The organism is Yersinia sp. KBS0713, assembly GCF_005937895.2.
GTDB lineage: Bacteria > Pseudomonadota > Gammaproteobacteria > Enterobacterales > Enterobacteriaceae > Yersinia > Yersinia bercovieri.
Genome location: NZ_CP042173.1, coordinates 3,389,208 through 3,446,878 on the forward strand (window position 1 = coordinate 3,389,208; position 57,671 = coordinate 3,446,878).

Sequence of the window (57,671 nt, forward strand, 5' to 3'; positions counted from 1 at the left end):
TTACAGCAGCTGCTGTTCTTGGTAGCGGCGAAATCGTTGAAAACTTCAACCTGAAAAAACACCTGAACGGCCGCCCTGCCGTCCTGTTCTTCTGGCCAATGGACTTCACTTTCGTTTGTCCTTCAGAGTTGATCGCTTTCGACCACCGTTACGAAGAATTCCAGAAACGTGGCGTTGAAGTTGTTGGTGTCTCTTTCGACTCCGAGTTTGTTCACAACGCATGGCGTAAAACCCCAGTGGATAACGGCGGTATTGGTGAAGTTAAGTACCCAATGGTTGCTGATATCAAACGTGAAATTCAGAAAGCCTACGGCATTGAGCACCCAGATGCAGGTGTTGCACTGCGTGGCTCTTTCCTCATCGACAAAAACGGCGTGGTTCGCCACCAAGTGGTTAACGACCTGCCACTGGGCCGTAACATCGATGAAATGCTGCGTATGGTTGACGCACTGCAATTCCACGAAGAGCACGGCGATGTTTGCCCTGCACAGTGGGAAAAAGGTAAAGCAGGTATGGGCGCATCTCCAGATGGCGTGGCTAAATATCTGTCTGAAAATGCCTCTAAACTGTAATAATCGTTTAGGCTAGCCCTGCTTCGCTCAGGGGATATCAAACCAGTCAGCTCATGCTGGCTGGTTTTTTTATGCCAAAGCTGCTTAGCTTTAACATGCAAAAAGCTAAATGGTTGCTTGAAAACTGCTACCTGACAACGAAAGGCGGGGATTGCTCCCCGCCTGGTCGCCTTACCGTTCAGATTCGTAAGCTAAAATGGCCGCAACCTCTTTGTTTCCATCTTTTAGGCGTAATTCACATAGTGATTTATGCGTTATTAATGTAAATGCCAACACTGTTATACAAACAATTAGCAGGCAGTAAACAAACGTATTTTGTGGCATATTCAGCCTCCTTGCCTTGCCTTTCGGCGGGTAAAAGGCTACCGTAATGTTGTCGTGCATTAGGGAGCCTCGTGTTGATTAACGTCAGTACGGGGCTTTTTCCTATCTGCTTTATGGCAACATCTGCTCTATTTCAAAGCAACTCTCTATCTGATTCGAACAATGCCCAAAGCAGACAGCTTCAAGCACCCGCCGCAGAGTCTATATAATAATCATTCCTATTCCCAGCTGTTCTATCTTATTCATATCCCTTTATTTTCAATCAGTTGCTTTCTCTTAATTTAATCCCAACCGAACAATACACCACCTATTAGCGTGACAATAACTCATCACTCCGCCCTCCGTAGCCAATTAATTAGCCACTATAAATATTAATTCTGCTATTAATTATTACTGGCGTGTGTTTTGCACATTCCATAAGCAGCGATTTTAAGCTGCCAGACAAAAATGACCGGGTAATCCCTGGCGGGCAGGAAATAACAGGAGTCAGAATGTTTTTGAAAAAATGGAATAAACCCTTGGCTGTTTTGGCTTTACTGGTGAGTGGCACGCTACATGCGGCTTCAACACCAGCAGTAGAAGCAAAAAATGGCATGGTTGTGACTTCCCAATATCTGGCTTCACAGGTAGGGACTGATATTTTAAAAATGGGTGGAAATGCAATTGATGCCGCGGTTGCCGTGGGGTATGCGCAAGCGGTGGTGAATCCGTGCTGCGGTAATATCGGCGGTGGCGGCTTTATGACCATTCACCTTGCTGATGGAACCGATACATTTATCAATTTCCGTGAAACCGCGCCAGCCGCTGCCAGTGCTGATATGTATTTGGATAAAGAGGGAAAAGTGACCAAAGATGCCAGTTTGTATGGCTATCTGGCTGCGGGGGTTCCCGGCACGGTTTTGGGGATGGACAGCGCACAAAAGAGATACGGCAAACTGACCCGCCAGCAAGTTATGGCACCGGCAATCAAGCTGGCTCGCGAAGGCTTTGTATTGACCCGCGCCGACACTGACATTCTGGATACCACCGTCAAACGCTTTCGTCAGGACCCAGAATCGGCACGTATTTTCCTACGTAAAGATGGTGAAGCCCTGCAACCGGGCGATCGTCTGATTCAGACAGATCTGGCGGATACATTGAGCGCAATCTCACAGCGGGGAACAGATGCATTTTATCAGGGCAAAATCCCCCAGGCAGTAGAAGCTGCAGCGAAAAAAGGTGGCGGGATCCTAACGGCGGCTGATTTTGCCAACTATAAAATCACGGAAACTGCACCCATTACCTGTAGTTATCGTGGTTATAAATTTGTCTCCTCCCCTCCACCTAGCTCCGGTGGTGTGACGTTATGTGAAACATTGAATGTGCTTGAGGGCTATGACCTGAAAAGTATGGGCTTTAACTCCGCCGCTTACATTCATACGCTGACAGAAGCGATGCGTCATGCCTATATGGACCGCAATACCTTCCTCGGCGACCCGGAGTTTGTTAAAAACCCAATTGACCGCCTGCTAAGTAAAAGTTATGCCGCTGATATTCGCAAGCAGATTATCGCCAACCAAGCGACTCCATCTGTAGAAGTTCAGCCGGGTATGCAGCCACATGAAAAACCGGAAACGACCCACTACTCCATCGTCGATCATGAGGGTAACGCCGTCTCAACCACCTACACGGTAAATGGTCGCTTTGGTGCCGTGGTCATTGCACCCGGCACCGGCTTCTTCCTCAATGATGAGATGGATGATTTTACGGTGAAAGTGGGCGAACAAAATATGTACGGCCTGGTTCAGGGAGCCACTAATGCCATCGCCCCCGGTAAGCGCCCACTATCATCCATGAGCCCGACACTGGTGACTAAGGATGGTAAGACGTTTATGGTATTAGGTTCACCGGGTGGTTCGCGGATCATCACTATTACCTTACAAACTGCATTGAATGTGATTGATCACGGTATGGCCCCGCAAGAGGCGGTGGATGCCCCGCGCATTCATCACCAATGGTTACCCGACGAAGTTTATTACGAGCAGCGCGGGGTCTCGGCAGACACTCTTAATCTACTGAAAAATATGGGATATAAGATGGTTGAACAGAATCCGTGGGGCGCTACTGAGCTGATTCTCGTCGGCCTGGCTGGCGTTGAGGGTGTCAGCCCTGCCAACTCGGGGAATGACTCTGCCGTCTCCGGTAAAGTGCGCGAAGGCTATCTCTACGGCGCCAACGATGTTCGCCGCCCTGCGGGTGCAGCTATTGGTTACTGACTGTGACTGACAGCTATTGGTGGCTAACCAGCATCTGCGACTGATGCATTGACGTGTAAAACATCCCCCATCAACGCATCGATGGGGGAAATTACTCACTGATTTACATCACAACCACATCTATCACCACGGCAATGTATGTCCTTGATAATCAATGAAACCGTGACCTCCTTTGCCAGCAGCGTGTTCAATTTGGTCAACAACCCCTTTGACACTGGTCGCTATCGTCAGTGGTGCCGCATCCCCGCCCATATCCGTTTTTACCCAACCGGGATGAATAGATAGCACGGTCAGTGTTGGGTCTGCTACCTCAGCCACCAGATTGCGGGTCATCATATTTAGTGCCGCTTTACTGGCGGAATACAGCGCCTTATGGCCGGAAGCATTGTGACCAAGGCTGCCTAACTGCGAAGACATAAAGGCCAGTACGCTATGGGGTGGATTGCGTTGCGCCAGCAGATGCTGAGCAATGCGGATGGGGGAAATAGCATTGGTTTGGAACAGCTCGAGAATCTCTTCGGGTTTTGCATCCACAGCTGATTGATGCTCTGGCCCCGAAATGCCCGCATTAACAAATATCAGATCAAACTTCTGGCCCTGTACCTGTTGCAGGAACTGCTTAATACTTTCTGGCTGATTAATATCTAATGTTAACCAATGGGCGGCATGCGCACCGGTATCTTTCGCCGCGCCGCGTGTCGTCGCCGTCACTGACCAGCCACGGCGATTAAGCTCATCAACTAACCCCAGCCCTAAGCCCCGCGATGCACCAATAATCAATGCCTGTCTTTTAGTTGTGCCCATATCATTTTCCCTTTGGTGAGTTTACCGACCAACTGTTTACACCCGTCTTATACATAGTATCTCACCCAAAGAAAAAGCGGCATTTAGCCGCTGGAATATCTTCTACTGCGCACTAAATACTAAGTTAGCACTCACTATAGCGCTCAACTAGGACTGACCTCGCCACAAAGTGACACTTTCACCTAACAATTGCAGATTGACGCCAGCCTCAGTAACATCCAGTTCGGATAACCCTTCCAGACGCTGCCACTCAGCCACATTCAGCAACGGTGAGGTGGGCAACATTATATTTATGTCGTGATTACGTTGAATTGCCACCATCACACGCTCGCGCTGGTCGCTGCGGATAAATACCAGAGAATCATCACTGGCGTGAATCACCTGACAACCACCGCGGCGCAGCGCTCTACTTTTGTGGCGGAGGGCCGCCATTCGTTGACAGAGTTTCAGCAGTTCACCGTCCCACCGGGACTCATCCCATGGGAAGGGTTTACGGCAGAATGGGTCATTGCCGCCATCTAAACCGATCTCATCACCATAAAATAAGCAAGGTACGCCAATCCAGCTAAACAGCCACACCAGCGCCATTTGCATTCGGGCCTTATCACCATTGAGCAGCGTGATAAAACGAGCGGTATCATGGCTATCCAACTGATTAAATAAGCGCAACTGATGGCTATGAGGCAATCCGGCACGATACTCATCCATCCAGTAGGCACAATCCTCGGCTTTAAGTTTTATCGGATGATAAGCCACATCAATACCCGCCAGGAAGCCGCGTACCGGCAAGGCAAATCCCATGTAATTCATTGCCGCATCTTCCACGCCAGCATGTAACCAATTGCGCGCGTCGCCAAAGTGTTCGCCCAGAATATAGGCTTGCGGGTTCTCCTCTTTCGCGGCCTGATAGATACCAGCCAAATGCGGTAAATTCCCGCAGGCTCCACCCTCCTCCCCGAGCATATGCACCACATCTAACCGCCAGCCATCAATGCTGTAAGGGGGCCGTAACCAATAACGCACCACACTATCATCACCGCGATAAATTTGATTCACCACGCCGTCATTCGCGAAGTTTAGTTTCGGCAAACTGGCATTGCCTTTCCAGTCCAGCGCCCGCCCGTCGGGGAAGAAATTAAACCAGCCACGATAGGGCGAATCCGGATGATGGCAAGCGCCGTTTGTACCTTGCTGATGGCGATCAAACCAATGATGGGAGTCACCGGTGTGGTTAAACACCCCATCGAGCACCAATTTTATTCCCGCCTCTCGGGTTGCCGCGCGCAGTTGCAGAAAAGCAGGCTCTCCGCCGAGGTAGGGATCAACCTGATAATAATCTTGCGTATCGTATTTATGCACACTGGGTGCAGTAAAAATCGGGTTTAGATACAGCGCAGTTACACCAAGCTGTTGCAAATAAGGGAGTTTTTGGGTGATACCCGCCAGATCGCCACCATAGAATGTCGAGGCGGCATTCACATCATCCAGCGGCTGCTGCCACTCACGGCGGGAGACGGGATGACCCGCAGCATGGTGGGTATAACTGCCATCCTGCACGCCATGCTCACCCTGACTACTGGCAAAACGATCGGGGAATATTTGATAGAAAACTTGGTCAGCCACCCAATCAGGGCCGCTATCAGGCAGATCAATGGCAAACTGCGCCAATTGCGCCGGGGGAACCACTGAAAATCCTAACGGGCCGAACCACTGTTGGTCGTCACGCCACAGCAGTTTGAAACAGTAGCGCCGGGTAGGCTGGCCAACATCTAGTGGTAAGGTCGCGCGATAACACCAGAAACCATCACGTTGCTGCCCCTTCATCGTGAGCAACCACTCTTCATTATCTGGTTCGCAGCGTAAGAAAACCTGTGTGGGCAGGTTTTCACCTTGCAGCCATAGCGTGATGTGTAATGCGTCGCCCCGCTGACGAACAAACGGCGGGACCGGTAGATGCCAACCACTCAGCATAAAATTCTCCTGCTTTAACCAAAACGATTGCTGTTAAGGCTATCTGGTGCAGACATTAACGCCGCGACACATTCACCTGTAATAGACACATTCACCTGTTAAATGTAACCGGTATAAACAATGCCACGTTATGGAGGGCTTACCCTCATCTATCCGCATAAATATCGGGGATGAGGTCGGGGGCGGAGAGACTTATTGAGTTACAGAGTGATGAAATTGCAGGCTTAACACTATTACATTGAGCAAAAAAAAGCGGGAGATAAAATCTCCCTCAGACCGTTGACAAACCCCAATGACTCGAGCTTGAACGGCGAGGACAGACAGAAGAGTAAAGCGTCCGCGCCAGGGATGGCGCGGCTCGAGCCTACAGGGAAGTATTTACGGCGTCTTTACGATCTGCCTGTTCTCTCCGTCGCAGGTACTTTGTCAGCAACCTCAGGGAGATAAAATCTCCCTGTTTGATATGCAGTTCAACTCAGCATTATTCCGCTTGTTTCGCCGGCTCTATCTGTTTTTTCTGATGGTTGACCTTGAAGTAATACCCCACCAGCAACAGCGCTATCCACACTAGCCCGACATACAGTGAGACTCGAGTCGTTGGGAACCAACCAATCAGGCCGATGATAAACACCAGGAAAATGATAGCCAGAACTGATGTAAAGGTGCCACCACGTAGTGGGAAATCCAGTGCCTTAATTTGCTCTTTGCTCAGCGAGCGGCGGAAACCAATCTGAGAGAACAGGATCATAATCCACACCCAAACTGTCGCAAAGGTCGCGAGTGAAGCGATCACCAGGAACACATTTTCCGGCATGATGTAATTGAGGTAAACCGCCGTCAGCATGGCCCCCATCATCACCAACACCGTAACCCACGGCACACCGCGTTTAGAGATCGCCGCAAAAGCTTTGGGTGCATGGCCCTGCTCTGCCATCCCGTTCAACATGCGCCCAACACCAAACACATCACTGTTAATAGCAGATAACGAGGCGGTGATAACCACAAAGTTCAAAATACCCGCAGCAACAGTAATCCCCATATGCTGGAAGGTCAGTACAAACGGGCTGCCATTGGTGCCAACTTGATTCCACGGGTAAATTGACATAATGACAAACAGCGTACCGACATAGAACACCAGAATACGCCACGGCACGGAGTTAATAGCTTTCGGAATGGAGCTTTTCGGGTTCTCAGCTTCACCTGCAGTAATACCAATAATCTCAATACCACCGTAAGCAAACATCACCAGCTGCAATGATAGGATCATGCCAACAAAACCATTACTAAAGAAGCCGCCGTTGGTCCATAAATTATGGATACCGGTTGGCTGCCCACCATTGCCAATACCCCAAATGATGATACCGATACCGGCCAAGATCATGATAATAATGGTGGCAACTTTGAAGAATGAAAACCAAAACTCCAGCTCGCCAAAGACCTTAACGCTCATCATATTGACCGCGCCAATGATCAGAACCACACTTAGCACCCATACCCAGTGATCTACCTGCGGGAACCAGACCCCCATATAGATACCAAAAGCGGTCACATCGGCAATCGCCACAATCAGAATCTCAAAACAGTAGGTCCAGCCGGTGATATAGCCGGCCATCGGCCCCAGATAATCTTGTGCATAGCGCGAGAACGAGCTGGCCTGCGGGTTATTCACTGACATTTCGCCCAAGGCGCGCATGATGATAAATGCCACCACGCCACCAATCAGGTATGCCAATAATACGCTTGGCCCCGCCATTCTTATTGCATCAGCCGAACCATAGAATAAGCCTGTACCTATTGCTGACCCCAATGCCATAAAGCGGATATGGCGTGTCGTTAGGCCGCGTTTTAGCTTATTTTTGACTGGTAATTCCATGAATAAAGTCCCGTCTTTTTTCAGCAAAAAGCCACGGGGGTGAGCCGTGGCTAAAAAAATTCTATCGCTGTGCAGTTATTGCTTGGCAGCAACTTCCTGACGACAGCAGAGGCGATCGTACAACCCTACGACAACGAATACCAGCAGCGAAGGTGATAACCATGCCAGACCCTGTGCCGCCAGCGGCAGATGCTGCGTCCATTCGGGCAAGAAGTGCGCAAAGGTGGAAGCTTTCACCGCATCAAGGATACCGAACAGTAAGCTGACCAACATGACCGGAGCGACGATGCGTGAGGCGTGATGCCACCAGCGTAGAGTGAAGCTCATCAGTACCAGCACGATACATGGCGGATAAATTGCCGTCAGAACCGGAATAGAGATCTGAATCAGATGGCTCAACCCCAGATTCGACACCATCATCGAGAAGATACCGAGAATAAACACCAGTGCCCGGTAAGATAACGGCAAGTATTGAGCAAAGAATTCAGCACAGGCGCAGGTCAGGCCCACGGCTGTAACCATACAGGCGATGAATATCAATGCAGCCAGGAATACGCTTCCCAACCCACCAAAGGTGTGCTGCACATAAGCATGTAACACCACCGCTCCATTTTGGGCATCCGGCACCAAAGCGCCACTGCTAGAACCCAGCTTAAACAAGCTCAGGTAGACCAACGTCAAACCGACACCGGCAATCAATCCAGCCCAGATGGTATAGCGCGTCAGCAGCTGTGAGGAAACCACACCACGTGAACGGGCTGCATTGACGATAACGATACCAAAGACCAAGGCCCCCAAGGTATCCATGGTCAAATAGCCATTAACAAAACCGGAGGAGAACGGAACTTGCTGATAGGCATCCGTGGCGGGAATCAATGGGCCTGCGGGCCAAATCAGTGCAGCAATACCTAGAATAGCCAGCGCTAAAATCTTCAGTGGCGCTAGAATATGCCCGACCGTATCCAGTAAGCGGCCCGGATATAGCGAAATTCCGATAACTAGCGCGAAATAAACCACGCTATAGATAAACAGTGGCAATGGGCCATCTCCAGTCAAAGGGGCAATACCCACTTCGAACGAGACGGTTGCAGTACGGGGGGTAGCAAACAGTGGGCCGACCGCCAGATAGCAAACAGTTGCCAGTACCAGACCGGCACCGCGGCCAATCGGGGTACTCAGAGCATCAATACCACCACCGACACGCGCCAGCGCGATAACTGTAATTACCGGTAACCCAACCGCGGTAATCAGAAAGCCGAGTGCTGCCATCCAAACATGTTCACCCGATTGTAAACCTACCATCGGCGGGAAGATGATATTGCCGGCCCCGACGAATAGAGCAAAGGTCATAAAACCTAATGCCATAATATCTTTAGACGATAAACGATGACTCATAGTGATGTGCGTTGCCTAGTTAAAATGATCAAAAGAAAAAGTCCTAAGCTGTGGCCTTCCCTACGTGATCGAAACAATACAAAGCTCTGATAAACGCAAACTCCGGCGGTTAATAAGCAATCTATTTCGTCAGTATGCAGTATTTTTGAAGTTATTTGCAGGTGGAATAGGCTAACAACGGCGGTAAGTAGACAGTTTATAGCGGGGAAAGGCAAGTGAGGATCATAAAAGCAGAGTCATCATCCAGATAATTTCACCAAACCAGTTAATCGTGCCAGATTTAGAGAAATATGCACCACAAGATTTGTATCATTTATATCCAATAGTTAACAATTTATGGTCACTCTTACCCTGCTCCCTCTACTCATCGGTTGAAAATATCACCGGTTACCCGAGAGTTTTATTCGCAGGAAACAGCGCCCGATGGTATGGGCGAAAAGTGATATTGAAAGCAGACTAGCCAGCAAAGCCCAATGCTTTTCGGGTATGAGTCAATACATCAGGAGGTAGAGGCAGATAGCCATCATGGGTAGCTTGTTTTTGCCCTTCTGGCGATAAAACTCGTTCAAGGAGTGCCGCAGTCAGCGGTTCCAACGGCTGGCCCGGTGCCTTATTGATATAAATATAGAGATAGCGCGACAAGGGATAGCGACCATCTTTAACATTTTCAGGTGTCGGCAAGACAAAATCCTGCCCAGTAGTCGCCAGAGCCAATGGCTTAACGCCACTGTTACGAAAACCAATACTGGCATAGCCAATGCCATTTAATGACCCCGCCACTGCTTGCACCACGGAGGCTGAACCAGGCAACTCATTGACATTATTCATAAAGTCACCATCACACAGCACTCGATGCTTAAAGTAGCCATAGGTTCCTGAGGCTGAATTTCGGCTATACCGCTGCAAAGCGCGATTCGCCCAGTCACCTGTTAACCCCAATTCACCAAAGCGCTGAATCGGGCGAGGTGCTCCGCAGCGGCGATTTTGCGAGAAAATGGCATCAAGCTGAGATAAAGTCAGTTTATTCAGTGGGTTGTCCTGATGAACAAAAACCACCAATGCATCGACGGCCACTGGGACCGCCAGCGGCGGATAGCCATAACGCTGGATAAATGCGCTAACTTCACCAGCTTTCATTGGCCGACTCATAGGACCGAGCTGAGCGGCCCCAGCTGCCAACGCGGCAGGCGCAGTGGACGATCCTGCGGCCTGTATCTGCAAATTAACACCGGGATAGTGCTGATTGAAATCATCAGCCCACAAGGAGATCAAGTTGGCTAAGGTATCAGAACCGACACTGGAAAGATTACCTGACAAGGTATCAGCTGTTGAAACGGGCAGTGATGAGTGCCCGGCCGTCATCGGTGATAGCTCCACCTGTTGCGCAAGAACACCACAGCTAACCCCTAGCATGGCAGTGAACAGCGCCCATTTCCCCCATCTCATCAGCTTAGTATCCATGCAGTGTTAGGATTTGACTGCATTTTCGGCTAAAACTGCGGGAACAATCAACCGGTTCGGCAAGGTAAATATAAATCGCGTGCCCAGACCAATTTCACTCATCACCTCTAAACGTGCATCGTGGTGGCTCAATGCATGCTTCACAATCGCCAGCCCCAGCCCACTACCGCCCGTTTGCCGTGAGCGCGCTTTATCCACCCGATAGAAACGCTCGGTCAGCCGTGGCACATGTTCCGGGCCAATTCCCGGCCCATTGTCGCTGACCTGAAAGTGTGCGCCTTGTGGCGTTTGCTGCCAACACACCTCAATTTTGGTGCCCTCAGGGGTGTGATTAACCGCGTTATAGACCAGATTCGAGACAGCACTGCGCAGTTGATCTTCGTTGCCAAACACCTTTAACTGCTCATTCACCCGAAAAGTGATCTCGTGACGGCCATTACTCAATGCCTGTACCTCATGCTGCAATACTTTTAGCATCAACGGAATATCCACTCGCTCATTCATATCCACATTAGGTGCAGCTTCAATACGTGATAGCGTCAATAGCTGTTTAACCAGCCCATCCATGCGCTTGGTCTGCTCCTGCATCGTCCCGAGTGCTTTGTCCCGCAATGGCCCGGCTAACTCCTGGTCATGCATCATTTCCAAATAGCCCTGCAATACTGTCAGGGGGGTGCGCAGTTCATGGCTGACATTCGCAAAGAAGTTACGCCTCGCCCCTTCCAACTGACGCATTTGGGTCACATCACGGGCGACCATCAGTAATTGCCCTTCTGAATAAGGCATCACGCGAAACTCAACGTAATAGCCATTATTCAATTGCAGGGTCAGTGGGCGGGAAAAGAGTTGCTGTTGCAGATATTGGCTGAACTCTGGATAGCGCAATAAGTTAAGAATATGCTGACCATTATCCTCCGGCCAACGAAACCCAAGCAGTTGCTGAGCCAGGCCGTTACACCAGAAGATATTGCCATCAATGGTGGTGATAACCACCGCATCCGGCAGTGATTCGGCACCACTACGAAAGCGCTTGATGAGTAGTGCCAACTCGCGCCGACGCCGACGATTTCTCAGTTGCATCTGGTATAAGCCGTAAAATAGCGGCTCCCAGCTCCAACGGCCAGCAGGCGGGGTCATGCTGCGGTCTAACCACAGCCAGTGAGATAACTTAAGTTGGTTATAGAAGTTCCAGACTAGCGCCGCGAGCACGGATATCAGCAATAACCAAGGGAGATACCCGATAAAAGCACCCAGCAGTAATGCCGGCAAACAAAAAAGGGCCAGCTCTAAAGCCAGCGTTTTCCACGATAAACGTTCTAACACAACGAATTCTCCGGCACTGAAAACTCAGTAGCGCGTTGAGAAACGGTATCCAGTTCCCCGGACAGTTTGTACCATGCGGTCATGACCATCAACTTCAAGCGCCTTGCGTAGTCGACGAATATGCACGTCAACCGTCCGATCTTCTACATAAACGTTAGTGCCCCAGACATAATTAAGCAACTGCTCACGACTGTAAACACGCTCAGGATGGGTCATAAAGAAGTGCAGTAGTTTAAACTCGGTCGGCCCCATATCCAGAGCTTGCTCGTTAGCCATCACCCGATGTGAGGAGGGGTCAAGGCTTAGCCCTTGCATTTCAATCACTTCCTCCACCGCCATTGGCGATATCCGCCGCATAACCGCCTTGATGCGCGCCACCAGCTCTTTCGGCGAAAAAGGCTTGGTAATATAGTCATCAGCACCCACTTCCAAACCGCGGACTCTATCTTCTTCTTCGCCACGGGCTGTCAACATCATCACCGGAATATCTCTGGTCAATGCTTCGCGCTTCATATGTTTAATAAATTGGATACCCGAGCCACCCGGCAGCATCCAGTCCAGCAGCACTAAATCAGGGAAAGGCTCCGACAAACGAGTGACTGCGCTGTCATAATCTTCGGCTTCTAATGGTTGGTAACCATTCTGTTCCAACACAAAGCACACCATCTCACGGATTGGCGCTTCATCTTCCACCACCAGTATGCGTCTTGCCATCATCAACCCTGCCAGTAAGTTAGTGGTCACTATTTGATTTCGGGAGCCATTATGCGTCAGTTTTGTGACATTTTTATGAAAAACATCGCGCTTCTACCCGCAATAAGCATAGTGATAAATTTTACAGTAATTGCAAAATGCAGCAGCCAAGTTTGCGAGACGTCTCGGAGATTTACTTCAAGCGACTGTTTTAGCCGCGACATCCTGCGGTCAGCGTTTATAATCAGCGCCACTCTCTTTGACTGATAACCTGCCGTGCGGGAGATTTATGCGCATTATCCATACCTCTGATTGGCATTTAGGCCAACACTTCTTCACCAAAAGCCGGGCTGCCGAACACCAGGCATTTCTGCACTGGCTCATTAGGCAGATTGAAGAAAATCAGGTAGATGCGCTGATTGTCGCTGGTGATATCTTTGATACCGGCTCCCCACCTAGTTATGCCCGCGAGCTCTATAACCGCTTCGTGGTGGAGCTACAGCCCACGGGCTGCCAGTTGGTTGTTCTAGGGGGGAATCACGATTCAGTCTCGACACTGAATGAATCACGTGACTTGCTTTCCTATTTGAATACCACGGTGATCTCTTGTGCCAGTCGCAATCTCGAACAACAAATTATTACGCTGAAAAACCATCAGCAACAACCTGCGGCCTTACTCTGTGCAATTCCCTTCTTACGACCACGGGACTTGGTGAGCAGTCAAGCCGGCGAATCTGGCGAGCAAAAACAGCTGGCACTGCAAGAAGCCATTGCTGCCCACTATCAGGCGTTATATCAGCGGGCCATTGAACTGCGCACCGAACTGGGTTTGCCGCTACCTATTATTGCCACCGGGCATCTCACCACCATGGGTGTCACCACCTCAGACTCGGTTCGTGATATCTACATCGGCACACTGGATGCGTTCCCCGCTCAAGCATTTCCACCAGCAGATTACATTGCGTTGGGCCATATTCACCGGGCTCAGCAAGTGGCTAAAACCGAGCATATCCGTTACAGCGGCTCCCCCATTGCCCTGAGTTTTGATGAATTGAGCAAAGAGAAAAGTGTCTATCTGGTGGAGTTTGCCCAACAGACCCTGGCATCAGTGACCCCGCTATTCATACCGCAATTTCAGCCGATGCAGCTCATTAAAGGGGATTTGCAGCAAATAGAGCAGCAGTTGGCTAAATTTGTTGATCATCAGGGCTTACCGGTCTGGCTGGATATCGAAGTTGCCACCAAAGACTATCTCACTGATATTCAACGGCGGATTCAGGCCCTGACCGCAGATCTACCCGTTGAGGTCGTGCTATTACGTCGCAGTAAAGAGCAGCGTAACAACAGCATTGAGCGGCAAGAGAAAGAGACACTCAATGAGTTGAGTGTCGCCGATGTATTTGAACGTAGGCTCGCACAGGAGGCAGATTTAGCCGAACCACGCCAGCAGCGGATGCGCCAAATGTTCAGTCAGGTGGTGGAAGAGATCACGCAAGGTAAAGATGCCGCAGAGGAGCAACCGATATGAGAATTTTAAGCCTGCGGCTAAAAAACATTAACTCTCTGCAAGGGGAGTGGAAGATAGATTTCACTGCTGAGCCGTTTGCCAGCAACGGCTTATTCGCCATCACCGGCCCCACCGGGGCGGGGAAAACCACACTATTAGATGCGATTTGCCTTGCGCTGTACCACCAAACACCGCGCCTGAATGTCACGCCCAGCCAAAATGAGCTAATGACACGCCATACCGCAGAATCACTGGCCGAAGTTGAATTTGAGGTGAAAGACACCCGCTATCGCGCATTTTGGAGTCAACGTCGCGCAAAAAACAGCCCCGAAGGGAATCTGCAAGCGCCTAAAGTTGAACTGGCGTTATGTGAAAGCGGCAAGATTCTGGCCGATAAAGTGCGTGATAAACTCGATAGGGTTGCTGAGATAACCGGCCTGGATTTTGGCCGCTTTACCAAATCTATGATGCTGTCACAGGGGCAATTTGCCGCATTTCTCAATGCCGACGCCAATGACCGCGCGGAGCTATTGGAAGAGCTAACGGGCACCGACATCTATGGGCGTCTATCAGAGCATGTATTCGAACAGCATAAGCAGGCCAAAACCGATCTGGATACCTTGCACCAACGGGCAACCGGTATTGAACTGCTAAATGAAGAACAACGATCAACCCTATCGCAGCAGATAGATTTGCTCGATCAACAAGAGAGACAGCTCACCGCAGATCAGTTAGTCAATCAACACCAAATAACCTGGCTAACCCATTGGCAACAGCAGCAAAAGAGCGCCTTGGAATATCAGCAGCAACAAAAACTGATTGAGCAAACTCTCCAGCAAGCTCAGCCGGAGCTGCAACGGCTAGCCAGAAGTGAGCCCGCTGAAAAGTTGCGCCCCTTGCTGCGGGAACGCTCACGTAGCCAACAAGATTTGCAACAAATACAACTACGTATCACCACACTGACTCAACAACAGCAGCAACTTCAGACGCAACTGACACCACTGGCTCAAGCATTAGAGCAAGCCAATTTGGCTCGCCAACAGCAGGCAGCAAAGTTGCATGAGCAAGAAGCAGTGATCGAACAAAAAGTCGTCCCGCTGGATAACACTATTGCACAGCAGCGGCACACCTTGGCGCAACTTGCTACGCAATTGCAGCAGCTACAGGGTAAGCAACAACAAGAGAGACAGCAGCTTGAGCTCAATGAGCAGCAGCAACTAAAAAACCATCAGCGCCTACAACAATTGGCGGAATATGCACACCTGCATACCCACCATCAACACTGGGAGAAAAACCTCCCTTTATGGCGTGAACAGTTCCGCCAACGGCAAATACTGCAACAACAGTCAATTGAAAGTAAACAGCAGCTACAGCAACAGGTCACATTGCTGAACACGTTACAGCAACAAATCAACACGCTGAATGAGCAAGACAAGCAACAACAAGCAGTATTGATACAAGCCAGTTCGCAGACGGGTAGCATCCAGCAGCAATTATCAGTGCTTGAGCAACAACAACCTTCAGCACAACTACGCCAACAATGGGGCGAACTCCAGCAACAACGAACCACACGGCAACAATTAGCGGCATTATCGCCTTTGGCGCAACAAGTTCAGTCACTAATCGATAAACAACAGCAGCAACTCGCTAGCCAGCAGCAACAGTTAAAACTGCTTGAACAGCAGTTGGCAGAAAAACGTCAGTTATATAAACAGCAAAAACAGCATCTGACAGATCTGGAAAGCTTGTGGGAGCGCGAAAAACAGATCGCCGGATTAGAGGCGGAAAGGGCCAAACTACAATCTGGAGAAGCCTGCCCACTATGTGGGGCGCTAGATCATCCCGCCGTTACTGCGTATCAGGCGGTAAAACCCTCAGAAACGGCTAAACGCGTTGAAGAACTTCGCCTTCAAGTCGAGCAACTCTTCACCGCCGGAACCGAATTGCGCACTCAGGTAGAAAGTGTGCAGCAACAACAGCAGCGTGTGGAGCAAGAGTTACAGCACCATCGCCAACAACTGGCTGAATATCAACAGCGCTGGCAAACATTGGCACAACCATTGGCACTGACTTTTGCCTTGAATGAGCCTGCAGCTTTAGTGACCTGGCTAGAACAGCAGGAACAGTTAGAGCAAAAATGCCAGCTAAAACTGGCCGAGCATGAGCGTTTAAATCAACAATATCAGCAAGCTAAGGATGTTCTGGCTCAAGCTGAACAGCAGCAGCAAAAACATCTGCAACAGTTGGCATTAATCACGCAGCGTCAACATGATACCCAGCAATCTCACCAGAAGTTATTAGCACAGCATCAGCGCCAGCAGGATGAGTTAGCACTGATGCATCAGTGCTTGCATAATGCGCTGGCTGAATTATCGCTCTCAATACCTGAAGCTGACCAGCAATCGAGTTGGCTGGTACTGCGGGAAGAGGAGAGCCAACGCTGGCAGCAGTATCAACAAGAGCAACAACAACGGGTGCTGGAGCAAAAAGCACTGGAGACGCGGATTGAAGATGAGCGCCGCCATTTACAAGCAGGCGTAGATCAATTAACTGAGCTGACTCAGCAGCATCAACAAACTGAGGCCCTGCTACAACAATATCAGCAGCAGCGCGATGCCCTGTTTGGCAACCGCACTGTTAGCGAAGCGCGCCAGTTGTTACGCCTACAGCAGCAGCAGGTGGATCTGGCACAGCAAAACGCAGCGGAAGCTCTACAACTAACGCAATCCCAGCTCAACCGGTTATCCGGTGAGTTGGCGGGATTAGAGCAGCAATATCAACATAATCAGCAGCGTGCGGCGGCAGCTCAAGCTGAGTTACAGCAGGCGTTGGAGATAAGCGCGTTCGAAGATGAAGCGGCCCTGACGGCCGCGTTGCTGAGCGAAGAAGAGAGACAACGTCTGCAGCAATTGCAACAGCAATTGAGTGAGCGGCAACAACAAATCCATATTCGCCAGCAGCAAATCAACGAAGCGCTGGAACAACATTTGCAACAGTGCCCGTCGGGCGTCGATCAGATGTCTGAATTGGCGATATTGCAGCAACAGTCGGATCAACTCTCGGCACAGCTAAAAGCCAACACACTACGCCAAGGTGAGCTGCGCAATCAGCTAGACAGTGACGCTGCTCGTCGTAATAACCAACATGCCCTGTTTGAACAAATTGAACGTAGCCAGCAGCAATATGATGACTGGAGCTATCTCAATCACTTAATTGGCTCCAAAGAGGGTGATAAATTCCGCAAATTTGCCCAAGGGCTGACACTCGATCATCTGGTCTATTTGGCAAATAACCAACTCAGCCGCTTACATGGCCGCTATCTGTTGCAGCGCAAAACCAGTGATGCACTGGAGTTACAAGTGGTGGATACATGGCAAGCTGATGCCATACGCGATACTCGCACACTATCTGGAGGCGAAAGTTTTCTGGTTAGTCTGGCGCTGGCACTGGCACTGTCGGATCTGGTCAGTCATAAAACCAGCATTGACTCACTATTTCTCGATGAAGGCTTCGGCACGCTGGATGCAGAGACGCTGGATACCGCACTGGATGCACTTGATAGCCTGAATGCATCAGGTAAAACCATCGGGATCATCAGCCACATTGAGGCCATGAAAGAGAGGATTCCGGTGCAAATAAAAGTGAAGAAAGTCAACGGACTGGGTGTAAGCCGTCTAGATAATATTTTCCGGGTTAATCAAACTGAGCAGACCCCCAATGACTGACTCAGGCCGTCATTTGGATAAGCAAGCGAGCAAATCCCGATGAGCTTACTCAGGTAAGTGATTCGGGTGAGTGAGTGCCGCGCTAGCGTCAAGGGCGAAGGGCGTGCCCAAAGCCATTGGCGTTAGCGCCAGGCAGCAAGCGAGCAAGTCCCGATGAGCTTACTCAAGTAAGTGATTCGGGTGAGTGAGTGCCGCTAACACCGCGGTAGCGTCAAGGGCGAAGGGCAGTTGGCCATAACCAAGCAGCGCCACGCACCCCACTCGAATCACCATGCACCGCCTTACGAATTGGGGTTTCACACTCACCACCAAAGACCCATGGGCTGATTAACGCAGGTAATGTTTTATAGAGGCGTTCAACATTACTCATTCCTCCACCTAAAACCACCACATCTGGGTCAAATAGGTTAATGACCTGAGCTAATGACTTGGCAAAACGTTGCTCATAATTGCTCATGGCCTGCTCTGCTACTGCATCCCCCTGTTCAGCCAACGTAATGATCTCATGGCCTTTAAGTGGTTTTCCACTCAGGCGAAAGTAATCAGTGGCAAAACCGGTGCCAGAGACAAATGTCTCGATACACCCTTTTTTGCCGCAATAACAAGCAACTTCCTGCTGATATTGCCGCTCTTCGTCATCCTGCCACGGCAAGGGATTATGGCCCCACTCACCGGCAATGCCATTACCACCGGCATGAACTCGCCCATCGATAGCAATACCTGACCCACAGCCAGTACCGATAATGACAGCAAATACCAGATGCTTCCCTGCGCCGGCGCCATCGGTTGCCTCGGAAACCGCCAAACAGTTTGCATCATTTGCCAGACGTACTGGGCGAGAGAGGAGATCTGACAGATCTTTATCGACAAACTGACCATTCAGCCATACCGAATTAGCATTTTTTACCTTGCCGGTAAAAGGGGAGAGTGTCCCCGGAATACCCACGCCGACACTGCCCCGCTCCCCCGTCGCCTGTTCAGCATCAGCGACTAAAGCAGTAATCGCTTGCAATGTTTTTTGATAATCATGGCGTGGGGTATCAACCCGCTTACGGAAAAGTTCCAGCCCATCATTGCTCAATGCAATGACCTCTATTTTGGTGCCACCCAGATCGATACCAATGCGCATAGCGCTCCACCTCATTGACGGAATTATTCGTTGTATTATGAGCAATAAATATGCCCCAATATGACCAGGCAATAACGATAATAGAAATCCTATCTTTTCAGTGTGGACAATAGGTCGCGGTGACACAATCTTTGTTATCCGTAATTTTGCATTAGGTCGTGTTTAAATCCCATCGGGCTAAAATTGCATTTAGAAAATGATTGGCTGGCGCTCTTTTTTCTTATTCTTTGCTAGGGGTCAAGGCATCAATTCGTTATCATGCCGCCCTGCGTTTGATTAACTCGCGCGCTCCAGGCGCGCCCGAGCCAGGGATAACACTATGCTGTGGTTTAAGAATTTAATGGTTTACCGTTTGAGCCGGGAAGTCTCGCTATCTGCGGATGAAATGGAGAAACAGTTAAGCGCCCTTAGTTTCACCCCCTGTGGTAGCCAGGATATGGCAAAAACCGGCTGGGTCTCACCGATGGGTTCACACAGCGATGCCTTAACCCATACGGTTAATGGCCAGATCGTGATTTGTGCGCGAAAAGAAGAGAAAATCTTGCCATCTCCGGTGATTAAGCAGGAGTTACAATCCAAAATTGAGCGTCTGGAAGGTGAACAACATCGCAAACTGAAAAAAACTGAAAAAGACTCATTAAAAGATGAAGTTCTGCACAGTTTATTACCACGAGCATTCAGTCGATTTAACCAAACCTTCCTGTGGATTGATACGGTCAATGACCTAATTATGGTCGATGCGGCCAGTGCGAAGCGGGCTGAAGACACTTTAGCATTGCTGCGAAAAAGTCTGGGTTCCTTGCCGGTAGTGCCGCTGACATTGGAAAATCCAATTGAGCTGACACTAACTGAGTGGGTGCGCAGTAAAGAATTACCTGCTGGTTTTACACTGATGGATGAAGCTGAGCTAAAAGCTATTCTGGAGGATGGCGGCGTGATCCGCTGTAAGAAACAGGATCTGTTCAGCGATGAAATCGCGGTGCATATTGAAGCTGGCAAGTTAGTAACTAAGTTGGCACTGGATTGGCAAGAGCGTGTTCAGTTGGTGCTATCCGATGATGGATCACTGAAACGCCTGAAATTCTCTGACACCTTGCGTGAACAGAATGATGATATTGACCGGGAAGATTTTGCCCAACGTTTCGATGCCGATTTTATTCTGATGACCAGTGAACTGGCTGCTTTGATTAAAAATCTGATTGAAGCTTTGGGTGGTGAGGCTCAGCACTAATACTGCTGTAACTCAACTCAAAAAGTATTGCCCTCTCTGGTATGGAGAGGGCTGAAACATTCGCTAAATTAAAAGTAAATTAGCTCAAATATTTGCACAGATACGATGATGCTTCAGCAACTTGCAGGTTAAATTCACTCTCCCCCGGGATATAGAAGGTTTCACCCGGCTTGAAAATTTCCCAACCTGACGAACCTGGAATCAAGACTTTTAAGCTGCCAGTAATGACCGTCATCTCTTCCGGTTTAGCTGTACTGAAGGTGTACTCACCCTTCTCCATCACCCCAACGCTAGCTGGCCCAATGCTGTCACTGTCAAAACCAATAGATTTCACTTTCCCGGTAAAATACTCATTAAATTTCAGCATAGTTTTGCACCCGCGTCTTAATCAGAATTGAGCTTTCATATTAGAGTCACTCTAAACGCTCTGTCACTGATTATTATGGCGAAATGGGATCATTACCGAATTCACAACCAAGGTTGCGGAAAAAACGCACAAATTGGTGCTGGAATTTACTGTTTACCCCAGGGGAAAGTGGCTATTTAGCTAAAACAGAGCAGTCGAAAATGGTTTACAACATAAATGGTGAGTCTATTTTAGCAAAAGAGAGTGGCCTCAGAGATTTCGTAAGATATATAACGCCAGCGAGGTTTCAAAGAGCACAATCAATATTGACCAGAACGCAGGCATAAAATTGGTGTGTTGATGGATAAATAATTTGAGGGTTTTCATCGGCCCGCCTTGATTGGCCTTGCCTTAAATGGCATTAATCAGCGTAAATGATTTACGTCGAAATGATTACATAGGTGATGATTGTACGCTTCGTATAATTATCAAACAATCAGATGGACTAATTATTCATATTACAAATTGATCTAACGCCCCGAACTACTTCACTGTTTCATCCGCTAAAATCTGCAAAATATGCCCGACAACCTCTTGCAGTGGTTGAGTTGCATCCAGCACATGATGGGCAACCTCCTGATAGAGTGCTTCCCTACTGGCTAATACATCCAGTATTTCCTCAACGATCGGTTTGCCGGTGAGGCTTGGTCGTTGAGCATCTTCTGGATCTTCGGTTAAACGCTCCGCCAACACATTAGCAGAGGCACGTAGATAGATGACCAACCCGTGATTACGCATAAATGTCCGATTTTTAGGGGTCAACACCGCGCCACCACCAGTAGCAACCACCGTTTTAGGGGCTGTGACGGTTTGCAGGGCCATACTTTCTCGCAAACGAAAGCCATCCCAACCCTCGCGAGCGACGACTTCGGCAACACTCAACTGTAAAGTTTGTTGCATAAACAGGTCTGTATCAATAAAGCGATATCCTAGCGCCTCTGCCAGCGCCTTCCCTACCGTTGTCTTACCTGCACCACGCGCACCAACCATGAAGATAGTTTGTGTCATTACTTAAAAGTCCTTTCATATCAACTTCTGAGGATAAATTCTCGTCATCAAAAAACTGGCCGCTATTGTTAACCGACTAAATTAGATTAACACTCAGCTATATGCTGTAGATGCGAATCATACCGATAATTGAGGGTAGTGCAAACTTTACAAATCCGTAAAACTAACGATACACAGATTACAAATGATATTTTAGTACACCTGATAGGAATCATTAATCCCTACCAGGTGATTAACATAATCAGAAATCGATACTGGCACGTAAAACAAACTGCCGAGGCTCACCAACAGCAATCCGCAAATTGCCACCACTTGAAGGGTAATAGGTTTTATCAAACAGGTTTTTCACATTTAGCTGCCATTTCACCCGATAATGATTAATCGGTAATGAGTATGAAACAAAAGCATCAACTACAGTGTAATCATCTAAAATAAAACGATTTGCTGCGTCACCCGCCCGCGACCCAATATAGCGCGCACCCGCACCAATACCAATGTTGACGCTTAAGTATTTCCATATTTTGACGAACTCCAATAAATCCCTGAGAAAGGTAGCGGTAAAAATTGTTTATAGAGCTGTTGGAATGTTTGCTGTGGGCAGATATCAGCAAATAAATCGGGATAGAACGCTTTGGCAAACATCTCAACTGCCACAACGTGATAAGGGCTGAGGTAAAAGTTATGCCAAATACTGTAGGCATGGCCCTGAGTCACGGCACGAAGATGGGAAAGGATAGGTTGGTCTGACAACACTTGTTGGAAGCTGTGCTGTGCCAGCTCAGCATTCACTAGCGGCCCCAGTTTTAAGTGAGAAAAGCGTTTACCAGTCAGTCCGGCCATACCGGTAGCAATATAGATATCTGGATTGGCTTGCAGCACAGTTTCCGGATTCAGTTCTCCATACAGGGTATTAATATGGGAGGCTGCAATATTGTCGCCACCAGCAAAAGCAATCAGGTCACCGAGATTGCCTTTAGAGGCCGTGGTACAGCAACTTTCACGTCGCCCTAGATGCAAATGCAGCATAACCGTCGGTTTTCGCCCTTGATACTGGGTCAGCCTCTGTTGGATAACATGCATATGTTGCTGATAAAAAATGATAAATCTCTCGGCGCGCCCTTGACGATTAAGCACCTCACCTAACAACTTAATACTGGGGATCGTTTGATTTAACAGATCGATCCTCAGATCTACAAAGATCACAGGAATACCGGCTTTGGTTAAACGAACCAATGTTCCGTCATCGCCCTCTCCCCCTCCAAGCCGCGACAAAATAACCAGGTCGGGTTGTAATAGGATCAGGCTCTCAACATTTATCTGGCGAATGTTGCCACTTTTAATTATTGGGATTTGAGCAATTTCAGGAAATTTTTGTGTATAAAGTTGCCAGCTTTGCGCATCGTAACGTTCCAGGTCAGCGGGCCAGGCAATTACTCGTTGCGCAGGATTTCCTGGCTCCAATAACGCCAGTGTATAGAGCATCCGGCTTTCACCCACAATAATACGCTGTGGATTATCAGGTATTTCCACCTGACGGCCTAGAATATCGATAACACTCTTTGCCTGCCCGTTAAGGGCCACACTTAGCAGACAAAAAACTAAAATAGCCTGAAAATAGCGCATACGGGTCACATAACCAGAAAAATGGATGCGTATGGTAATCATTATTATTTCGGTGTTTCAAATGGAATGCGGTTTTCGTTTAGATAAAAGAGAGGAACCGCTAAAAGCCCTCTTTGGTCCTATTTTTTAAGTCATTAGCGGTGCTTTCGCCTGATGATTCTCTGAGAAATCAGAGATCATGGTGCAGGGAATATCAGAGGCTGTAAATTGGGGGTTCTAACGAGGCTGGCAAATGTAAACTATTGCAGGAGGGAAATTACGCACTACCCGTATCTTTTTCCATGTGAAGTAGCGGGATAGCAAAGGCTCGGAAAGCTGGCTGTATTGGAACAAAACCAACATCCCATTGCTTGCGCGTAAGCGCTGCTGAGTCTGTTGCAATATTCTGATGCTGATCTTGGTTGGGATCGAGAGCAGTGGTAGGCAACAAAATACCACATCATAATTTTGATCTAACTGTTCGGCCGAGCGAGCAACAACCTGCAAACGCGGGTCGTTTATCTGATGTAATGCGTGCACAAAGTGGGGCAGAATTTCGTAAGCCTGTAAGTGAGAGTCTGCTGACATATGTGACAAGATCCGCTTTGTTAGCACACCATCAGCGGCACCTAGTTCAGCAATATTAAGATGTTGCTTCCAATCCACCTGATTCAACATCGCCTGACATAACCAAGGCGAAGAAGGAGCCAACGTGCCAACCGTACGTGGTGAGGCAATAAAGCGCTGTAAATAGGAAAATTGACTTTTAAAATTACGCCGAACGGTGTTTAACATAGCCTCTCCTCGCTGCCCCAGATACATCACAATAACACCTTATATTCCTTAAGTTATCATTAAGATTGCTCTAATAATTAATTATTTTTAGTCGGCAAATAGAAAATGCCATGAGGAAAAATAGAGATGATCATGAAATGAGTAAGCCCAAATTAACAATAACTCGCCATTGTTAACTTGGGCTTACTCGTAGCAGAGAGCACGATGGTGATTGCAATACCGAACGCATCTCTAACTATTTCATTAATTATCACTTATTGTGAATAATTAATGATAAATTTCAGCACTGGCGCTGTAATTGCTGGAGTCACCTGGATTGCTCATGCCAATGACCCGATAGTGACTAGCACCATCTGCGGTTGCTTTCTCATTTAATGCTGACTCCACATCCATCGGTGAACCGCTGACATTAGAAATAGAAATAACCCCCATACTCTGCAACTTCGTCGCTTGTTCCGGACTCACTTCTTGCGCAGCCATAGTGGCGAATGAAGCGGTGGCAATAAGTGCGGCTGCGATAATAGGTAATAGTTTCATAAAATTCTCCAACAGGCGGGTTGTATGTAACGTCTTTGTGAGAATAATTATGAGCGCTCCACTGCAAGGAGACGTAATGCTCTGTAAAGAACATCAATCATTGTGTGGGGAATAAGGAGGAAATAAAATATTTTATGTCACTGGAGACAAGAAAATAGATAATCAAGGACAGACGCCGATATATTTGGCCGCTGCCCAAGTTTATACTTTATAGATTATCAAGATGCAGGAAGGCGACAAATCAGTGATTCGGGTAGGCAAACGCAGCCAATACACCGGCAACTTGAAAGATGGTGGCGATTAGTTGAGCTTTGCAACAATATTCGTCAGATTTTTTTCTGCTGCTGCCTGGCTAACCACTTGTAGCATCTGTGCGGAAAGATCATATGAAACAACAGACTTCACCACGCCCGCCGCTGCGAAACTAGCGTGTCCAGCCCCACATCCAAGATCGAGTAAATGAGCATGACCATCGGGTTGCAGTAGCATTACCAGGCGCTGTAAATCTTTACCCTGAGCATGAACCGCACTCGTCAAATAGGCATTAGCCTGATCGCCGAACTGCCTTTCAACTACATCTGTATGGCTATTTTGTGTTATCATTACATCCCCGCTGATGGTTTAACTCACTGATTTAATTTATCTATCATATTTCCTGTAAAGCGTTAATATACTTTTCTCAAACTAAATCCACTATAGTGGGTGAATTGCAGCATCACAATAGCGCGGGAGATATTATGGTTACGCTTAGAGCAATGCTGGCTGAGGAGCTTGGCGACTATAGGAATATATTTATTACCGAGTATGCGCATGATTTAGTGTCTAATAGTGATTATAGCGCGGAGAAAGCTTTGGCTTATGCAACGCATAGCTTTGATAACTATTTGCCGGAAGGTGTTAATAGCCCAAGTGATCATCTTTTTTGCATCGAAAATAGAGATAATATCAGCGGTGAGGAACAGCTGGTGGGTTATTTATGGTACGGATTAGGCAAAGAGGATAGTGCAGCCTTTATTAAGGATTTCTACGTACTACCACCGTGTCAACGTCAGGGTTATGGCTCGGCGTGCTTAGCGGCATTAGAAAAACAATTAATTGCTCAGGGTGTATTTGAGATAAAACTGCGGGTAGCGGCTGATAATCCACAAGCGAAAAGATTGTATGAGAAAATGGCATTTGCCGTGACCGGATTTAATATGTCTAAATCGCTGGCAAGGAAATAGTCGCGGTAAGTACATACTATCACTGATGGTGGGCAGTAATAATCTGTTGGTGCTGACATAGCTGCAAACGAAAGAAAATAGCGATCTGAAAACCGGATAAACAGCTTATCAGGCTCGATAAAACTATTATCTGGCATTAAAGCGCTTTGTCTTCATCCATCTGTTGCAACTGATTTCGATAAGATTTCACTTTTTGGCGCTTCTTCATCCAGATAGAGAATGATACGACAAAAATGCTACCAGCCAGAGTTAATACGCCCAGCTCATGCTGATAAAACAGCATAATAACAAAATAGACAGCAGAAATTATTGCTACCCATTTAGCCGAATGACCAATCGAGTTTTTCTCATCAGTCAAACGGCGGATACTCTCTTCTTCGCTGATCCCCATGCTTAATCCTCCTTAATAACCAGCTTATAATATTGGGCCAGTCGCATGATAATTCAACATATTTTTCAATTTTTATTTTATTCCGTTGAGATAGCGCTGATTGACTATCTCGATTGTGTTCATATCAGTGTGAAATTCCTCAATTAGATACCATCCTGAAATTTTCGTGCCTTGGCAGTTTGCTGCTTTTCCAGTTCAAAAATGGCGCGTTGCAGCCCTTTTTCTTGAATTGGGCTTAAGTGAGGGAATTTAAAACTCAGGCGCTGCATCGTGAGTGTTTCGCCTTTGTTATTTACAACCTTTTTATCAATGGCTCGGATAAATTGCAGGTCTAATTTAAAAATACCAAAACCGCATAAATCAACCGAGACATCACGCAAAATGCCACATCCTTGCAGCGGGAACTCACTGCCTTTCACTGCATATAGACCCATTCCACCCAAGGAGATATCTGCCAGTGTATAGGAGAATTTACTACCATCAGCGAATTTTCCTGAGCAGTAATAAGCAGGCCACTGAGGAATATTGACGCGAAAATATTCCCGTCGTTGAATGAAGTAAAGTTGCTCAGGAAGGGCGGTGCTAAAAGCCGGCAGTGATAAATACTTTATTTCTCTCAATGGACTACAGGTAAATTCGACTTTTGCACCGGTAGGTTCCGCAATGATGGTGATTTGATTCGCAGCCAAGGCTGAAATGTTTTCATGCTCTACGCTGCCAAAATCAAAAATAAACTGATTTGTCTCGGGTACCACATCCAGAATACGGCTAATAAATTGCCCGCGCGCATGGGTCACCATCACGGCGGTATCGTTCTTCTTTAAGTCCCGAAGAATTGCACAGATCGCTAATTTATTCGTTTTAACAAAATTCTCTTTAGACGTTTCGCTCACCTGCCATTCTCCATCTTTAATTTATCGCCCTGGCTACCCAGATTATTAAAAGCCTATAAGTATCAAGACGGTTATCGGCAGATATCGCAATGACTTTAGCGGTTATTTTTGTATTTTCGGCGGGGAGTCAGGGGAGTTAAAAATAAAGCGACATCGGCGGGAGCCAAATATCGCTTTAATCTGCAAACAACAATTTGCGGTCAATCAGCTGCGAACTAAATCGTCGCCGTAGCCAATCCACTTATAGGTTGTCAATGCATCCAGCCCCATAGGGCCACGGGCATGGAGTTTTTGCGTGCTGACGGCAACCTCGGCCCCTAAACCAAATTGACCGCCATCAGTGAAGCGCGTGCTGGCATTGACATAGACCGCTGATGAATCTACCGCGCGGACAAAATGTTCAGCGCTGCTGAGGGAGCGCGTCAAAATGGCATCGGAATGGCTGGTGCCATGTTTGCGGATATGATTAATGGCAGCATCAATATCAGCCACAATATCCACATTCAGATCCAGTGAGAGCCACTCATCATCGTAATCTGCGGCTTCCACCGCCACCACTTTGGCCTTAGCTTCCACCAGATACGGCATGGCCTGCGAGCTGGCATGCAGTGTCACACCAAAAGCATGCATTCTGGCACTCAATATGGGCAGGAAGCTTGCAGCGATGGCCTGATGAACCAGCAGAGTTTCCAGTGAGTTACAGGCACTTGGCCGCTGAACTTTTGCATTTTCAATGACCAATAGCGCCTTCTCAACATCGGCGCTTTCATCGACAAAAGTATGGCAAACGCCAATTCCGCCAGTAATTACCGGAATGGTCGATTGCTCACGGCACAGTTTATGTAGACCAGCGCCACCACGTGGAATCAACATATCAACATAGCGATCCATGCGCAGTAACTCATTCACCAACTCGCGATCCGGACTTTCAATCGCCTGCACTGCGGCTGCGGGTAAACCGCACTGCTCCAGCGCCTGTTGGATCACTTTCACTGTCGCCTGATTGGTGTGATGAGTCTCTTTCCCACCGCGCAAAATTACCGCATTACCGGTCTTTAGGCATAAGCTGGCCACATCAATGGTGACATTCGGACGGGCTTCATAAATGACACCAATCACCCCCAGTGGTACACGGCGGCGTTCGAGCTTCAAGCCGCTGTCGAGCAGGCTACCATCAATCACGCGGCCCACAGGGTCATTTAGGCGGCATACCTGCCGCACATCATTCGCAATGGCGGCTAATCGGGCGGGTGATAATAGCAGCCGATCGAGTAGCGCTTCACTCATGCCACTGTCACGGGCGGCTTTCATATCTTGTTCATTAGCCTGCAAAATGGCCTGACTTTCAGACTCCAGCAGGTTAGCGATGACCGCAAGTGCCTGATTCTTTTTGGCCGTGCTTAGTAGCGCCAATTGCCAGGAGGCCTGTTTAGCGGCCTTTCCCATCTGTTCCAGCATACTCATGCTTGCTCCTTAACTGACAATCATATCGTCACGGTGAACAGCCACCGGGCCATATTCATATCCGAGGATTTCACTAATTTGTTGCGAGTGGTGCCCCGCTAACAGGCGCAAGGCGTCACTGTTATAACGTGATACGCCGTGGGCCAAATCTCGCCCACTGAGGTTGCGGATACGGATCACCTCACCACGGGAGAAGTTCCCTTTAACGCTGCGAATACCTTTCGGCAGCAGCGAGCTTCCCCGCTCCATAATGGCAGAGACCGCCCCATCGTCGACGGTGATCTCACCGGCAGGTGGCGCACCAAAAATCCAGCGCTTGCGGTTTTCCAGCGGTGTTTCCAGCGCGTGGAAGCGCGTGCCGACGGGGGTGCCGTCAACCACATCGGCAATAACCCCCACCTGGCTCCCTGCGGCAATCACCACATCAATACCCGCGCGACACGCGACATCGGCAGCTTGCAGTTTTGTCGCCATACCACCAGTGCCGAGACCAGAGACGCTATCACCGGCAATTTCACGTAAGGCATCATCAATACCATGCACTTCGCGAATCAGTTCTGCTGCGGGGTTATTTCGGGGATCGGCGGTGTACAAGCCCGCTTGATCGGTCAGTAACAGCAACTTATCCGCACCGGCCAGAATGGCTGCCAATGCGGAGAGATTATCGTTGTCGCCCACTTTAATTTCAGCGGTAGCAACGGCGTCATTCTCATTGATGACCGGAACAATGCGGTTATCCAGCAGGGCGTTCATCGTGTCGCGCGCATTTAAAAAGCGCTCACGATCTTCTAAATCAGCCCGGGTCAACAGCATCTGACCCACATGGATACCATAGATAGAAAATAGCTGTTCCCAGAGCTGAATCAGCCGGCTTTGCCCGACTGCGGCCAACAGTTGCTTTGAGGCAATAGTGGCGGGTAATTCTGGGTAACCCAGGTGTTCACGCCCGGCGGCAATCGCCCCGGAGGTGACAATAACAATACGATGACCTTTGGCGTGTTGCTGGGCGCACTGGCGCACCAACTCAACAATATGGGCACGGTTAAGACGACGGGAACCGCCAGTCAGCACACTTGTCCCCAATTTCACAACCAATGTCTGGCTGCCACTCATAATTTTTCTGCCGTTGGGATAATTAAAAAAAGAGATGATAGATAAAACGTTGTAACAGGCGCGGAGCATTATGCCAACAGGCATGAGAATATATTCCCCCTTTTATTGTGCAAAAGGGGGGCGCTCTTCTTATTTAGCGATTAACAGCGCAATTCTTACGCCGACAGCTTAACGGGCTGTTCGCTAAAATCTTGCGCGGGCACCAATCTCATTTCAATAGAGGTCAGCATTTCGGCCAGGCGCTTGTGAAAACCGCGTAATGTGGTCTCCAGCTTCTCCTGTACTTCAGGATCTTTAATGTTTTCTGCTTTCCAGCTGCCCTCTTTATTAAACAGGCCAAACTGGTAAACATAGGTAAAATGGTCCGCCGCAGGCTCCAGCTCTATCCACCACCCCCAGAACTCACGCTTCTCTGGAGCAAGCTTCACATTGACGCAAACAGCTAAACAGTCAAAGAAAAAACGGTCATTCTGGCACTGCCCTTCACGTAGGTATGGCCCCAAAGCAGCAAAACGTTTCATAAGCTTGCTTTTAGGATGAGCACTGGTTGACGTCATTCTTAAATCTCCTTATGTAGACGCACCTTTTTAGCAAATTGTTAAAAATTAGCAACTCATTAACGCATTTTATCTTCTAACCATTGGCTGGTTTGCAATAATGCACGATGGAAATTGTCATACAGCGGCGTAGATGATATAGCCAATAATTTGCCGTCCGAGGATGAAGAGCAAATAAGTTTCGACTCCTCTTTCGGGCTGAAGGGATCATTTTCCCAGAAACCGGCCAGCATTGGCGTTTGACAGCGCCTCCCCAATAATCCCTGTGTTTTCAATGAGTAGCGGTTCATTTCTGTTTTCAGTGTTTCATCAGATGCATCTGCCATGCCCAAGCGACTGGCCATCACATCCATATACATGTCCGGCACTTTGCGCTGGCTATCACTATTGCACAACAGATGATGAACAATCGGCCCAAGACATGCCACCGCGCGTACCCGCTGAGGTTCCAGATAACCTAAGCGCACCGCCACATTGGCCCCAAAACGTAAGCCGAAAACAGTGACCCGCTGGTGATCAACCCAGGGAATATTCGGCAATGCATGCAGCACTTGTTGATGCAGATAGCTAGTGTCCTGAGTTAATTTCCAGCGTGATGATGCCCCGACGGATGGCATGTCGATGGTCAGCATCGCTATCCCTTTGGGCGCCAAATAGTCGCGGAACAGGCGGTGATAATCACTTTGCAAGGTATCCAGCCCGCCACATATCAGCACCGTCGGAAATGGCGCACTGCCGACGGTTGGCATATGCAGGAAGCCGGAAAGGGTGCCACCATCGGAAATAGCGAAATCAAGTTTTTTCAGTGTGTAGGGCAGATGCTCAGCGGCGGCTTCATATGCGCGGTTAGACAGCACTTCGACCTGCTCGGCCAGCTCATCACCTTTCAGGTGCGGGTAACTGGCGATGCTGTAGAGATTGGCCGCATTTAACCAATATTGACCCGCACTCATCGGCTCAGCTTCTTCCATCGCTTTTTGCTGCCACTGCATCGCTTGATGGGCCCATTCATAAATCCAGTTGCCGTTACGATAGCCGACCACAGTATCCAGCAGTTCGTTGTCGCTATGTTCCGCTTTTGAGCAGGCAATGCGCGATAAAACCTCTTCTATCTCAAGGGGATCGACACCACGCCAAGTCCACATCAGGCGGTTGATCATTCGATACCAATGGCTAGCGGTGTCACCATCCAATGCCGAATGAACACTCATGGCCTGGTTGCAATGGGCATGCCGGACTAAAGTCGAGGTTTCAGGGTGCTTAAATTTGGGTTTGAACAGAATTTCAGAAAGGTTGGCTTGTGCCATGGTAACAATAGCCTCCATAAGCCGTGAATCAGGCCCGGTAAGGGCTGCTCAGATGGAGTCAAGTGTACTCATACTGCGAGGAAAATGGAACGCCCGGTCAATACCGAGCGCTTAAAGTTGGCTAAATTACTTGCCGCTTAAGGGGGCAACAAAAGTCACCGCCATATCCCACGGCTGTTCAATCCATGTATCCTGCGGGATATCAACCACATAATCATCGACTAATGGGCGGCCCGCCGGTTTGGCGAAGATAGTGACAAAATGTGCTTTCGGATACATATCGCGAATGGCTTTCGCAGTGCCACCAGTATCAACCAAATCATCAATCACGATAAAGCCTTCACCATCGCCTTCAGCGCGTTTTAAGACTTTAAGATCACGTTGATTATCATGGTCATAGCTAGAAATGCACACGGTGTCTACATAACGAATACCCAGCTCACGCGCCAGAATACCAGCCGGTACTAATCCACCACGGCTCACCGCGATGATACCTTTCCATTGCTCGGCTGGCAGTAAACGCTGTGCCAGTTTGCGGGCGTGAATTTGCAACATATCCCAGGTAACGACGTATTTTTCGCTCATAAAATGTAATCCCAGCCAGTATAAGAAGTGGCTTGCCATGTATCAGAAGGGGAAAAAAGGTTGCGCGAGATTATAGTGAGCCAGCCGGATAAAAACCAGCAATTATCTGGCTAATTAATCGGATCGGATAAGGTAATTGTGCAGCGATACGCGCGTAATGCCAATTAAAGTGATATTCTCAAACTATCTCGCCATCTTGATGGCGGTTTGTCATTACCCCTAAAATCTTTAGTCATCAACCCAATAGCATCTCTGACATCTCCATTGCGAGGCTGCCGATATGAGAATGCTATTACAGGAGACTTACAGTGTCTGAACTGTCTCAACTTTCGCCTCAGCCGTTGTGGGATATTTTTGCAAAAATCTGCTCGATCCCACACCCGTCTTACCATGAAGAAGCGCTAGCACAGCACATTATGACGTGGGCCAAAGAAAAAGGTCTGCACGCCGAACGTGATCAAGTCGGTAATATCCTGCTGCGTAAGCCTGCTACCAAAGGGATGGAGAACCGTAAGCCCGTGGCACTGCAAGCCCATCTGGATATGGTTCCGCAGAAGAATAATGATACGGTACATGACTTCACTAAAGACCCAATCCAGCCTTATATCGATGGTGAATGGGTTAAAGCCCGTGGTACCACATTAGGGGCAGATAATGGCATTGGTATGGCCTCCGCGCTGGCGGTGTTGTCTGACGACAGTGTCGAGCATGGCCCACTGGAAGTGCTGCTGACCATGACCGAAGAGGCCGGTATGGACGGCGCATTTGGCCTGCAACCTAACTGGTTGAAAGCGGATATTCTGATTAACACCGATTCCGAGCAGGAGGGTGAAATCTATATGGGTTGCGCTGGTGGTATTGATTTCATCACTACTTTGGCGCTAAAACGTGAAGCTATCCCCGCCGGTTACCAAACCTTAAAACTGACCTTAAAGGGTCTGAAAGGGGGTCACTCTGGGGCCGATATCCATTTAGGTTTAGGCAATGCCAACAAGCTGCTGGCCCGCTTCCTGTTTGAACAGGCAAAAGATTTAGATCTGCGGGTATTGGATCTGAATGGCGGTACATTGCGTAATGCAATCCCACGCGAAGGCTCTGTGACGCTAGCCATCGCCGCAGATAAAATCGATCAGTTGAAAAGTTTGAGTCAAGACTATCTGGCGACGTTGAAAAACGAATTGGCCGCAGTGGAAAAAAATCTGACTGTGCTGCTAGAGCCTGTTACTACCGATGCGCAAGCCCTGACGAAAGATACCCAACAGCGTTTGGTGGCATTGTTAAATGCGACCCCAAACGGGGTGATTCGTATGAGCGATGCGGTTAAAGGCGTGGTAGAAACCTCACTGAATGTGGGGGTGGTGACCATGAATGAGAGTGAAGCAGAGATCATTTGCCTGATTCGTTCTCTGATCGACAGTGGCAAAGATTACGTGGTGAGTATGCTGACGGCAATTGGTCAATTGGCGGGGGCTAAAACCTCACCAAAAGGCGGCTACCCTGGCTGGCAGCCAGACCCTAACTCACCGGTAATGGCGTTGGTGCGGGAAACCTACCAGAAGTTATTCAACAAAACGCCAAATATCATGGTGATCCATGCCGGTCTGGAGTGTGGTTTGTTCAAAAAACCTTACCCAGAGATGGATATGGTGTCGATTGGGCCAACCATGACCGGCCCGCATTCGCCGGATGAACAAGTTCACATCGAGAGTGTGGGTCAATATTGGCAGTTGCTGACTGCGCTGCTAAAAGCGATTCCAGAACGTGCGTAAATAGGTTTAGCTAATCTATTGATACGATAACGGCGGGCCTGAGGGGTCTGCCGTTTTTTTATGCCGCGCTATTCCCAGCTAAGCAGCAGTTGCCGTTCGAGTTGTGGGTCGAGTAGAGTGACATGTAACCCCACCAAGCGCACTCCCCGCCCTGCACGCCGCTCGTTCCAGGCGGTTCGCGCCACTTGTAGCAAATCGGCTTTATTCAGTTGTGGCCAGACATGTTCCTGCGTCGTTTGCTGAAAATCATGAAATTTTAGCTTAACCCCTTGCCGAGCAATATGTAGGTCTGGCCTCACCTTGCGTAAGCGCGTTTCCAACTCAATATATAGCTGCTCAATCAATGACTCACAGCTCTCCCAATCATGAATATCTTCTGCCAAAGTTCTTTCGACACCCACTGATTTACGTAAGCGATCCGGTGATACATCTCGCTCATCAATACCGTGGCTGCGCTCCCACAGCACATGACCAAACTTACCAAAACGCTTTAATAATTCAGCTTGCGGATAGTTTTGTACATCACTACAGGTGACCAACCCCACTTCTTGTAAACGTTTAGCGGTCACTTTCCCGACACCAGGAATTTTGCTCAGCGGCAGATCATGCAAGAAGGGCAAGATCTGATCTGGCGTGATCACATATTGCCCATTGGGCTTATTTAAGTCAGATGCGATCTTAGCCAGAAACTTTATGGGGGCAATGCCAGCCGAGGCGGTTAGATTCAGTTCATCAGCAATCGACTGGCGAATTTCTTGTGCAATTAAGGTGGCGGAACCGCTGCACGCAAGGCAATCAGACACATCCAGATAGGCTTCATCCAAGGATAGCGGTTCAATTAATGGGGTATAGCGGGCAAAAATCTCACGAATATGCAGTGACGCTTCTTTATATGCCGCCATTCGGCCAGGAATAACTTTAAGCTGCGGGCACAGTTTCAGTGCCATTGCCGTTGGCATAGCACTGCGGACGCCATAACGCCTGGCCGGGTAATTGGCAGTGCTGATAACGCCACGCCGATCCCGACTACCACCAATCGCGATGGGGATATCGCGCAGACCAGGATCGTCGCGCATTTCCACTGCCGCGAAGAAGCAATCCATATCCACATGAATAATTTTTCGCATGTTATCTCCCCAAACAAACCACTGTATAAGAATACAGTTAAATGGGAAAAACTCAAGATTATCCTAATCCACAGCACCTCCCTAATCCTTCAGTTGAAAAGCGGTAGTAATTGTCCTAATCAAAATGCTAACCAATTTCTCATATAACAGAATTGAATTCTGTTATTAAGGTTTTTAAGTGTTTTGTTATTTATTTTTATAAAAAAACCATTAAATTCGACAAGGTCGAAAAATGTTAGTTATATGATTAACATTCATCTCAGAAAGATTCATTATTAACTAATGGATGGAAACTAAATATCATGCGAAATTATATAATGGCTACTTTACTATTATCCTCTGGTTTTGCAGTAAATGCTCAATCCCTTACATCATCTGCATTACCCCCGACACCACAAATAATTGCTCATCGTGGGGGAACGGCGGATGCGCCGGAAAATACGCTGCCAGCAATCAAAAAAGCGTTAGATAATGGTGCAGATGCAATTTGGATCACTCTGCAACTGTCAAAAGATAATATTCCCGTATTGTATCGCCCCTCTGACCTTAAAGAGTTAACCAACAAGTCGGGAAAAGTATCTGCATATACCGCACAGCAACTTGCACAAGTTGACGCCAATGTTGCTTATGATAAAAAACATAATATTACGCCTAAACCAGACGTTCACATTGGTATTCCCACACTTGATGAGGTATTAAAGCAGTTTCCTACTACGACATTTTATCTCGACATCAAATCTCCAGATGCAAATCCGGCAACCTTCGCCAAAGCATTGCAAAAAACACTTGAAGCGACGACTAAAGGTGAGGAAAACCGCCTATCTCGCACCCGAGTCTACTCCACCGATGACACTTATTTAGCCGCGCTGGATGCCGTGAATAAGGCAAGTGATCCATCACATCAGGTAAAACGTTTCGAAAGCCGCGACCTTACGCGGACTCAGTTAGCCAATATCACCATGGATCATAAGTGCAATTTACCCACAGATAATAAAGAGCGGTGGTATGGATTAGAATTACACCGAAATGTTGAGGTCGTGGAGAAATATACCCTAGGTGAAGGGCGTTCTAACGCTGTATTAAGCTGGGATAAAGAAGCGGTTGATTGTTTCCGGAAAAATACTAACGCACATATTATATTCTTCGGTATTAATACGCCTGAAGATTATATGAAAGCAAAAGAATTAGGCGCGGACGGTGTTATGGTCGATTCGCCAGCTATGTTTAAAAAAATTGTCAGTGATGACAAGTAATTAGATATCCATTTAACTTAATTTAAATGATAAAACCCCAGCCAACAGATAGCTGGCTGGGGCTTTGTCGTCTCTACTTATTTATCGTATCGGCTCTATTTTTATCTATCTGAGCACAGGCTATAAAATACGATATTGATCCAGCGCCTTCTGGCGAGCAGCCTCTTTCGCCAAACGTTTCTTACGCGCATCACAAGGTTCAGGGCAATCACATACTTTTTCCATCCCCAACGCCCCAATGCCGCCGCAACTGCCCTGTAAAGTTTTACGTTTTACGATATAGCCTAGCGACATCCCAGCGATAACCAATAGGAAAAAGACAAAGGACGCGATAAAAACAGTCAACATATCCCCTCCGATTAAGGCCGTTTTTGTCGATAAGGCTGGAATGCATCGGAATAGCGCTCCTCAAAGCCCTCATCGGTTTTGACTATCATAAGCACCGGAATACCCAGTAAATTAGCTAATGCCATTCCCCGTTCTGGCCCAAGGACATCTAAGCCAGTCGATAGCCCATCAGCGGTCATACAGCTCGGGTCTAAAACGGTAATCGAGACTAACCGATGATTGATTGGTCGGCCGGTATCGGGATCAATAGTATGAGAATAGCGTACACCATTCTGCTCAAAATAATTTCGATAATCCCCGGAAGTGGCAATTGCCATACGCCCAGGTTCGATAATCTCTTGAGCACTTTGTGCCAGACCAGACACAGGTTTTTCAATAGCAATGCGCCATGGTTTGCTTTCACCATTGTTACCACGGGTCCGCACTTCGCCACCGATATCAACCATATAATTGGTGATATTATTAGCTTCCAGATATTCAGCAACTACATCGACCCCATAGCCTTTAGCAATAGAGGAGAGATCGACATACAACTCAGGGATCCGTTTGACTAAAGCGCCATTTTCTACAGCCAGTTTATCAATGCCGACCCATGCCCGTCGTTTAGCAATTTCAGCTTCGGTAGGCACCACATCAGGCCGCCCTTCTGGGCCGAAGCCCCATAAGTTCACCAATGGCCCGACAGTCACATCCAACGCGCCATCCGTCAGGCGGTTAATTCGGATAGCCTCCCGTACAACTTTCGCCGTCGCATCTGAAACCGGGAAAGGTGTATTCACCTCTCGACTTTTGTTGAAACGACTCAATTCAGAGTTAGGTCGATAAGTCGACATCTGATCATTAACGGCTTCCAGCTCGCGGTCAATCTCCTGCTGGAGCTTCTCTGGGCTGGGTGTAGATGAGTCACTCACATACTTAATTGAGTATGAGGTTCCCATGGTTTTACCTTCGAGATTAATTTGCTCAGGGCCACATCCCGTAAGCAGAAAAACCCCTGCAACCGCCATTAGCCAATGTATTAACTGTTTTTGCACAATATCCTCAATAGCTGTATCCCCTTCGTACTTGAAGCTGGATGGTGAAAAATTAGCCACCAAAATCATCAAGCATAATATTATCGTCTTCCACGCCGAGATCTTTCAGCATCTTGATGACTGCTGCATTCATCATTGGCGGACCACACATATAGAATTCGCAATCTTCTGGTGCGGGATGGTTTTTAAGATAATTTTCCAATAAAACGTTATGAATGAACCCGGTATATCCCGTCCAGTTATCCTCTGGTTGTGGGTCCGAGAGCGCTACATGCCAACGGAAATTATCATTCTCGGCCTGTAACTGGTCAAAATCCTCTTCATAGAACATTTCACGCCGTGAACGGGCACCATACCAAAAGCTGATTTTGCGCTTCGAATGCAGCCGCTTGAGCTGATCAAAGATATGCGAGCGCATCGGTGCCATACCCGCACCACCGCCAATAAAGACCATCTCTGCGTCAGTATCTTTAGCGAAAAACTCACCAAATGGCCCAGAAATAACCACTTTATCACCGGGTTTCAGTGACCAGATATACGAGGACATTATCCCCGGCGGGGCATCAGGTTGTGAAGGGGGGGGCGCAGCAATACGCACGTTAAGCATGATAATACCGCGCTCTTCCGGATAGTTCGCCATGGAGTAAGCACGTACGGTCTGCTCAGTGGCAACGGACTCATATCGGAACAAATTGAATTTATCCCAGTCGCCGCGATACTCCTCTGGCACATCAAAATCAGCGTATTTGACGGTATGTGGCTCAGCCTCTATTTGAATAAAACCACCCGCGCGGAACGGGACTACCTCACCATCAGGTATTTTCAGCTTTAGCTCTTTGATAAATGTGGCTTTGTTATCATTGGAGATAACTTCGCACTCCCATTTTTTCACACCAAAGATCTCTTCCGGCAATTCAATTTTCAGATTCTGCTTCACGCTAACCTGACATGCCAACCGACACCCCTCTTTAGCTTCGCGCTTTGAGATATGAGAAAGCTCTGTTGGCAGAATATCCCCGCCGCCCTCTTTAATCTTTACACGGCACTGCCCACAAGAACCACCACCGCCGCAAGCTGAAGAGACGAAAATACCGTGGCTGGACAGCATATTGAGCAGCTTATCTCCCGCCGGGCCAACAAAACTTTTTTCCGCATCGTCATTGATATCGACGGTAATATCGCCGGTATTAACCAATTTTGATTTGGCAAATAAAATCATTACCGTCAACGCCAGCACGATGAGGGTAAACATCACTACGCCCAGAATTATTTCCATGAATTATTCCTGCTTTTATAGGCTCACACCGGCGAAAGACATAAACCCCAATGCCATCAATCCAGTCGTGATAAAGGTGATCCCTAACCCCTGTAAACCCGCAGGCACATTGGCATATTTCATTTTTTCTCGAATACCCGCTAACGCGACAATCGCCAACATCCAACCGAGACCGGATCCAAAACCATAGACAATCGATTCAGGGAAGTTGTAATCACGTTGCGCCATAAAGGAGACGCCACCGAAGATGGCACAGTTGACAGTAATTAGGGGCAAGAAGATCCCCAGCGCGTTGTACAAAGCTGGGAAATAACGATCGAGGATCATCTCCAGCACCTGCACAATGGCGGCGATAACACCAATAAAAGTGATGAAATTCAGGAAGCTGAGATCAACACCCTCTACCAATGCGCCATCCCGCAACACCAAGTTATAAACCAGATTGTTCGCCGGTACTGAGATACCCAAAACCACCGTGACCGCAATACCAAGGCCAAAAGCAGTGGATACTTTCTTGGAAACGGCCAGGAAAGTACACATCCCCAAGAAGAATGCTAAAGCCATATTTTCCACAAACACTGCGCGGACAAACAGACTGATGTAATGTTCCATCGTCAATTACTCCTTCTCAATCTGCGCAGGTTTCAGGGTCCGCAGACCCCAAATCAGCAAACCAATGATAAAGAATGCGCTAGGAGCTAGTAGGAACAATCCATTTGGCTGATACCACCCACCGTTCTGAACAGTTTCAAGCACCGTCACACCAAATAGTTTGCCGGAGCCAATCAGTTCGCGGACAAAGCCCACCAGCACTAACACCACGCCATAACCCAAACCGTTACCGATGCCATCCATAAAGCTTTCAATCGGTGGGGATTTCATCGCGTAGGCCTCAGCACGCCCCATCACAATGCAGTTGGTGATTATCAGGCCGACAAATACCGACAGCTGTTTGGATATCTCATAGGCATAGGCGCGTAGGATCTGATCCACCACAATAACCAACGAGGCAATAATTACCATCTGAACAATGATACGCACACTGTTTGGAATGTGATTGCGAATCAATGAGATGAAGAAACTGGAGAAGGCTGTCACCAAGGTCACCGCCAGTGTCATCACTAAGGCAGTTTCCAACTTGGTTGTCACCGCCAGCGCTGAACAAACCCCAAGGATCTGTAACGCAATGGGGTTGTTATCAAATAGCGGCCCGAATAAGACCCGCTTAATCTCTTTGGTATCAGCCATTTTTTAACGCTCCTTCGCGCACTTTTTTCAGGAACGGGCCAAAGCCGTTTTCACCGAGCCAAAAATCGAAGCTGTTTTGTACCCCGTTAGAGGTCAGCGTCGCCCCTGATAAACCATCTATCGCATGGGGATCATTAGCTGGCGCACGCCCTTTAACGATACGGATAGCGGGTTGCCCCTGATCGTCAAATAGCCGCTTGCCAATCCACTGGTTACGCCAGTTTTGGTTTTCAATCTCACCGCCCAGCCCCGGTGTCTCACCATGATCGTAATAGGTAATACCGCGAACTGTTTTGCCGTCACTATCAATGGCCACAAAAGCATACATCATTGACCAGAGACCAGAACCATAGACCGGCAGGACAATCTTATTGATCTGCCCGTTTTCACCGCGCACCAAATAGATTTCAACCACGTTAGCTCGACGACGGATACCGGCGATATCTTGTGCCGCAGTCAGTGCAACACTCATTTGGTTATCTCGCAGCGCCTGAGTACGGTCAAATGTAGCGGGATCTTGTTTGATAAATTCGCCGCTTTGTAAATCCAGCAGACGCGGTTCAATGCGTTTAGCAAACTCACGCTGCACTTCTTCCGCCGGCATTCTCGGTTGCAGTAAACCGGTCACCGCCAGAATATTGCGCTGCTTATCCAGCAAGCGCTGCTCTTGCTGCTTAGCTTTCAAACCAACAGCCGCCCCCGCAACAATCACGGAACAGACCAAACACAGCACGATGACCACCAGCAACGTTTTGCCGATACTGTCATTATTTCTTGGTTTATCACTCGCCACGGGCTCTCCTCCGCTTGATATTGGCCTGAACAACCACATAGTCGAACAGTGGCGCAAACAGGTTGGCAAACAGGATAGCCAGCATCATTCCCTCCGGATAAGCCGGATTGATCACGCGGATTAAGACACACATGGCACCAATCAAACCGCCATACCACCACTTACCGGTATTGGTAAAGGAGGCCGAGACCGGATCGGTCGCCATAAAGACCATGCCGAAAGCAAAGCCACCAAGGACCAGATGCCAATACCATGGCATAGCAAATAGCGGGTTGGTGGTAGAGCCTATCCAGTTAAATAAGCACGCGGTCGCAATCATGCCAATCATCACACCAGCCACAATCTGCCAGGAGGCCACGCGGGCAAACAGAATAATGGCCCCGCCAATTAGAATCATCAGCGTAGAGACTTCACCAATAGAGCCGGGAATATTACCGAGGAAGGCATCCATCCAAGTGATAGGTTGCTGGGTCACTGTGTTGAGCAAGCTGTGGCTGCCGTTAACACTCCATTGTGACAATGGGGTGGCACCGGAAAAACCATCCGCAGCCGTCCACACCAGGTCACCAGATATCTGTGCAGGATAAGCAAAGAACAGGAAAGCACGCCCAGCCAAAGCGGGGTTGAGGAAGTTGCGCCCCGTGCCACCGAAGATCTCTTTGCCGATAACCACGCCGAAGGAGATCCCCAGCGCCGCCTGCCAAAGTGGCAGTGTCGGGGGCACAATCAGGGAGAATAAGATTGAGGTAACGAAGAAGCCTTCGTTGATCTCATGTTTGCGAACAATGGAAAAAACCACTTCCCAGAAACCGCCCACCAAAAACACTACCGCATAAATTGGCAGGAAATAGGCGGCACCCAGCGCCATTTTACTTATCCAGCCAGCATCGGGAGCAAAGGAGACCCCGAGCATCTGTGCCAGTTGGTAATGCCAGTCACTGGCAATAATCTGTTGTAGCTCCGCGCCACTGTAGAGTTGGTTCAGCGCCGGGATCGCCTGAGCGCCGACGTTGTACATCCCCCAGAACATGGTCGGGAAGACCGCCAGCCAGACCAGAATCATCATCCGTTTCAGATCGATGGCATCTCGCACATGAGAAGCACCCGGTGTGACTTTGCCCTGAGTATAGAAAATGGTGGCAGCAGCTTCATACAGCGGATAGTACTTTTCTAATTTGCCACCCGCTTCAAAGTGGTGCTCTATCTTCTCGAGAAAACTTTTCAGGCCCATAGGTTATCCTTCCTGCTCAATCTTGGTCAGTATGTCGCGCAGTACCGGACCGTATTCGTACTTCCCGGGGCAGACAAATGTGCATAAGGCCAGATCTTCTTCATCCAGTTCCAGACAACCTAGCGCCTGTGCGCTATCGGTATCACCAGATAGCAGGTCACGCAGCAGATGGGTCGCCAAAATATCCAGTGGCATTACCCGCTCATAGTTACCAATTGGCACCATGGCGCGCTCTCCGCCCTGCATATTGGTGGAGAAGGCAAACAATTTGTGTTTGAAGAAATGGCCCAGTGTCGTGCGAGTAATAGAGTATTTATCGCGACCTGGCATCACCCAACCGAATAGCTCTTTTTCTCGCCCTTCGCGGATAACCGACACTTGCTGATGGAAACGCCCGAGATAGCCATGGGTGGCGGAGAAAGCAGTACCACTGAGGACTGAGCCAGAAATAATGCGGTTGTCATCCTCTTTCAGCCTATCGGCTGTCAATTCAGATAAACTGGCCCCCAAACAGGTGCGCAGTAAAACAGGTTGATTCACTTGCGGGCCAGCTAATGCGACGATGCGGTCACTGCACAACTCTCCACGGGTAAACAGTTTACCGATAGCAATGACATCCTGATAACCCACATGCCAAACTGTTTTGCGCGCGCTGACGGGTTCAAGGAAGTGAATGTGTGTGCCAACCAGACCTGCGGGATGCGGGCCGGAGAACTCATTATAAGTGACCTGGGCGTTCGGATGAGTGGTAATCACCGGCCCCGGCGCATGACAAACATGCACTTTACCTTCAGTTAAGCGCGTAAGCACGGTTAAGCCATGCTTAAAAGCGTCAGGTTCAGTGGCGATAATCACCTGCGGATCGGCCGCTAGCGGCTGGGTATCCATCGCACTGACGAAGATAGCCCGTGGGCGACTGCCAGGCACGGGTGTTTTGCTGAAAGGACGAGTTCGCAATGCTGTCCATAAACCAGAAGCCAGCAAAGAGTTTTGTACTTGTTCATTACTCAATTGATTGAGGGAGGCCTCAGCGTAAGGCTCGAAAGGAATTTGCTCATCCCCTTCAACTTCAATCACCACAGATTGCAGTACACGACGCTCACCCCGGTTGATGGCGCTGACCTTGCCGCTGGCCGGTGCGGTATACATCACACCCGGATTTTTTTTGTCTTCAAACAGAACCTGACCTTTCTTAACCCAATCGCCTTCTTGCACCAACATTGAGGGGCGCATGCCCACATACTCCTCACCGAGCAGCGCGACATGACGAATAGCAGGGCCATCTTCTATCACCTGCAAAGGTGCACCAGCGATGGGGAGGTCGAGTCCTTTCTTTATTTTAATCATAAGGTTGGACAACTTTATTAGTGATATCAAATGCTGTACTTGAACCCAGAGTGTACAGCCACAAAAAGGGAAGATACTTTCACGACTCATTTAAACGGCGGCTTAATGCCGAGTCAATTGGACAAACATGAATGCTTACTGAAAGAATCTCTGAAAATAAGCGCTATATCCTCTCACGTGAATGTCACTGATGAAATAGCCATTCGGCGAGCGGAATTAGCAGTGGTCGATTTTAGCATTTACAACTGGCACTGTCTGACAAATGCAGTGACCTGAGTCAAGCAAACACAAATAATTTCCAGTTAAATTCTCAATACACTCGGTAAAATCGTTTCATCAACTCAACTTTACCGAATTGGTACTTATTTTATACAAAACATATATTGCTAAAAAAGCTCCGACTGATAATCTGCGCCTATAAATCAAAAGATGCAGTGGCATAATTTACATAATATAAGTAGGAATAATAAATGAGCAAAATCGCGCCGTTGTTTGCGACGATAATGTTTGCGGTAATAATTTGTTTGCCTGCGGTATCCTTCACCAGCTCAGCCAGTGAGCCGGTGGCAGTGTCCAAAGAGCTAAAACAGCAATTACTCGGGTCATCGGTCTATATTCAGATCTTCAAAGAAGAACGTACTCTGGAATTATATGCCCGATTACAAGGCGAGTATCGGCTGGTACAAAGCTATCGTATCTGTGAATTCTCAGGGGGGCTTGGCCCGAAACGCCGTGAGGGTGATTTCAAAAGTCCGGAAGGGTTTTACAGTATTGATATGCGCCATTTAAAACCCGACAGTAAATTTTATCGGGCAATCAATATTGGCTTCCCAAATGATTATGACAAGTCACAGGGCTATTCAGGGAAATATCTGATGATCCATGGCGCTTGCAAATCAATCGGCTGTTATGCAATGACCGATGCCTATATGGACGAGATATTTAACTACGTGCAAACAGCATTTATCTTTGGTCAGGAAAAGGTCGATATCAGTATTTACCCGTTCCGCATGACTGAGCAAAACATGCAGCGCCATCGTAACTCTTCGGATTACAATTTCTGGCGTCAATTACAGCCGGGATATGCCTACTTTGCCAAGAACCGGATGCCGCCTGCGGTTTCCGTGATCAACGGGCAGTATGTACTGAGCCGCCCACCGATCTCCAGCGCTCCTGCATCGCAGTACGCCCTGACCAAATCAAATTTGCTCACCAAAACAGAACAATGAAAACTCACCTGGTGCAATTTTGTGCCAGGTTTCATTGACGGTCAGTGGTTGAGTGGCGATCACCGTGACCACATCGTTAGGTGTGGTCTGCTGCTGAAAATCGATCTCCACATCTTGATCCAGCAACGTTGCTTTACCGAAAGGCGCACGGCGGGTTATCCAGTATAAATTCGTCGAACAGAACGCCATCACAAAACGCCCATCCGAGAGCAACATATTAAACACCCCTTTGGCGCGTAATTGCTCACATAACGTGGCGATATAGCGGAATACCGCAGGCCAATTGCTGGGGGTGCGAGGGTAGCGTTTCGCCAATTGATTCAGCAACCAGCAGAAAGCGTATTCGCTATCAGTCTGGCCAATGGGCCGAAAAGTGCCAGTATCTAACTGACGATACCCTTTGAGCTGACCATTGTGGGCGTAAGTCCAGTTCCGCCCCCACATTTCGCGGGTAAATGGGTGGGTATTTTCTAACGCCACTTCACCACGATTTGCCTGACGAATATGCGAAACCACTGCGCAGGATTTGATCGGATAATCTTGTACCAGGCGGGCAATCGGTGAATTAAAGCTAGGTTTGGGATCTTTAAACGTGCGGCAGCCATTACCTTCATAGAAGGTGATGCCCCAACCATCTTTATGTGGGCCAGTCCCTCCGCCCCGTTGCACCAGGCCGGTAAAGCTAAAGCAAATATCCGTGGGAACATTTGCGCTCATCCCGAGCAATTCGCACATAACCAACCTCCCGCGTATACCCTTCATTCTTGGTGTTGCAGCGGTGTTAGCTGCGCTTTGGACTCACCCAACCGCGATATCTTTGATAAATATTTGAGGTGAACAATGCCATTAGCCTCGCCGTTGATCACCTCGACATATCAGGCTGTTACCATCTCTTTTTCAATTAACTGAATCAAGATATGAATCGCTTTGATATGAATTTCCTGAATACGATCGGCATAACCGAAATGGGGAACACGAATTTCAATATCCGCAGTACCGGCCATTTTACCGCCATCTTTGCCTGTCAGGGTGATGACCTTCATGCCTTTGGCTCGAGCAGCCTCAATCGCTTTAATGATATTACCTGAATTACCTGACGTGGAAATGCCCAGCAAAACATCCCCTTCGCGGCCTACGGCTTCAACATAGCGAGAAAAAACATAGTCATAGCCAAAATCATTGCTGACGCAAGAGAGATGGCTGACATCTGAAATTGCAATCGCCGGATAACCAGGGCGATTTTCGCGATAGCGACCGGTCAACTCTTCGGCAAAATGCATGGCATCACAATGGGAGCCACCATTACCGCATGACAACACTTTGCCACCCGCCTTAAAAGAGTCAGCCAATAGGACGGCTGCGCGCTGAATGGCATCAATATTCGCATCATCTTTCAGAAAATTTGCCAGCGTATCTGCTGCTTCGTTCAATTCACTGCGGATTAAATCGTGGTACATGGGAGCCTCTTTATAGTCCTATGGCATCAATATCTTCCTGCATCAGTGTACCGGATTGCATAAACAGCGAGAAGCACTGTAATGAATTAGGCGTAAGAGTTTTCGCAAGGATTGCGAACAATTTGTGAGGTAAGTTGTAAATAACATGTAATGGTATTGATAAAAATAATGAGATGAACTAAAACAAATGTATCACTCAACAGGTCAGACCTCCTACATCTCAGGAGCTTTATCATGATGGTTCTTAGCGTTGTTGCCTTGCTGGTTCTTATTGGTGTGCTGTTCTATCACCGGGTGAACCTCTATCTCAGTAGTTTGATTCTGGTGGTTTACACTGCCGCAATGGGTGCGTCGCAGTTATGGTCATACTGGGCATTATTGCCACTGGTGATTGTTTTACTGCCCCTGCTACTCACGCCACTGCGCCAGTCGCTGTTTTCTGCCCCTGCGTTGCGCATGTTTCGTAAAGTCATGCCAGCCATGTCACGTACCGAAAAAGAGGCGATAGATGCCGGTACGACTTGGTGGGAAGGCGATCTGTTCCAAGGTCAGCCCGACTGGAAAAAACTGCATAACTACCCAAAACCGCAGTTAACCGCAGAAGAGCAAGCTTTTATCGATGGGCCAGTTGAAGAGGCCTGTCGTCTGGCGAACGATTTCCAGATTACCCATGAACTGGCTGACTTGCCGCCAGAACTGTGGGCCTATCTGAAAGAGAATCGCTTCTTTGCGATGATCATTAAGAAAGAGTATGGCGGGCTTGAGTTCTCAGCCTATGCTCAGGCCCGTGTGCTGCAAAAGCTCTCTGGCGTATCAGGCATCCTGGCTATCACCGTAGGGGTGCCTAACTCTCTCGGCCCCGGAGAATTACTGCAACATTATGGTACTGAAGAGCAAAAAAACCACTATCTGCCCGGTTTGGCCCGAGGCGACGAGATCCCTTGTTTCGCCCTGACCAGTCCGGAAGCCGGTTCTGATGCCGGAGCCATCCCTGATACTGGCACCGTCTGCATGGGTGAATGGCAAGGTAAACAGGTGCTGGGTATGCGCCTGACCTGGAACAAACGCTATATCACCCTCGCGCCTATCGCCACGGTGCTCGGTTTGGCATTTAAATTATCTGACCCGGAACATCTGTTGGGCGAAACCGTTGATTTGGGGATTACCTGTGCTCTGATCCCAACCAATACCCCCGGGGTAGAGATTGGTCACCGTCACTTCCCGCTGAACGTGCCGTTCCAAAATGGCCCGACGCGCGGTAACGATATCTTTGTGCCGATTGATTACATTATCGGCGGGCCAAAAATGGCCGGGCAAGGCTGGCGGATGCTGGTGGAGTGTCTGTCGGTCGGGCGCGGCATTACTCTACCGTCCAACGCCACCGGCAGCTTGAAAAGTGTGGCCATGGGCATTGGTGCTTACGCCTATATTCGCCGCCAGTTCAAAATTTCCATCGGTAAAATGGAGGGAATTGAAGAGCCATTGGCGCGTATTGCGGGTAACGCCTATGTGATGGACGCCGCAGCGACACTGGTCACCAGCGGCATCATGCTGGGTGAGAAACCGGCGGTGTTATCAGCCATTGTTAAGTATCACTGTACCCACCGTGGTCAACGCGCCGTGATGGATGCGATGGATATCGCCGGCGGTAAAGGCATCTGTCTGGGGCCGACCAACTTTATCGCGCGCAGTTATCAGGGTGCCCCTATCGGTATCACCGTTGAGGGGGCGAATATCCTGACTCGCAGCATGATTATCTTCGGTCAGGGGGCGATTCGTTGCCATCCATTTGTGCTTGATGAGATGGCGGCGGCGCAATCCAACGATGTCGCCGCTTTCGATAAAGCTCTGTTTGGCCATTTGGGTCATGTCGGCAGTGCTAAGGTGCGCAGTTTCTGGCTCGGCCTGACCAATGGCCGTACCAGCGCCGCCCCGGTGAAAGACAGCACTCGTCGCTATTACCAACAAATGAACCGCCTGAGCGCCAACCTGGCACTGCTGTCTGATGTCTCGATGGGCGTGTTGGGTGGCAGCCTGAAACGTCGCGAGCGTATTTCTGCCCGTTTGGGGGATATTCTCAGCCAACTCTATCTGGCATCGGCCACACTGAAACGCTATGAAGATGAAGGCCGCCAGAAAGAGGATTTGCCGCTGGTGCATTGGGGGGTTCAGGATGCGCTGAATCAAGCGGAGCAAGCGCTGGACGATTTGCTGCGCAACTTCCCAAATGGGGTGATTGCTGGGTTAATGCGGTTGGTGGTCTTCCCATTGGGCCGCGTGCATCAGGCGCCATCCGACAAACTGGATCACCAGATTGCGCAATTGCTGCAAGTGCCATCAGCCACCCGTAGCCGTATTGGTCGTGGTCAATACCTGACGCCGAGCGAGTTTAATCCGGTCGGTCTGCTGGAAGCCGCATTGCAGGATGTGATTGCCGCAGAGCCTATTCATAAGCGCCTGAGTAAAGATGCGGGCAGGAGCCTGCCATTTACTCGCCTGGATGTGCTGGCGAAACAGGCACTGGCGGAAGGGAAAATCAGTGCTGAGGAGGCGGCTATTCTGACCAAGGCGGAAGATAGCCGTCTGCGCTCAATTAATGTCGACGAATTTGAAGCCGATGAGTTGGCGGCCAAACCCGCGGTAAAGCAGCTAGCGAAACCACGGCACACTGAAGCGGCGTAATAGATTTACCTTAATTGATCTCTGTGTCTACTCAAGCCCCCAACTTATCACTGGGGGCTTTTTTGATCGCCCTCTCCTTGCTACGGCGCTCATCAAGTAAACCACGGACGATCAACCCAAACTGCTCAGGTTTACCGGTAAACAGCACATTATCGGGCTGAATCTGTAACAGTTGGCGGCGCAAGCTATGACGCCACTGGCTATCAGTAATCAGCCGCACGGCAACCGCGATATAGTCGGCCACATGATGAGTGATCAGTGCTTCAGCCAATCCCAAACGGCGGAATAGCCCCTCATCTATATGCTCATGAACTTCAGCCCCACTTAAACAAACGCCCGGTAGCCCCTGCCGCACAGTATCGACGATGCCATTGGTATTGCCGAAGGGGAATGGGTTGATAAATAGGTCGCACTGATTAATCACCTGCAAATAGTCCAGATACGCCAAATGCTCATAAACTCTGGCTTGCGGGAGGATGTGATTAACGGCCTGCTCCATCACGCGATGGCTGATACCCCAACAGAAACCCACCAGAAAATGAAACACCACCGGTATTGAGGCTCGCTGGGCTATCTCTGCACAAGTGGCTAAAAAGCGAGGGTTAATTTTCATAGCGGAGGCACAAACAGCAATATGTACCGCTGGACGCTCTGTGAAATGCTGAATAGGTTCAGGTTGACTGATATTGGCCGGCGGCACATAGGGCAGACAATCTTTGGGCAGCGGGACCACTTTTTCGGAGAAACAGGCCACATCACCCAAATAATCCTCCTCCACTAGGACCGCATCAATATAGTCAGAATGGGTCGTCGCAGGGTGGCCCAACGCCATCACCTGTAAGGGGGCTAGCCGTAAATTGGTCAACGCGACAGTGAGCGGGAACATCCCGACACTGGGGAAGTAGATAACATCCGGCTGCAACTGTTTTGCTAATGCAGCAATCGCCTCCACTGCCCCTACCCGGCTAACCTCGGTGAAATCATCAAAAACCTGCTGGGTGATAGCATCCGTGGCCTCAACGATGGTGACACCATGGGTAGAGAACTGCGTGCGGGCAGCACGTAAGGTGCTGGAGTGGGTACGATAGATAGAATGACCACTGTTAAACCATTCTAAAATAACCAGCATCAATGGTTTGTCCCGTGAGGGTGGCGTTAAATCACTATCCGATAGACCATGGTGAAGCAGCGCGTGACGTAAATGAAAATTGATGCTGCGTTTTATGCGGTGTTTTTCTGCCCTATCCGCATAGCTGCAATGCATATAAACATCGTGCAGAATACGTTCAGGTAAGTGTTCAAGACTCTCCAGCGTTAAGAGTTTTTCAGGTAACCAACCCAGTAAAAACTCACGTTTTGCGTGCCCTTGCGCACTGGGTAAAATCCGGGGGGATAATAGCGCCAGAAACAACGCCGCCGCAGCCTGCGGATTGAATTGCCACAATATATCCGGCTGAAGAGGCACACCCGACTCAGGCAGATACATCAGACAAAATTTCAGAAAATTATTCTGCTCGAACCGCAGAGGATGCGCACACCCCTCCCCCGCCTGATTAAGATTGGTAATGACATGATCCGCGTGACCAAACGGCGAGGCAGCAAAAATCAATGCAATCCAGCGGTGAAAATTAATGAGCTGCAAGAAGCCCTTTTCTGATAGCACAAATCCGGGATCAGAAAATAGCGTTCCAATGGCTGCCGCCAAACGACTACAATAATGCTCCTGCTGCGCTAACGACTGTTTATTCAGGGAAAAAACATCCCAACGGCCATAGTGGCTATCTAATTGTTCCAGCATTAGAATCAGTCGTCGCCCCGCATCTTCATAGCGTCGGGTACAAACTAAAAACTCAAAATAGGACAATGAGAATAACGTTGGCTCATCAACCGCAACTGTTTTCTCCACCATTGACAACTCTCCCTGGCAATTTGATCTTTCCGCCCATATGAAACTAATGAGTGGCCCATCAAAATCATCGGCTTTAATGGCATATTGCTATTTTGGCCCTTTGGTTGAGGCGATTGGTTTCCTGCGGCCCAATACATGCTCGTCACAAGGCTGCTGCCCAGTAGAAACATGGCTGGGAATACAGACCGCGATAGTGATATTTTCGGCAATATTTTGTTCAGATTCGGTAACTACCGGGGGAGGGAGTGGTTGCTCCTCGAGAGAGCTGAGGATCTGTTGCCGCCTAATCAGTAGCGGGCCAGATAGCACACTGTCCTGAGATGCTATTTTCTCGATACTGCTGCGGTTACTCTCACTGCCGCCGTCAGTGATAGGCGCAGATAAGGCTCTGCTGCCAATACTGTTTTTATCGACCGCTTTACCATTAATTGTCACATTCTCTCCGATAAGCTCCGGTGACGTAATCTGTACCGATGATTTGTCTGAGTTGGTGTTCCCACCAAGAGCAATGTCATCTATCAGCGCAAACTCATTGAGGAAAATACCGTGATTACTCCCTGAGGTGCCATTGATCACGCCACCACTGATCGGGCCATTAATATGTACCCCATGACCATTATTAGACGCATACCCCTCAATGGTCGTATTACCTTTATTCACTAATGGGTTAGTGATTTCTACACCATGCCCATCAATGGCACTGCCCGCCAGCGAGGTGTTATCCAGCGTGTTATTGCCATCCAACTTCACCCCGCTGCCGTTGCTGCCGGTGGCGTTGCCGCTAATTGCCAGCAAGTCATCCGCCCCGCCACCGGTGAGAACCGCATTATTACCAATATCCACCCCCGTGCCGTCAGTGGTCTCCCCCTGCACCGCACTACCATTGCTACCGGTGAGATTGGCGGTAATCGCCACCCCGCTGCCACTGGTGCTGCTACCGCTGAGGGTGGCGTTATCCAGTGCGGTGTCGCCATCTATTTTGATGCCGCGGCCACTGTCGGAAGTGCCGTTGACCGTGCCGCCAGTGAGAGCGCCGTGCAGTTCCACCCCATCGCCGTTGGAAGAGTTACCATCAACCGTGGTGTTGCCTTGGTTGGTGAGCGGGCCATCAATATCCACGCCAATGCCATTGGTGGCACTGCCCGCCAGCGAGGTGTTATCGAGGTAGTTATTGCCATCCAGCTGCACCCCACTGCTGTTATTACCCATGGCATTGCCGATCACCGCCAGCGGGTCATCCTCATCGCCGCCCGTGACTGCCACATCCCTGGCCACATACACCCCAATTCCGTCGCTGGTCTCCCCCAGCACCGCACTGCCATTGCTACCGGTGAGATTGGCGGTAATCGCCACCCCGCTACCATCGGCGCTGCTGCCGTTGAGGGTGGCGTTATCCAGTGCGGTGTCGCCATCGATTTTGATGCCACGGCCACCGTCGGAAGTGCCATTGACCGTGCCGCCAGTGAGAGCGCCGTGCAGTTCCACCCCATCGCCGTTGGAAGAGTTGCCATCAACCGTGGTGTTGCCTTGGTTGGTCAGCGGGCCATCAATATCCACGCCAATGCCATTGGTGGCACTGCCCGCCAGCGAGGTGTTATCCAGTGTGTTATTGCCATCCAGCTGCACCCCACTGCCATAGCTGCCGGTGGCATTGCCGGTCACCGCCAGCAGATCATCCGCCCCGCCACCGGTGAGAGTGACATCAATATCAATGTGCACCCCCGTGCCATTGACCACACTCCCCTGCACCGCGCTGCCATTGCTGCCAGTTAAATTGGCAGTAACCTCTACCCCCTTGCCATCCGTGCTATTGCCTATTAGCGCCGTGTTGTTAAGTAGAGTGTTATCAGTGATTTTCACCCCAGTCCCACTGGCTGAGAGACCATTGATACGGCTATTGTCAAGCGAACCATTAAGTTGTACACCAACGCCGCTGGCGGAAGTGCCGTTAATAACACTGTCGCTAAGTGGAGCATTAACCAGTACACCGATACCAGCCCCGGAAGCCGTGCCCTTTAACTCCGCACTTCCACTATGAGTAAATGGACCTACGATATCCAGGGCGATACCATCAACCGCCGAGCCATTTAAGCTGGTATTACTTAAGTCATTATTACCATAAAGTTTTATCCCAGTGCCGGTTCCTGTTGTCGCCACGCCTTGCAACATCAATAAATCTGCCTCACTGGTGCCCGTGACGTTTAAATTCTCAGCAATATCAATGCCATAACCTGAACCATCAACAGTTCCATTAATTATACTGTGGTTTACACCATGTATATCACTGGCTATCTCTACCCCATTACTGTTGGTACTACTGCCATTGAGTGCGGCATTATTCAAGACAGTATTGGTGGCAATACTGGACCCCGGCAGTGAATCAATTTTCACGCCACTGCCATTAATTGACTTTCCTGTTAGTGCCGTATCTATAATTGTTGCATTGCCGCTGATGTGCAGACCTACAGCCTCGGTTGAACTCCCAGTCACATTAATACGGTTAATTTGATGTTCTGCGCTAAAAAAGTGAACTCCAGTACCGTCGATACTGGTTCCTTCAATAGTCACGGGGCCTGTACTATTATTTACCACCCCGGAAAGAGAGACCCCACTGCCAAAAGTAGTGCGGCCTTGAATTAACGTATCACCATCACCATTTAATATCAGTGTATTATTACTGGTTGGGAAGCTAACGCCCGTGCCACTGGTTGAGCGCCCCTCCATTATTAAAGAACCATTATTATTAATAGTTAATCCATTGGGGGTTGAATAGGATATACCATTTCCGCCTGCGGTACTTTGTGCACCTTTATTTTCACCGACTAATGATAACTGACTGCTTTTAGCAATATTAAGGGTATTGGTACCATGAAAAGCAATGCCATTGCGCGTTGATCCAGTACCATCAGTCTCACCTTTAAAAGCAACATTCCCTCCAATAGACAAGCTGCTATTTGCTCTAAACATAACACCTGCACCCTGGGTGGTATTAAGTGCTTTGCCGGTCAATGAGCCATTGCTGGCAATTATGTGGCTATTACCACCAATACTTAATGCTGAACCTGTTGAAGATAATAAAGCGGACTCTGTTTTTGCATAAACGCTGGCATTACCCTTCGCAGCATTTAAATAAAAGTTAGACAAATAGGTATGCCCGCCCCCCGAAGAGGCACCATTAATATTAATATTATTATCTATTGATGTCAGACTGATATTTTCTAAATACACCGCCGTTCCTTGAGTACTTCCTGTGTTACTATTCCGTCCTATAACAGTAACATTCCCCTGTGCAATAAGGTTATTACGCGAAACATCAGAGGCCCCCTCGATAATAACCCCATCACTTGAGCTAACTGATGTCCCATTCAATACAATATCTTTTTTGGCATTTAACGTTGAGTTCGGATTAATAACGATCCCTTGATGACTTGAGGTCGCATTAATATTAACATCACCTACTGCCGCAGTAATATTAGCATCGCGAATTAAAAGCCCGTCATTGCCGTTAGTGGCAGAGGTGAAGCCAACTGCATCTGCAGTAATATTTGTGTTGGCTAACCCTATACTTTTTGACCCACTATTCTCGGCGGTAAAGTTTCCACCTTTCGTTTCAACATTAACATACGCAATACCAATCCCGCCCCCTGACGAGTTTCCATAATCACTGGCGATTATTGATATATCTTTTCCAGCAGTGATATTCATTCGATTAGATGGCGTTCCATTGATTGTTATTGCCTCCACAGAGGCTTTAGCGCTTTTGGCTACTAATAATATATTCTGACCAGCCTCAATTCCGCCATTACCTTTAAAATACAATGCTTTATTGGCAGGAGCGCTCAAATCACTCTTAATATCACCTTTAGCAGTAAGAAATGTATTGGTCATCACTAGCGCATTATTATCACTGATGTTGCCGCTAAGTGAAATATTGTTGGCACTGATACTGACATTAGTGATAGGACTGCCTTTTACACCACTGATGCTTAAATTAAAGTCTCCTCCCTGAGCCTGGATATTGGCATAATCTGCAGCAATTGTATTGCCGATCTCTTTTCCTGTATTAACCGCCACCATTGATATATGACCACCGGCAGTAATATTGACATACTCACTACTGGAGTTACCCCTTATTTTTATTGCATCTGCCCCCGTAAACATAGAATTACTGGTTTTTGCTGTCAGATTGATATTGCCACTGGCATTGATATTACTGTCGCCTAATATAAAGACCCCTTTATTGTTAGTGGTAACATTCGCACTGATATCACCGGAGGTTGCAGTGATATTGCTATTTTTGAGTAAAAACCCATCAGCGCCTGTGATATTGGCTTCAAATTTAATGCCTTTCCCACTAACTTGTGAACCATCGAGCCTAAGTCCATCCAAGCCAGTAGTAATAATATCACCCGTTATATCAAATAAAATAGTGCCAGACTTGGAGGAAATATTTGAAGTAATGATATCCACACCACCTATTGCACGACCATTCACTTGGAATATAATATCTTTATCACTAGTAATAGTTGCATTAGAGAGTGTTCCCATCCACGAAGTTTTAGAATTAGACTTAAAATCAAACTCCATATTATCGGCGGCCGTCAGGGTTGAACCGCCAGAGATATCAATGCCCCGCCACCCTTGGCCATTAGCATTACTACTTTCACCGGTAACATCTATTTTCCCTGCTGCAAAAATAGTAGCACCATTACTGATATTGACACCAACCTGAGATGCCACCCCAGTATTCCCCTCAAGGGTTAGGTTACCGACCTCATATCGCCCCCCCAAAATAGAGATACGCGCCATGTGATTTTTATCAGCATGTTTTGCCAACAAGTCTCCGCCATTCAATAAGACATGGCTATTATTTAAGGTGATAATCGAGTCTACTGTTGAATTACCTGACAATAAGTTGAGATTTAACCTCCCCATATTTGAAGTGATATTATTATCAACTTCAATATTACCATCAGCATACAGTGTCAATGTGCTATCGGTACCAGCGGTTTTATTAATATCAGCACTTAACGTAATATTGCACCAGCGACAACTCAGTAAACTGCTATTACTGGTAGTAATAGTTACATTGGTGCCAGTATTAAGCTGAGAATTGATACTGGTATTTAATATCTGGGCAACATTAGTGGTCGGGACGAAAATCTGTGTATTAGTGACATATCCGGCAGGAATATCCCCCACCTGCATTGATGAACCACTTTCAGTGCCATTGCCGACAATGGTCACCTCCGCCGGATCGAGTAACCAACTGCCCCGACTGCCATTAATAGCGCTGGCGTCAACCTGACCAAAGGCTTGTAAATTACGTCGGCTGGAGGTTTCGACCCGACCACCATCACCTGATTGTGACCCACCGCGAGCATTAATATCGCCATAAAAACCGCTGTAATATTCTGACCATAACACGGTAGTGCCGCCAGGCCCCTTAATGGTGGCAGCAACATCTATGCTCGCACCTTTATCCATGACGACTGAACGGGCCTTTTTTATCCGATCATTTTTTCCCTGCCAATCCCCGCCAACCAACACTTTCCCACCCCCCTCAGTGCCATGGGCAGCAATCTTGCTACCGGCAACCAGGTGAATGTTTTCACCTTGCAAAATAACACTCCCGCCACGACCCTGCGAGCTACTGACATCCATCAGCCCCTGCTGCTTCACCACCCCCTCACTGCCACCATCAAGATAAATGGTGCCATTTTTTTCAGACAAGCCGCGAGCCTGTAGAATACCGGTATGGTCAATTACGTTATCCATTACCATCTCTCTGCCACGGGCGGTCAGTTGAATAACCCCACCATCAGCTTGAATCAGCCCGCCGTTGCGTAGCAAAGTGCTAACCTGCTCACCCTGAATTTGCACACCAAGCAAGTTCCCGCGATCCAGATTAAGCGTAACGCGACTGCCACTGGCTAATACCACTCTCCCCTGCGGGGTATTAATAACAGCTGAAGAGTGATTATCAACGCGCTGTCCCACCAGTGCGATATAGCCTCCCTCGGTAGTGTGTAAATTGGCCTGATTAATCACCTGACCTTCATCTCTTCGGCTGGTCAGCGTATAACATCCATTAATAAAATCTTGATTAGACATCGATTTAGTACTGGCGACTAACCCACCAACATCAACTTGTGCACCTTTACCAAATAGAATGCCATTTGGATTAAGTAAAAAGACCTGACCATTTGCTTTTAAGTTGCCATATATTTGTGATGCATCACGCCCTAGCACTCGATTTAGTGCAATGCTCTGCTGTCCCGGCTGGTTATAAATAACACTACTCCCTGCTGCAATATCAAAACTGCCCCAGTTGATCGCCAATTTATCGCTTTGCTGGACTACGGTAAGAGTGGCGTTATTCACCTCTATTCCACCCTGACCGAGAACAATTTGTCCGTTAACCGGTAATGAGGGATGAGCTAGCACCCATAAAGGCAATGTCCCGAGTGCTAATCCAGTCATGATCGGCAGGCAACTTAATATTCCGGATCTGGCACCCATATTTTTAATTGATCGCCCGCCTGTAGACGAAAATGATTTGCCATAGGCGCGGCTAAATTCCCCGACAGCAACCAGACATCCCAACCGATGACAAAAAACAAGTTTGTATAATTTACTGTTCATTATTCACGTCCATTAAATCTGACAAAAATGCCGATAAGCGCTAAAACATCTTGTAAGCGCTAAGCCAGAATTGGTGATTATCCGGAGGACTCGTTGCAGCCTGACCCGTTCGCTGTGCCCAGGTTAGGTTTAAGGAGTAATCTGCCGGGCGGGCAAGAGTAATATAGGAACCAAAACCA

At 48.5% G+C, this 57,671-nt stretch carries 45 protein-coding genes and 2 pseudogenes (2 of these 47 cut by a window edge); 10 read left to right on the forward strand and 37 right to left on the reverse strand.

The genetic code is table 11. The features are described from left to right. Positions 1 to 572, forward strand: partial view of a peroxiredoxin C gene (locus FFE93_RS16280; RefSeq protein WP_004873480.1) — the 3' portion only. The gene continues 31 nt to the left of window position 1, outside the view; only the last 572 of its 603 coding nucleotides appear in the window; its start codon lies beyond the left edge, outside the window; its stop codon occupies positions 570 to 572. A 171-nt stretch (positions 573 to 743) separates the two neighbouring features. On the opposite strand, the gene FFE93_RS16285 is transcribed toward FFE93_RS16280, so the two are convergent. Then, positions 744 to 896 (reverse strand): type I toxin-antitoxin system Hok family toxin, encoded by a 153-nt coding sequence (locus FFE93_RS16285; protein WP_005272783.1) that lies wholly within the window; start codon positions 894 to 896, stop codon positions 744 to 746. A gap of 491 nt (positions 897 to 1,387) precedes the next feature. Here FFE93_RS16285 and ggt point away from each other — a divergent pair, with 491 nt between their 5' ends. Further along, positions 1,388 to 3,151: a gamma-glutamyltransferase gene (gene ggt, locus FFE93_RS16290; protein WP_138775585.1), complete on the forward strand. Its 1,764-nt coding sequence runs from the start codon at positions 1,388 to 1,390 to the stop codon at positions 3,149 to 3,151. A gap of 123 nt (positions 3,152 to 3,274) precedes the next feature. Here the strand turns inward: ggt and FFE93_RS16295 are convergent, their stop codons facing one another. The 7 genes from FFE93_RS16295 to phoB all read right to left on the reverse strand — a co-directional run bounded on the left by FFE93_RS16295 (position 3,275) and on the right by phoB (position 12,692). Further along, on the reverse strand, positions 3,275 to 3,955 hold the full coding sequence (locus FFE93_RS16295) for an SDR family oxidoreductase (protein WP_049602089.1): 681 nt from the start codon (positions 3,953 to 3,955) through the stop codon (positions 3,275 to 3,277). A 147-nt stretch (positions 3,956 to 4,102) separates the two neighbouring features. Next, positions 4,103 to 5,926, reverse strand: a complete 1,824-nt coding sequence (gene malZ, locus FFE93_RS16300) for a maltodextrin glucosidase (RefSeq protein ID WP_049602086.1) — start codon at positions 5,924 to 5,926, stop codon at positions 4,103 to 4,105. Positions 5,927 to 6,407: 481 nt separating this feature from the next. Continuing rightward, the gene (gene proY, locus FFE93_RS16305) at positions 6,408 to 7,799 is read right to left on the reverse strand and encodes a proline-specific permease ProY (protein WP_005272790.1); all 1,392 of its coding nucleotides are present in this window, start codon (positions 7,797 to 7,799) and stop codon (positions 6,408 to 6,410) included. A gap of 75 nt (positions 7,800 to 7,874) precedes the next feature. Further along, entirely contained in the window at positions 7,875 to 9,194 is a 1,320-nt protein-coding gene (gene brnQ, locus FFE93_RS16310) for a branched-chain amino acid transport system II carrier protein (RefSeq protein WP_005272791.1), read from the reverse strand. Between the two features lie 456 nt (positions 9,195 to 9,650). After that, positions 9,651 to 10,640: a PstS family phosphate ABC transporter substrate-binding protein gene (locus FFE93_RS16315; RefSeq protein ID WP_054872704.1), complete on the reverse strand. Its 990-nt coding sequence runs from the start codon at positions 10,638 to 10,640 to the stop codon at positions 9,651 to 9,653. 21 nt (positions 10,641 to 10,661) lie between these two features. Further along, a complete protein-coding gene (gene phoR, locus FFE93_RS16320; protein WP_049602080.1) occupies positions 10,662 to 11,978 on the reverse strand; it encodes a phosphate regulon sensor histidine kinase PhoR in 1,317 nt (438 codons plus the stop codon). Between the two features lie 24 nt (positions 11,979 to 12,002). Next, positions 12,003 to 12,692 carry a phosphate response regulator transcription factor PhoB gene (gene phoB, locus FFE93_RS16325; protein ID WP_032899207.1) on the reverse strand — a complete coding sequence of 230 codons (690 nt, stop codon included), beginning with the start codon at positions 12,690 to 12,692 and terminating at the stop codon, positions 12,003 to 12,005. Positions 12,693 to 12,960: 268 nt separating this feature from the next. Between phoB and sbcD the strand changes: the two genes are divergently transcribed. Next, a complete protein-coding gene (gene sbcD / locus FFE93_RS16330; protein ID WP_138775587.1) occupies positions 12,961 to 14,199 on the forward strand; it encodes an exonuclease subunit SbcD in 1,239 nt (412 codons plus the stop codon). Continuing rightward, positions 14,196 to 17,903 (forward strand): AAA family ATPase, encoded by a 3,708-nt coding sequence (locus FFE93_RS16335; RefSeq protein WP_138775588.1) that lies wholly within the window; start codon positions 14,196 to 14,198, stop codon positions 17,901 to 17,903. Before sbcD ends, FFE93_RS16335 begins: the two co-directional genes overlap by 4 nt. 211 nt (positions 17,904 to 18,114) lie before the next feature. On the opposite strand, the gene mak is transcribed toward FFE93_RS16335, so the two are convergent. Further along, a complete protein-coding gene (gene mak / locus FFE93_RS16340) occupies positions 18,115 to 19,032 on the reverse strand; it encodes a fructokinase (protein ID WP_138775590.1) in 918 nt (305 codons plus the stop codon). A gap of 319 nt (positions 19,033 to 19,351) precedes the next feature. Between mak and rdgC the strand changes: the two genes are divergently transcribed. Beyond that, positions 19,352 to 20,263, forward strand: a complete 912-nt coding sequence (gene rdgC / locus FFE93_RS16345; RefSeq protein WP_138775592.1) for a recombination-associated protein RdgC — start codon at positions 19,352 to 19,354, stop codon at positions 20,261 to 20,263. A gap of 79 nt (positions 20,264 to 20,342) precedes the next feature. Here the strand turns inward: rdgC and ppnP are convergent, their stop codons facing one another. The 7 genes and pseudogenes from ppnP to FFE93_RS16380 form a co-directional block, all read right to left on the reverse strand. Next, positions 20,343 to 20,630 carry a pyrimidine/purine nucleoside phosphorylase gene (ppnP, locus tag FFE93_RS16350; RefSeq protein ID WP_138775594.1) on the reverse strand — a complete coding sequence of 96 codons (288 nt, stop codon included), beginning with the start codon at positions 20,628 to 20,630 and terminating at the stop codon, positions 20,343 to 20,345. Between the two features lie 522 nt (positions 20,631 to 21,152). After that, the gene (gene aroL, locus FFE93_RS16355; protein ID WP_032898028.1) at positions 21,153 to 21,677 is read right to left on the reverse strand and encodes a shikimate kinase AroL; all 525 of its coding nucleotides are present in this window, start codon (positions 21,675 to 21,677) and stop codon (positions 21,153 to 21,155) included. A 241-nt stretch (positions 21,678 to 21,918) separates the two neighbouring features. Continuing rightward, positions 21,919 to 22,176, reverse strand: a pseudogene (locus FFE93_RS16360) (TonB-dependent receptor domain-containing protein); the annotation flags it as partial. 5 nt (positions 22,177 to 22,181) lie between these two features. Beyond that, positions 22,182 to 23,300 carry an ABC transporter substrate-binding protein gene (locus tag FFE93_RS16365; protein WP_138775996.1) on the reverse strand — a complete coding sequence of 373 codons (1,119 nt, stop codon included), beginning with the start codon at positions 23,298 to 23,300 and terminating at the stop codon, positions 22,182 to 22,184. Positions 23,301 to 23,516: 216 nt separating this feature from the next. Next, complete coding sequence (locus FFE93_RS16370; RefSeq protein WP_049602067.1) at positions 23,517 to 24,074, reverse strand: class I SAM-dependent methyltransferase; 558 nt, start codon at positions 24,072 to 24,074, stop codon at positions 23,517 to 23,519. 267 nt (positions 24,075 to 24,341) lie between these two features. Beyond that, positions 24,342 to 24,611, reverse strand: coding sequence for a YdgH/BhsA/McbA-like domain containing protein (locus FFE93_RS16375; RefSeq protein WP_005274904.1), 270 nt, complete (start codon positions 24,609 to 24,611; stop codon positions 24,342 to 24,344). 309 nt (positions 24,612 to 24,920) lie between these two features. After that, a pseudogene (locus FFE93_RS16380) lies at positions 24,921 to 25,214 on the reverse strand (class I SAM-dependent methyltransferase); the annotation flags it as partial. A gap of 134 nt (positions 25,215 to 25,348) precedes the next feature. On the opposite strand from FFE93_RS16380, the gene FFE93_RS16385 reads away from it, so the two are divergent. Beyond that, entirely contained in the window at positions 25,349 to 25,834 is a 486-nt protein-coding gene (locus FFE93_RS16385; RefSeq protein ID WP_138775598.1) for a GNAT family N-acetyltransferase, read from the forward strand. Between the two features lie 136 nt (positions 25,835 to 25,970). Here the strand turns inward: FFE93_RS16385 and FFE93_RS16390 are convergent, their stop codons facing one another. The 7 genes from FFE93_RS16390 to gpt form a co-directional block, all read right to left on the reverse strand. Then, positions 25,971 to 26,225, reverse strand: a complete 255-nt coding sequence (locus FFE93_RS16390) for a hypothetical protein (RefSeq protein WP_005274914.1) — start codon at positions 26,223 to 26,225, stop codon at positions 25,971 to 25,973. 143 nt (positions 26,226 to 26,368) lie between these two features. Then, positions 26,369 to 27,118 (reverse strand): flagellar brake protein, encoded by a 750-nt coding sequence (locus FFE93_RS16395; protein WP_138775600.1) that lies wholly within the window; start codon positions 27,116 to 27,118, stop codon positions 26,369 to 26,371. A gap of 204 nt (positions 27,119 to 27,322) precedes the next feature. Continuing rightward, a complete protein-coding gene (gene proA, locus FFE93_RS16400; protein WP_186367722.1) occupies positions 27,323 to 28,576 on the reverse strand; it encodes a glutamate-5-semialdehyde dehydrogenase in 1,254 nt (417 codons plus the stop codon). Between the two features lie 15 nt (positions 28,577 to 28,591). Then, positions 28,592 to 29,695 carry a glutamate 5-kinase gene (gene proB, locus FFE93_RS16405; protein ID WP_005274920.1) on the reverse strand — a complete coding sequence of 368 codons (1,104 nt, stop codon included), beginning with the start codon at positions 29,693 to 29,695 and terminating at the stop codon, positions 28,592 to 28,594. Positions 29,696 to 29,850: 155 nt separating this feature from the next. Beyond that, positions 29,851 to 30,252: a sigma factor-binding protein Crl gene (gene crl / locus FFE93_RS16410; RefSeq protein WP_032898034.1), complete on the reverse strand. Its 402-nt coding sequence runs from the start codon at positions 30,250 to 30,252 to the stop codon at positions 29,851 to 29,853. A gap of 59 nt (positions 30,253 to 30,311) precedes the next feature. Beyond that, positions 30,312 to 31,559 carry an esterase FrsA gene (gene frsA, locus FFE93_RS16415; RefSeq protein ID WP_032898035.1) on the reverse strand — a complete coding sequence of 416 codons (1,248 nt, stop codon included), beginning with the start codon at positions 31,557 to 31,559 and terminating at the stop codon, positions 30,312 to 30,314. Between the two features lie 126 nt (positions 31,560 to 31,685). Further along, on the reverse strand, positions 31,686 to 32,144 hold the full coding sequence (gene gpt / locus FFE93_RS16420) for a xanthine phosphoribosyltransferase (RefSeq protein WP_004873509.1): 459 nt from the start codon (positions 32,142 to 32,144) through the stop codon (positions 31,686 to 31,688). A 308-nt stretch (positions 32,145 to 32,452) separates the two neighbouring features. On the opposite strand from gpt, the gene pepD reads away from it, so the two are divergent. Continuing rightward, complete coding sequence (gene pepD / locus FFE93_RS16425) at positions 32,453 to 33,913, forward strand: beta-Ala-His dipeptidase (RefSeq protein WP_005274931.1); 1,461 nt, start codon at positions 32,453 to 32,455, stop codon at positions 33,911 to 33,913. 68 nt (positions 33,914 to 33,981) lie between these two features. Here pepD and dinB read toward each other — a convergent pair whose 3' ends face one another. Beyond that, positions 33,982 to 35,040 carry a DNA polymerase IV gene (dinB, locus tag FFE93_RS16430; protein ID WP_005274935.1) on the reverse strand — a complete coding sequence of 353 codons (1,059 nt, stop codon included), beginning with the start codon at positions 35,038 to 35,040 and terminating at the stop codon, positions 33,982 to 33,984. Positions 35,041 to 35,342: 302 nt separating this feature from the next. On the opposite strand from dinB, the gene FFE93_RS16435 reads away from it, so the two are divergent. Then, positions 35,343 to 36,293, forward strand: coding sequence for a glycerophosphodiester phosphodiesterase family protein (locus FFE93_RS16435; RefSeq protein WP_138775604.1), 951 nt, complete (start codon positions 35,343 to 35,345; stop codon positions 36,291 to 36,293). Positions 36,294 to 36,413: 120 nt separating this feature from the next. On the opposite strand, the gene nqrM is transcribed toward FFE93_RS16435, so the two are convergent. The 8 genes from nqrM to FFE93_RS16475 all read right to left on the reverse strand — a co-directional run bounded on the left by nqrM (position 36,414) and on the right by FFE93_RS16475 (position 43,570). Further along, positions 36,414 to 36,641 carry a (Na+)-NQR maturation NqrM gene (gene nqrM / locus FFE93_RS16440; RefSeq protein ID WP_005274941.1) on the reverse strand — a complete coding sequence of 76 codons (228 nt, stop codon included), beginning with the start codon at positions 36,639 to 36,641 and terminating at the stop codon, positions 36,414 to 36,416. An 11-nt stretch (positions 36,642 to 36,652) separates the two neighbouring features. Next, on the reverse strand, positions 36,653 to 37,648 hold the full coding sequence (locus tag FFE93_RS16445; RefSeq protein WP_172676382.1) for an FAD:protein FMN transferase: 996 nt from the start codon (positions 37,646 to 37,648) through the stop codon (positions 36,653 to 36,655). Positions 37,649 to 37,727: 79 nt separating this feature from the next. Then, entirely contained in the window at positions 37,728 to 38,951 is a 1,224-nt protein-coding gene (nqrF, locus tag FFE93_RS16450) for an NADH:ubiquinone reductase (Na(+)-transporting) subunit F (RefSeq protein ID WP_005274945.1), read from the reverse strand. A 15-nt stretch (positions 38,952 to 38,966) separates the two neighbouring features. Further along, entirely contained in the window at positions 38,967 to 39,563 is a 597-nt protein-coding gene (nqrE, locus tag FFE93_RS16455; protein WP_005274947.1) for an NADH:ubiquinone reductase (Na(+)-transporting) subunit E, read from the reverse strand. A 6-nt stretch (positions 39,564 to 39,569) separates the two neighbouring features. Next, positions 39,570 to 40,199: an NADH:ubiquinone reductase (Na(+)-transporting) subunit D gene (locus tag FFE93_RS16460; RefSeq protein ID WP_032898036.1), complete on the reverse strand. Its 630-nt coding sequence runs from the start codon at positions 40,197 to 40,199 to the stop codon at positions 39,570 to 39,572. Next, entirely contained in the window at positions 40,192 to 40,992 is an 801-nt protein-coding gene (locus FFE93_RS16465; protein WP_032898037.1) for a Na(+)-translocating NADH-quinone reductase subunit C, read from the reverse strand. Before FFE93_RS16465 ends, FFE93_RS16460 begins: the two co-directional genes overlap by 8 nt. After that, positions 40,982 to 42,223 carry an NADH:ubiquinone reductase (Na(+)-transporting) subunit B gene (locus FFE93_RS16470; RefSeq protein WP_005274955.1) on the reverse strand — a complete coding sequence of 414 codons (1,242 nt, stop codon included), beginning with the start codon at positions 42,221 to 42,223 and terminating at the stop codon, positions 40,982 to 40,984. Before FFE93_RS16470 ends, FFE93_RS16465 begins: the two co-directional genes overlap by 11 nt. A gap of 3 nt (positions 42,224 to 42,226) precedes the next feature. Next, positions 42,227 to 43,570, reverse strand: a complete 1,344-nt coding sequence (locus FFE93_RS16475) for a Na(+)-translocating NADH-quinone reductase subunit A (protein WP_057648710.1) — start codon at positions 43,568 to 43,570, stop codon at positions 42,227 to 42,229. 470 nt (positions 43,571 to 44,040) lie between these two features. On the opposite strand from FFE93_RS16475, the gene dpaA reads away from it, so the two are divergent. Next, complete coding sequence (dpaA, locus tag FFE93_RS16480) at positions 44,041 to 44,799, forward strand: peptidoglycan meso-diaminopimelic acid protein amidase (RefSeq protein ID WP_032898038.1); 759 nt, start codon at positions 44,041 to 44,043, stop codon at positions 44,797 to 44,799. Here dpaA and FFE93_RS16485 read toward each other — a convergent pair. After that, positions 44,770 to 45,534, reverse strand: coding sequence for a class II glutamine amidotransferase (locus FFE93_RS16485; RefSeq protein WP_005274961.1), 765 nt, complete (start codon positions 45,532 to 45,534; stop codon positions 44,770 to 44,772). The two genes, dpaA and FFE93_RS16485, sit on opposite strands and share 30 nt — an antisense overlap. 140 nt (positions 45,535 to 45,674) lie before the next feature. Then, positions 45,675 to 46,256, reverse strand: a complete 582-nt coding sequence (lpcA, locus tag FFE93_RS16490) for a D-sedoheptulose 7-phosphate isomerase (protein WP_005274963.1) — start codon at positions 46,254 to 46,256, stop codon at positions 45,675 to 45,677. Between the two features lie 234 nt (positions 46,257 to 46,490). Between lpcA and fadE the strand changes: the two genes are divergently transcribed. Next, positions 46,491 to 48,938 (forward strand): acyl-CoA dehydrogenase FadE, encoded by a 2,448-nt coding sequence (gene fadE, locus FFE93_RS16495; RefSeq protein WP_057648722.1) that lies wholly within the window; start codon positions 46,491 to 46,493, stop codon positions 48,936 to 48,938. Between the two features lie 31 nt (positions 48,939 to 48,969). Here the strand turns inward: fadE and FFE93_RS16500 are convergent, their stop codons facing one another. The 3 genes from FFE93_RS16500 to FFE93_RS16510 all read right to left on the reverse strand — a co-directional run. Beyond that, positions 48,970 to 50,847 (reverse strand): hypothetical protein, encoded by a 1,878-nt coding sequence (locus tag FFE93_RS16500; protein WP_057648724.1) that lies wholly within the window; start codon positions 50,845 to 50,847, stop codon positions 48,970 to 48,972. Positions 50,848 to 50,934: 87 nt separating this feature from the next. Then, a complete protein-coding gene (locus FFE93_RS16505; RefSeq protein ID WP_186367666.1) occupies positions 50,935 to 57,492 on the reverse strand; it encodes a filamentous hemagglutinin N-terminal domain-containing protein in 6,558 nt (2,185 codons plus the stop codon). Between the two features lie 40 nt (positions 57,493 to 57,532). Continuing rightward, positions 57,533 to 57,671 carry the 3' portion of a ShlB/FhaC/HecB family hemolysin secretion/activation protein gene (locus FFE93_RS16510; protein WP_049602046.1) on the reverse strand. 1,667 nt of this gene lie beyond the right edge of the window, so the window shows 139 of its 1,806 coding nt (coding positions 1,668-1,806); its start codon lies beyond the right edge, outside the window — the gene reads right to left on this strand; the stop codon is at positions 57,533 to 57,535.

Bases quoted from the DNA above. Each gene is read 5' to 3' on its own strand.
- malZ (WP_049602086.1), bottom strand. From the start codon at position 5,926: ATGCTGAGTGGTTGGCATCTACCGGTCCCGCCGTTTGTTCGTCAGCGG.
- sbcD (WP_138775587.1), top strand. From the start codon at position 12,961: ATGCGCATTATCCATACCTCTGATTGGCATTTAGGCCAACACTTCTTC.
- FFE93_RS16470 (WP_005274955.1), bottom strand. From the start codon at position 42,223: ATGGGCCTGAAAAGTTTTCTCGAGAAGATAGAGCACCACTTTGAAGCG.
- phoB (WP_032899207.1), bottom strand. From the start codon at position 12,692: ATGGCAAGACGCATACTGGTGGTGGAAGATGAAGCGCCAATCCGTGAG.
- FFE93_RS16375 (WP_005274904.1), bottom strand. From the start codon at position 24,611: ATGAAACTATTACCTATTATCGCAGCCGCACTTATTGCCACCGCTTCA.
- brnQ (WP_005272791.1), bottom strand. From the start codon at position 9,194: ATGAGTCATCGTTTATCGTCTAAAGATATTATGGCATTAGGTTTTATG.
- fadE (WP_057648722.1), top strand. From the start codon at position 46,491: ATGATGGTTCTTAGCGTTGTTGCCTTGCTGGTTCTTATTGGTGTGCTG.
- nqrE (WP_005274947.1), bottom strand. From the start codon at position 39,563: ATGGAACATTACATCAGTCTGTTTGTCCGCGCAGTGTTTGTGGAAAAT.
- FFE93_RS16295 (WP_049602089.1), bottom strand. From the start codon at position 3,955: ATGGGCACAACTAAAAGACAGGCATTGATTATTGGTGCATCGCGGGGC.
- FFE93_RS16370 (WP_049602067.1), bottom strand. From the start codon at position 24,074: ATGTTAAACACCGTTCGGCGTAATTTTAAAAGTCAATTTTCCTATTTA.
- FFE93_RS16390 (WP_005274914.1), bottom strand. From the start codon at position 26,225: ATGGGGATCAGCGAAGAAGAGAGTATCCGCCGTTTGACTGATGAGAAA.
- nqrM (WP_005274941.1), bottom strand. From the start codon at position 36,641: ATGTTGACTGTTTTTATCGCGTCCTTTGTCTTTTTCCTATTGGTTATC.
- proB (WP_005274920.1), bottom strand. From the start codon at position 29,695: ATGAGTGGCAGCCAGACATTGGTTGTGAAATTGGGGACAAGTGTGCTG.
- FFE93_RS16365 (WP_138775996.1), bottom strand. From the start codon at position 23,300: ATGCGCTATTTTCAGGCTATTTTAGTTTTTTGTCTGCTAAGTGTGGCC.
- dpaA (WP_032898038.1), top strand. From the start codon at position 44,041: ATGAGCAAAATCGCGCCGTTGTTTGCGACGATAATGTTTGCGGTAATA.
- FFE93_RS16485 (WP_005274961.1), bottom strand. From the start codon at position 45,534: ATGTGCGAATTGCTCGGGATGAGCGCAAATGTTCCCACGGATATTTGC.
- mak (WP_138775590.1), bottom strand. From the start codon at position 19,032: ATGCGCATTGGTATCGATCTGGGTGGCACCAAAATAGAGGTCATTGCA.
- gpt (WP_004873509.1), bottom strand. From the start codon at position 32,144: ATGAGCGAAAAATACGTCGTTACCTGGGATATGTTGCAAATTCACGCC.
- aroL (WP_032898028.1), bottom strand. From the start codon at position 21,677: ATGACACAAACTATCTTCATGGTTGGTGCGCGTGGTGCAGGTAAGACA.
- FFE93_RS16475 (WP_057648710.1), bottom strand. From the start codon at position 43,570: ATGATTAAAATAAAGAAAGGACTCGACCTCCCCATCGCTGGTGCACCT.
- dinB (WP_005274935.1), bottom strand. From the start codon at position 35,040: ATGCGAAAAATTATTCATGTGGATATGGATTGCTTCTTCGCGGCAGTG.
- FFE93_RS16285 (WP_005272783.1), bottom strand. From the start codon at position 896: ATGCCACAAAATACGTTTGTTTACTGCCTGCTAATTGTTTGTATAACA.
- FFE93_RS16500 (WP_057648724.1), bottom strand. From the start codon at position 50,847: ATGGTGGAGAAAACAGTTGCGGTTGATGAGCCAACGTTATTCTCATTG.
- ppnP (WP_138775594.1), bottom strand. From the start codon at position 20,630: ATGCTGAAATTTAATGAGTATTTTACCGGGAAAGTGAAATCTATTGGT.
- FFE93_RS16315 (WP_054872704.1), bottom strand. From the start codon at position 10,640: ATGAGATGGGGGAAATGGGCGCTGTTCACTGCCATGCTAGGGGTTAGC.
- nqrF (WP_005274945.1), bottom strand. From the start codon at position 38,951: ATGGAAATAATTCTGGGCGTAGTGATGTTTACCCTCATCGTGCTGGCG.
- FFE93_RS16460 (WP_032898036.1), bottom strand. From the start codon at position 40,199: ATGGCTGATACCAAAGAGATTAAGCGGGTCTTATTCGGGCCGCTATTT.
- lpcA (WP_005274963.1), bottom strand. From the start codon at position 46,256: ATGTACCACGATTTAATCCGCAGTGAATTGAACGAAGCAGCAGATACG.
- ggt (WP_138775585.1), top strand. From the start codon at position 1,388: ATGTTTTTGAAAAAATGGAATAAACCCTTGGCTGTTTTGGCTTTACTG.
- rdgC (WP_138775592.1), top strand. From the start codon at position 19,352: ATGCTGTGGTTTAAGAATTTAATGGTTTACCGTTTGAGCCGGGAAGTC.
- proY (WP_005272790.1), bottom strand. From the start codon at position 7,799: ATGGAATTACCAGTCAAAAATAAGCTAAAACGCGGCCTAACGACACGC.
- crl (WP_032898034.1), bottom strand. From the start codon at position 30,252: ATGACGTCAACCAGTGCTCATCCTAAAAGCAAGCTTATGAAACGTTTT.
- FFE93_RS16505 (WP_186367666.1), bottom strand. From the start codon at position 57,492: ATGAACAGTAAATTATACAAACTTGTTTTTTGTCATCGGTTGGGATGT.
- FFE93_RS16335 (WP_138775588.1), top strand. From the start codon at position 14,196: ATGAGAATTTTAAGCCTGCGGCTAAAAAACATTAACTCTCTGCAAGGG.
- proA (WP_186367722.1), bottom strand. From the start codon at position 28,576: ATGCTGGAACAGATGGGAAAGGCCGCTAAACAGGCCTCCTGGCAATTG.
- FFE93_RS16445 (WP_172676382.1), bottom strand. From the start codon at position 37,648: ATGGCGGTTGCAGGGGTTTTTCTGCTTACGGGATGTGGCCCTGAGCAA.
- FFE93_RS16385 (WP_138775598.1), top strand. From the start codon at position 25,349: ATGGTTACGCTTAGAGCAATGCTGGCTGAGGAGCTTGGCGACTATAGG.
- frsA (WP_032898035.1), bottom strand. From the start codon at position 31,559: ATGGCACAAGCCAACCTTTCTGAAATTCTGTTCAAACCCAAATTTAAG.
- FFE93_RS16435 (WP_138775604.1), top strand. From the start codon at position 35,343: ATGCGAAATTATATAATGGCTACTTTACTATTATCCTCTGGTTTTGCA.